At 68.0% G+C, this 56,616-nt stretch carries 53 protein-coding genes, 1 tRNA gene and 1 other RNA gene (2 of these 55 only partly in view); 27 read left to right on the top strand and 28 right to left on the bottom strand.

All coding sequences use genetic code 11. The features are described from left to right. On the bottom strand, positions 1-957 hold the beginning of the coding sequence (aceE, locus tag IC40_RS0120180) for a pyruvate dehydrogenase (acetyl-transferring), homodimeric type (protein ID WP_030136491.1). The gene continues 1,833 nt to the left of window position 1, outside the view; the window shows 957 of its 2,790 coding nt (coding positions 1-957); the start codon lies at positions 955-957; the stop codon falls past the left edge of the window. A gap of 158 nt (positions 958-1,115) precedes the next feature. On the opposite strand from aceE, the gene IC40_RS0120175 reads away from it, so the two are divergent. From IC40_RS0120175 to IC40_RS0120160, 4 genes are all read left to right on the top strand, one after another. After that, positions 1,116-1,661 (top strand): Rv2240c family protein, encoded by a 546-nt coding sequence (locus IC40_RS0120175; RefSeq protein ID WP_396869105.1) that lies wholly within the window; start codon positions 1,116-1,118, stop codon positions 1,659-1,661. Positions 1,662-1,816: 155 nt separating this feature from the next. Further along, the gene (locus tag IC40_RS0120170) at positions 1,817-2,248 is read left to right on the top strand and encodes a DUF3052 domain-containing protein (RefSeq protein ID WP_019513346.1); all 432 of its coding nucleotides are present in this window, start codon (positions 1,817-1,819) and stop codon (positions 2,246-2,248) included. A 2-nt stretch (positions 2,249-2,250) separates the two neighbouring features. Next, on the top strand, positions 2,251-2,706 hold the full coding sequence (locus IC40_RS0120165) for a peroxiredoxin (RefSeq protein ID WP_030136489.1): 456 nt from the start codon (positions 2,251-2,253) through the stop codon (positions 2,704-2,706). A 72-nt stretch (positions 2,707-2,778) separates the two neighbouring features. Beyond that, a tRNA-Val gene (locus IC40_RS0120160) sits at positions 2,779-2,853 on the top strand. 98 nt (positions 2,854-2,951) lie between these two features. Here the strand turns inward: IC40_RS0120160 and IC40_RS0120155 are convergent. Together IC40_RS0120155 and IC40_RS26640 are read right to left on the bottom strand one after the other, a co-directional pair. Then, a complete protein-coding gene (locus tag IC40_RS0120155; protein WP_138158215.1) occupies positions 2,952-4,286 on the bottom strand; it encodes a hypothetical protein in 1,335 nt (444 codons plus the stop codon). 36 nt (positions 4,287-4,322) lie between these two features. Then, positions 4,323-5,258 carry a site-specific integrase gene (locus IC40_RS26640; RefSeq protein ID WP_234411532.1) on the bottom strand — a complete coding sequence of 312 codons (936 nt, stop codon included), beginning with the start codon at positions 5,256-5,258 and terminating at the stop codon, positions 4,323-4,325. A 329-nt stretch (positions 5,259-5,587) separates the two neighbouring features. On the opposite strand from IC40_RS26640, the gene IC40_RS0120140 reads away from it, so the two are divergent. The 3 genes from IC40_RS0120140 (at position 5,588) to IC40_RS0120130 (ending at position 7,356) form a co-directional block, all read left to right on the top strand. Then, positions 5,588-5,794: a helix-turn-helix domain-containing protein gene (locus IC40_RS0120140; protein WP_030136486.1), complete on the top strand. Its 207-nt coding sequence runs from the start codon at positions 5,588-5,590 to the stop codon at positions 5,792-5,794. 271 nt (positions 5,795-6,065) lie between these two features. Continuing rightward, the gene (locus IC40_RS0120135; RefSeq protein ID WP_051644395.1) at positions 6,066-6,887 is read left to right on the top strand and encodes a hypothetical protein; all 822 of its coding nucleotides are present in this window, start codon (positions 6,066-6,068) and stop codon (positions 6,885-6,887) included. Positions 6,888-6,918: 31 nt separating this feature from the next. Further along, on the top strand, positions 6,919-7,356 hold the full coding sequence (locus IC40_RS0120130; RefSeq protein WP_030136484.1) for a hypothetical protein: 438 nt from the start codon (positions 6,919-6,921) through the stop codon (positions 7,354-7,356). Positions 7,357-7,611: 255 nt separating this feature from the next. Here the strand turns inward: IC40_RS0120130 and IC40_RS0120125 are convergent, their stop codons facing one another. Beyond that, positions 7,612-8,181, bottom strand: a complete 570-nt coding sequence (locus IC40_RS0120125; RefSeq protein ID WP_030136483.1) for an SOUL family heme-binding protein — start codon at positions 8,179-8,181, stop codon at positions 7,612-7,614. A gap of 18 nt (positions 8,182-8,199) precedes the next feature. Next, positions 8,200-8,484 carry a hypothetical protein gene (locus tag IC40_RS0120120; protein WP_051644394.1) on the bottom strand — a complete coding sequence of 95 codons (285 nt, stop codon included), beginning with the start codon at positions 8,482-8,484 and terminating at the stop codon, positions 8,200-8,202. A 246-nt stretch (positions 8,485-8,730) separates the two neighbouring features. On the opposite strand from IC40_RS0120120, the gene IC40_RS0120115 reads away from it, so the two are divergent. Continuing rightward, positions 8,731-9,705, top strand: a complete 975-nt coding sequence (locus tag IC40_RS0120115; protein WP_030136481.1) for a cobalamin biosynthesis protein — start codon at positions 8,731-8,733, stop codon at positions 9,703-9,705. Here IC40_RS0120115 and IC40_RS0120110 read toward each other — a convergent pair. The 3 genes from IC40_RS0120110 to IC40_RS0120100 are packed head-to-tail and all read right to left on the bottom strand — an operon-like array spanning position 9,641 to position 11,686. After that, positions 9,641-10,522, bottom strand: a complete 882-nt coding sequence (locus tag IC40_RS0120110) for an SURF1 family cytochrome oxidase biogenesis protein (RefSeq protein WP_030136480.1) — start codon at positions 10,520-10,522, stop codon at positions 9,641-9,643. The genes IC40_RS0120115 and IC40_RS0120110 overlap by 65 nt on opposite strands. Then, a complete protein-coding gene (locus tag IC40_RS0120105; protein ID WP_030136479.1) occupies positions 10,519-11,007 on the bottom strand; it encodes a low molecular weight protein-tyrosine-phosphatase in 489 nt (162 codons plus the stop codon). Before IC40_RS0120105 ends, IC40_RS0120110 begins: the two co-directional genes overlap by 4 nt. Further along, positions 11,000-11,686: an HAD-IA family hydrolase gene (locus tag IC40_RS0120100; protein ID WP_030136478.1), complete on the bottom strand. Its 687-nt coding sequence runs from the start codon at positions 11,684-11,686 to the stop codon at positions 11,000-11,002. The genes IC40_RS0120105 and IC40_RS0120100 overlap by 8 nt, the downstream gene beginning before the upstream one ends. Positions 11,687-11,793: 107 nt before the next feature. Here IC40_RS0120100 and cobC point away from each other — a divergent pair, with 107 nt between their 5' ends. The 4 genes from cobC to IC40_RS0120080 are packed head-to-tail and all read left to right on the top strand — an operon-like array spanning position 11,794 to position 15,657. Further along, positions 11,794-12,750 carry an Rv2231c family histidinol phosphate aminotransferase CobC gene (cobC, locus tag IC40_RS0120095; protein ID WP_411431655.1) on the top strand — a complete coding sequence of 319 codons (957 nt, stop codon included), beginning with the start codon at positions 11,794-11,796 and terminating at the stop codon, positions 12,748-12,750. Further along, positions 12,747-13,877, top strand: a complete 1,131-nt coding sequence (locus IC40_RS0120090; protein WP_030136476.1) for a Nif3-like dinuclear metal center hexameric protein — start codon at positions 12,747-12,749, stop codon at positions 13,875-13,877. The genes cobC and IC40_RS0120090 overlap by 4 nt, the downstream gene beginning before the upstream one ends. Next, positions 13,874-14,602 (top strand): zinc ribbon domain-containing protein, encoded by a 729-nt coding sequence (locus IC40_RS0120085; RefSeq protein WP_030136475.1) that lies wholly within the window; start codon positions 13,874-13,876, stop codon positions 14,600-14,602. Before IC40_RS0120090 ends, IC40_RS0120085 begins: the two co-directional genes overlap by 4 nt. Then, complete coding sequence (locus IC40_RS0120080; RefSeq protein WP_030136474.1) at positions 14,599-15,657, top strand: bifunctional RNase H/acid phosphatase; 1,059 nt, start codon at positions 14,599-14,601, stop codon at positions 15,655-15,657. The genes IC40_RS0120085 and IC40_RS0120080 overlap by 4 nt, the downstream gene beginning before the upstream one ends. Before the next feature lie 4 nt (positions 15,658-15,661). Here IC40_RS0120080 and IC40_RS0120075 read toward each other — a convergent pair whose 3' ends face one another. Continuing rightward, positions 15,662-16,231, bottom strand: coding sequence for a helix-turn-helix domain-containing protein (locus IC40_RS0120075; RefSeq protein ID WP_019513363.1), 570 nt, complete (start codon positions 16,229-16,231; stop codon positions 15,662-15,664). Between the two features lie 47 nt (positions 16,232-16,278). Between IC40_RS0120075 and IC40_RS28505 the strand changes: the two genes are divergently transcribed. From IC40_RS28505 to rnpB, 3 genes are all read left to right on the top strand, one after another. Beyond that, positions 16,279-17,796 carry a bifunctional NAD(P)/FAD-dependent oxidoreductase/class I SAM-dependent methyltransferase gene (locus IC40_RS28505; protein WP_030136473.1) on the top strand — a complete coding sequence of 506 codons (1,518 nt, stop codon included), beginning with the start codon at positions 16,279-16,281 and terminating at the stop codon, positions 17,794-17,796. Between the two features lie 88 nt (positions 17,797-17,884). Then, positions 17,885-19,480, top strand: coding sequence for an HNH endonuclease signature motif containing protein (locus IC40_RS0120065; protein WP_036470411.1), 1,596 nt, complete (start codon positions 17,885-17,887; stop codon positions 19,478-19,480). 85 nt (positions 19,481-19,565) lie between these two features. After that, positions 19,566-19,964, top strand: an RNA gene (rnpB, locus tag IC40_RS26950) — RNase P RNA component class A. Positions 19,965-19,970: 6 nt separating this feature from the next. Here the strand turns inward: rnpB and IC40_RS0120060 are convergent. Then, entirely contained in the window at positions 19,971-21,437 is a 1,467-nt protein-coding gene (locus tag IC40_RS0120060; RefSeq protein ID WP_030136471.1) for a CYTH and CHAD domain-containing protein, read from the bottom strand. 142 nt (positions 21,438-21,579) lie between these two features. Here IC40_RS0120060 and IC40_RS0120055 point away from each other — a divergent pair, with 142 nt between their 5' ends. Further along, on the top strand, positions 21,580-22,359 hold the full coding sequence (locus IC40_RS0120055; RefSeq protein ID WP_030136470.1) for an enoyl-CoA hydratase/isomerase family protein: 780 nt from the start codon (positions 21,580-21,582) through the stop codon (positions 22,357-22,359). Between the two features lie 20 nt (positions 22,360-22,379). On the opposite strand, the gene panB is transcribed toward IC40_RS0120055, so the two are convergent. Beyond that, positions 22,380-23,210: a 3-methyl-2-oxobutanoate hydroxymethyltransferase gene (gene panB / locus IC40_RS0120050; protein ID WP_030136469.1), complete on the bottom strand. Its 831-nt coding sequence runs from the start codon at positions 23,208-23,210 to the stop codon at positions 22,380-22,382. 160 nt (positions 23,211-23,370) lie between these two features. On the opposite strand from panB, the gene IC40_RS0120045 reads away from it, so the two are divergent. The 6 genes from IC40_RS0120045 (at position 23,371) to IC40_RS0120020 (ending at position 32,883) form a co-directional block, all read left to right on the top strand. Next, the gene (locus tag IC40_RS0120045) at positions 23,371-24,765 is read left to right on the top strand and encodes a WS/DGAT/MGAT family O-acyltransferase (RefSeq protein ID WP_030136468.1); all 1,395 of its coding nucleotides are present in this window, start codon (positions 23,371-23,373) and stop codon (positions 24,763-24,765) included. A 48-nt stretch (positions 24,766-24,813) separates the two neighbouring features. Next, positions 24,814-26,325, top strand: coding sequence for an alpha/beta hydrolase (locus IC40_RS0120040; RefSeq protein WP_090558989.1), 1,512 nt, complete (start codon positions 24,814-24,816; stop codon positions 26,323-26,325). A gap of 84 nt (positions 26,326-26,409) precedes the next feature. Next, entirely contained in the window at positions 26,410-27,876 is a 1,467-nt protein-coding gene (locus IC40_RS0120035; RefSeq protein WP_036470408.1) for an alpha/beta hydrolase, read from the top strand. 71 nt (positions 27,877-27,947) lie between these two features. Next, positions 27,948-29,285: a glutamine synthetase family protein gene (locus IC40_RS0120030; RefSeq protein ID WP_030136465.1), complete on the top strand. Its 1,338-nt coding sequence runs from the start codon at positions 27,948-27,950 to the stop codon at positions 29,283-29,285. A gap of 9 nt (positions 29,286-29,294) precedes the next feature. Next, positions 29,295-32,255 carry a bifunctional [glutamine synthetase] adenylyltransferase/[glutamine synthetase]-adenylyl-L-tyrosine phosphorylase gene (locus IC40_RS0120025; protein ID WP_030136464.1) on the top strand — a complete coding sequence of 987 codons (2,961 nt, stop codon included), beginning with the start codon at positions 29,295-29,297 and terminating at the stop codon, positions 32,253-32,255. Between the two features lies 1 nt (position 32,256). Further along, entirely contained in the window at positions 32,257-32,883 is a 627-nt protein-coding gene (locus IC40_RS0120020; RefSeq protein WP_030136463.1) for a PaaI family thioesterase, read from the top strand. Here the strand turns inward: IC40_RS0120020 and IC40_RS0120015 are convergent. The 4 genes from IC40_RS0120015 to glnA all read right to left on the bottom strand — a co-directional run bounded on the left by IC40_RS0120015 (position 32,880) and on the right by glnA (position 36,035). Continuing rightward, complete coding sequence (locus IC40_RS0120015; RefSeq protein ID WP_030136462.1) at positions 32,880-33,311, bottom strand: DoxX family protein; 432 nt, start codon at positions 33,309-33,311, stop codon at positions 32,880-32,882. The two genes, IC40_RS0120020 and IC40_RS0120015, sit on opposite strands and share 4 nt — an antisense overlap. Positions 33,312-33,345: 34 nt before the next feature. Then, positions 33,346-33,771: a DoxX family protein gene (locus IC40_RS0120010; protein WP_030136461.1), complete on the bottom strand. Its 426-nt coding sequence runs from the start codon at positions 33,769-33,771 to the stop codon at positions 33,346-33,348. Between the two features lie 11 nt (positions 33,772-33,782). Beyond that, entirely contained in the window at positions 33,783-34,481 is a 699-nt protein-coding gene (locus IC40_RS0120005) for a hypothetical protein (protein ID WP_030136460.1), read from the bottom strand. A gap of 117 nt (positions 34,482-34,598) precedes the next feature. Then, a complete protein-coding gene (gene glnA, locus IC40_RS0120000) occupies positions 34,599-36,035 on the bottom strand; it encodes a type I glutamate--ammonia ligase (protein WP_030136459.1) in 1,437 nt (478 codons plus the stop codon). 126 nt (positions 36,036-36,161) lie between these two features. Here glnA and IC40_RS0119995 point away from each other — a divergent pair, with 126 nt between their 5' ends. Continuing rightward, positions 36,162-36,644, top strand: coding sequence for an RDD family protein (locus tag IC40_RS0119995; protein WP_019512396.1), 483 nt, complete (start codon positions 36,162-36,164; stop codon positions 36,642-36,644). 36 nt (positions 36,645-36,680) lie between these two features. On the opposite strand, the gene IC40_RS0119990 is transcribed toward IC40_RS0119995, so the two are convergent. From IC40_RS0119990 to sucB, 6 genes are all read right to left on the bottom strand, one after another. Continuing rightward, a complete protein-coding gene (locus IC40_RS0119990) occupies positions 36,681-38,504 on the bottom strand; it encodes an amidohydrolase (RefSeq protein WP_030136458.1) in 1,824 nt (607 codons plus the stop codon). A 91-nt stretch (positions 38,505-38,595) separates the two neighbouring features. After that, entirely contained in the window at positions 38,596-39,348 is a 753-nt protein-coding gene (locus IC40_RS0119985; protein ID WP_030136457.1) for a DUF4191 domain-containing protein, read from the bottom strand. A 9-nt stretch (positions 39,349-39,357) separates the two neighbouring features. After that, the gene (gene lipA / locus IC40_RS0119980; RefSeq protein ID WP_030136456.1) at positions 39,358-40,296 is read right to left on the bottom strand and encodes a lipoyl synthase; all 939 of its coding nucleotides are present in this window, start codon (positions 40,294-40,296) and stop codon (positions 39,358-39,360) included. Beyond that, complete coding sequence (gene lipB, locus IC40_RS0119975) at positions 40,293-40,964, bottom strand: lipoyl(octanoyl) transferase LipB (RefSeq protein WP_030136455.1); 672 nt, start codon at positions 40,962-40,964, stop codon at positions 40,293-40,295. The genes lipA and lipB overlap by 4 nt, the downstream gene beginning before the upstream one ends. A gap of 10 nt (positions 40,965-40,974) precedes the next feature. Continuing rightward, a complete protein-coding gene (locus tag IC40_RS0119970) occupies positions 40,975-41,886 on the bottom strand; it encodes a TIGR01777 family oxidoreductase (protein WP_030136454.1) in 912 nt (303 codons plus the stop codon). Positions 41,887-41,889: 3 nt separating this feature from the next. Further along, positions 41,890-43,659 carry a 2-oxoglutarate dehydrogenase, E2 component, dihydrolipoamide succinyltransferase gene (gene sucB, locus IC40_RS0119965; RefSeq protein ID WP_030136453.1) on the bottom strand — a complete coding sequence of 590 codons (1,770 nt, stop codon included), beginning with the start codon at positions 43,657-43,659 and terminating at the stop codon, positions 41,890-41,892. 144 nt (positions 43,660-43,803) lie between these two features. Between sucB and IC40_RS0119960 the strand changes: the two genes are divergently transcribed. Then, positions 43,804-44,160 carry a hypothetical protein gene (locus IC40_RS0119960; protein WP_030136452.1) on the top strand — a complete coding sequence of 119 codons (357 nt, stop codon included), beginning with the start codon at positions 43,804-43,806 and terminating at the stop codon, positions 44,158-44,160. Between the two features lie 2 nt (positions 44,161-44,162). After that, on the top strand, positions 44,163-45,929 hold the full coding sequence (locus IC40_RS0119955; RefSeq protein WP_030136451.1) for an SDR family oxidoreductase: 1,767 nt from the start codon (positions 44,163-44,165) through the stop codon (positions 45,927-45,929). Between the two features lie 12 nt (positions 45,930-45,941). Here IC40_RS0119955 and IC40_RS0119950 read toward each other — a convergent pair whose 3' ends face one another. After that, positions 45,942-47,456 (bottom strand): leucyl aminopeptidase, encoded by a 1,515-nt coding sequence (locus IC40_RS0119950; RefSeq protein WP_030136450.1) that lies wholly within the window; start codon positions 47,454-47,456, stop codon positions 45,942-45,944. 10 nt (positions 47,457-47,466) lie between these two features. Beyond that, positions 47,467-48,549, bottom strand: coding sequence for an adenylate/guanylate cyclase domain-containing protein (locus IC40_RS0119945; RefSeq protein WP_030136449.1), 1,083 nt, complete (start codon positions 48,547-48,549; stop codon positions 47,467-47,469). Positions 48,550-48,592: 43 nt separating this feature from the next. Here IC40_RS0119945 and gcvT point away from each other — a divergent pair, with 43 nt between their 5' ends. Further along, positions 48,593-49,690, top strand: coding sequence for a glycine cleavage system aminomethyltransferase GcvT (gene gcvT, locus IC40_RS0119940; protein ID WP_030136448.1), 1,098 nt, complete (start codon positions 48,593-48,595; stop codon positions 49,688-49,690). 51 nt (positions 49,691-49,741) lie between these two features. Next, a complete protein-coding gene (locus IC40_RS0119935; protein WP_030136447.1) occupies positions 49,742-50,848 on the top strand; it encodes a branched-chain amino acid aminotransferase in 1,107 nt (368 codons plus the stop codon). 76 nt (positions 50,849-50,924) lie between these two features. On the opposite strand, the gene IC40_RS0119930 is transcribed toward IC40_RS0119935, so the two are convergent. From IC40_RS0119930 to IC40_RS0119910, 5 genes are all read right to left on the bottom strand, one after another. After that, positions 50,925-52,742 (bottom strand): hypothetical protein, encoded by a 1,818-nt coding sequence (locus tag IC40_RS0119930; protein ID WP_030136446.1) that lies wholly within the window; start codon positions 52,740-52,742, stop codon positions 50,925-50,927. A gap of 364 nt (positions 52,743-53,106) precedes the next feature. Then, positions 53,107-54,516, bottom strand: coding sequence for a protein adenylyltransferase SelO (locus tag IC40_RS0119925; protein ID WP_030136445.1), 1,410 nt, complete (start codon positions 54,514-54,516; stop codon positions 53,107-53,109). A 10-nt stretch (positions 54,517-54,526) separates the two neighbouring features. Beyond that, on the bottom strand, positions 54,527-55,249 hold the full coding sequence (locus IC40_RS0119920) for an adenosylcobinamide-GDP ribazoletransferase (RefSeq protein ID WP_030136444.1): 723 nt from the start codon (positions 55,247-55,249) through the stop codon (positions 54,527-54,529). Further along, positions 55,246-56,304, bottom strand: a complete 1,059-nt coding sequence (gene cobT / locus IC40_RS0119915; RefSeq protein WP_030136443.1) for a nicotinate-nucleotide--dimethylbenzimidazole phosphoribosyltransferase — start codon at positions 56,302-56,304, stop codon at positions 55,246-55,248. The genes IC40_RS0119920 and cobT overlap by 4 nt, the downstream gene beginning before the upstream one ends. A 2-nt stretch (positions 56,305-56,306) precedes the next feature. Beyond that, positions 56,307-56,616: the 3' portion of a bifunctional adenosylcobinamide kinase/adenosylcobinamide-phosphate guanylyltransferase gene (locus IC40_RS0119910; RefSeq protein ID WP_030136442.1), read on the bottom strand. Its footprint extends 206 nt past the window's final position; the window shows 310 of its 516 coding nt (coding positions 207-516); its start codon lies beyond the right edge, outside the window; its stop codon occupies positions 56,307-56,309.

The raw sequence follows: 56,616 nt of genomic DNA, 5'->3' as shown, positions 1-56,616 counted from the left end.
GACGTTCCAGCCGGCGCCCCGGAAGAAGGACTCCAGCTCCTGGATGATCTTGCCGTTACCGCGGACCGGGCCGTCCAGGCGCTGCAGGTTGCAGTTCACCACGAAGGTCAGATTGTCCAGGCCCTCGTTGGCGGCAACCTGGATCAGGCCGCGCGACTCCGGCTCGTCCATCTCGCCGTCGCCGAGGAATGCCCACACGTGCTGATCGGAGGTGTCCTTGATGCCGCGGTCGTGCAGGTAGTGGTTGAACCGCGCCTGGTAGATGGCGTTCATCGGGCCGAGGCCCATCGACACCGTCGGGAATTCCCAGAAGTCGGGCATCAGCCGCGGGTGCGGGTAGGAGGGCAGCCCGCCGCCGGTATGCGAATGCTCCTGGCGGAAGCCGTCCAGTTGGTCGGTGGTGAGGCGGCCCTCGAGGAACGCGCGGGCGTAGACGCCGGGGGAGGCGTGGCCCTGGATGAAGATCTGGTCGCCACCGCCGGGGTGGGCCTTGCCGCGGAAGAAGTGGTTGAAGCCGACCTCGTAGAGCGAGGCCGACGAGGCATAGGTCGAAATGTGGCCGCCCACACCGACTCCCGGGCGCTGCGCGCGGTGCACCATGATGGCCGCGTTCCACCGGATCCAGGCGCGGTAGCGTCGTTCGACGTCCTCGTCGCCGGGGAACCAGGGCTCCAGTTCGGTCGGGATGGTGTTCACGTAATCGGTTGAGGTCAGCGCCGGGATGGCGACACGCTGCTCGCTCGCGCGTTCCAGCAGTCGCAACATCAGGTAGCGCGCACGGGCCGGACCGGACCGCTCGACCAACTGGTCGAACGACTCCAGCCACTCGGCGGTTTCGTCGGAATCGATATCGGGCAGATAGGAGGCGACGCCCTCACGGATCACGCGGACCCGATCGGTTTCGCCTGCAGTGCCAGAGTTTTGGGCCAGGTCTTGGCGCGCGAACTCGGTGGTCAACTACGGCTCCTCGGTAGAAGGTGCTTTCAAGGGGTGGATCTGGTGCTTGTGGCAGCTCATATCCTCCCCCTATCGTGCCCGACGTCACCGTGCGGGGTGGCCTCGTCGAATGATCCGGCGATCCGGTGGGCGAGGCGGTAGGTTCGAGGGCGATGCTGATGAGTTGGCGGGGTGGCCTGGCGACAATCTGCGCGCTGGGTGCCGCGGTCGGGGTGGTCGGCTGCAGTAGCACGGTCGGCGGTACCGCCACGGTCGACACCGCGGACGCACCGGTCTATCAGGCCTCGGTATCGGCGTCGGCCGCCGAATCATCGGCGGTGTCCAGTTCCAAGGAAGCCTCCCGGCAGTCGTCGATCACCCGCGAGGCCGTGCACACCTCGTGCGAGGCGGTCAGTTCCAGCAGTGCCGATGCCATCACGTCGGTCAATGCCTATGTCGACGCCCGCAACGCCAATGCCGATGTCGCGGCCTCGGCCCGGCCCGCGATCGCCGCGCTGAACACCAGCGCCGACGTGGTAACGGGCAGCATCTCCGACCCGCTGCGCCCGGACCTGCGCGACGCGCTGCTGGGCTGGGCCGATGCCGCGCGTGCGGTGTCCGCGGCGATCGCCGACGATATCGGTCCCAGTCCGTTCAACGACGCGATCAACCGGCTGAACGATTCCCGAACGCTGGTCCTGGACCTCTGCGATGCCGCATATTGACGGGCATTTAGACGGGTCTTGTAACGGGTATCGGAACGAAGTTGACCAAAAGTTGACCCGAAGTTGCGCCCAGGAGGGCGGCTGACAGGACACGACGTGCGACGATAGGCGTCACGCGTATTTGCGGAACATCAAACATCAGGAGGAGGACAAAGGTGGTCGCGGCGGGGAAGGAATCTGACCCCAATTACGCCCGCAGTCTGGGCATCGAGAAGGGCCAGGTTGTCCAGGAGTTGGGGTGGGACGAGGACACCGACGACGACATCCGGGCCGATATCGAGGACGCCAGCGGTGGTGAACTGCTCGACGAGGACGCCGACGAGGTGGTCGACGTGGTGCTGCTGTGGTGGCGCGACGACGACGGGGACCTTGTCGACCGGCTGATGGACGCCATCGCGCCGCTGGCCGACGACGGAGTCATCTGGGTGGTGACGCCCAAGACCGGTAAACCCGGTCATGTGCAGCCCGCCGAGATCGCGGAGTCCGCGCCCACCGCGGGCCTGATGCAGACCTCGTCGGCGAACCTGGGTGGCTGGATCGCCAGCCGGCTGGTGCAGCCCAAGTCCAAGGCCGCCGGCAGGCGGTAACCGTGCTCCAGGTCGGGACCCCCGCACCGGACTTCACGCTCAAGGACCACAACGGTCGTCCCGTCACGTTGTCCGCGCTGCGGCCCCGTGCGGTTCTGCTGGTCTTCTTCCCGCTGGCCTTCACCCCGATCTGCCAGGGTGAACTCGGGGAGATCCAGCAGCGTTTGGCGGAGTACCAGAACGACGACCGCGCGGTGCTCGCTCTCTCGGTCGGGCCGCCCCCGACGCACAAGACCTGGGCGAACGAGAACGGGTTCACCTTCCCGGTACTTGCCGATTTCTGGCCGCACGGCGCCGTCGCGCAGTCCTACGGGGTGTTCAACCCCGACACCGGCTATCCCAACCGGGGCACCTTCGCCGTCGACTCGGCCGGGGTGATCCGGTTCGCCGAGTGCAAGGAGCCGGGCGTCGCGCGCGATCAGGCCGATTGGCGGCGGGCGCTGGCCGCGCTGGGTTAGGACTGCTGGTGAGGACGTCTGTCGGCCGGGATTTCTCCGCATGCGGGCACGGCGTGTAAGTTGCCTGCGACGGGGCGCGTAGCTCAGTGGTAGAGCTCTGGTTTTACACACCAGCGGTCGGCGGTTCGAAACCGTCCGCGCCCACCATTCAAATCCCCTGGTAGGGGCTAGTTTTGGATCTAGTCGAAACCTGGCGGCCGACCCCCCGGTAGGCCACGAATAGGTCAGTGTCCAACCTGATGGGTCTACGCCGATCCGTCTTCGAAATCATCAATGACGAGCGGGTTGCCGTCTGAAAGGTCGTTCGTGATTTCGGGCTCTCCCGCCATCCACGGCCACCGCGGCTCGCCATTGCGGCGGAAGAAGAGGAACGCTCGGTCCGCAAGGAACAATTTGCGACTGGCCTTGCTGTAGGTGAGGACTGACGGCCTCACCTCAATCTTGACTTGCAGGCGGTCGATGCGATCCAAAGCTTGCGTGAGATCAGAGAGCCGAATTGCATGACCGCCGTGTTCATCGATGGATGCGAGTAAGGCCGCCGAGTCAATACCTTCGGACAAGTCATGATCGGAGGCGTCGGAAGCTGCCTGTAGCAGATACTTGTAGACCTCTAGGCCCTCAGGCAACCGCCGCATCCCGCGAACGAAGTTGTCGGCGAAGGTCTGAAACCTGCCTTCCATTTGTTCCGCTACGGCACGTTTCGCGATGTCGAGGGTCTCGCGGGATCCGATAGTGGGAGTGCCGGACCAACCTGACGTGGTTTCCTCGATCCCTTCGGCTCGGCAGAGCTGCTCCGCAAGGCGCTGGACCAATCCAACGCTGCCGGAAGCTTCGCGAACGAGCTCGTCGATCACGCCCTCCGGAATGCGGATGCGGAGCGCGTTGCATCCCTGCCTCACCACTTTGGCGAGCTCCTCGTCGCTCCAAGTCAGATGGATATCTTCGACGCGCCCCTCCAAGTCGCCGTTGTAGTAAGTGAGGAGGTGGTCCTTCGGCCAGACTCCGACGACGATCACGTAGAGCCCGTACTCGCCCATCGCCTTGAGCAGAAAAGAAAGGTCCTTCTGCACGCGCTCGTCTAGGTAATGGAAATCTTCTAGTACAAGGCGTTTGCCAGATGCTGCGATTGTGGTGGAAACCCACGAAAGGTCTGCTGGTGACTTGCCAATAGGTTCGTACTCGGTCTCTGAGCCTCGACCGGCAGAGCCGCTGACCGTACCTTCGGCCTTCGCCTTCGCCAGTATCTTTCCCAGCTCGGCCGCGCCTGAAAAGTCGAGCTTTCCCTCGAATTCTTGGGTCGTCGTTCGCTTAAGCTTGGCCTCAACTCCGAGTCGTCCGAGCGCTTCTCGGATGAGAGATTCGGGCGTCGAACCTGGCACGCACTGCAAGATGATCGTCTCGGGGTCGGCAAGCCCCTTCTCTCGCAGCCAAGATTTGCCCTGCTTGCTGCCGCCGTGTATCGCGATATGGCGGCGGGAAGCCAACGCGTTCTTGAATCGCTCATCGAGTCTGCCCCGGTTGACGTATGAAGGGCTGCCCACGTCGGCACCCATCCCAAAGACCTCTTGCATCCGCACCACGGCACGAGCGTATCGGCAGCCCCCGAGAAGCCTCGGCTAATCGCTGCTAACACTCCGGGATCGGCCAAGTAACGCATCACCTGCTAAGGCCAGAGCATCGTCGTAGACGTGTCCGTACACCCGCAGCGTGATGGCCGGGTCATGGCCCAGCCACTTGGCTGTTGCCGAAGGAGTGGTGCCCCCATCGAGCAGCATGGTGGCGGCGGTGTGCCTGACATCGTGGAGTCGGATCACAGGCACCCCGGCCGCCACGCAGTGAGCGGTGAAGGCCTTGGAGTAGGTCTCGGGCCGGATGGGGAAACCGTCGGCATTGACCGCCACCAGGCCGGTGTCGGGCCAGTCCGCACCGAGGGCCAGTTGCTCCTCGGCCTGGCGCGTCTTGAAAGTGCGCAAGGCCGTCAGCACCTCGCGCGGCATCGGCAGCGTCCGCGCCGACCGAGTGGACTTCGGTGCACCGGTTACCGTGCCGCCGCCAACGACGACGCGGCCCTGGGCGATGGTCACGGTGGCAGCGTCTTGGTCCACGTCATCCCACCGCAGGCCCAGAACCTCCGACCGGCGCAGCCCAGCCAACGTCAGCAGCCAGCACGCGCTCAGGCGGTCACCGGCAACGTAGGCGCGGAATGCGGCGGCCTGCTCCGGTGTCCACGTGGCCATCTCGGCGGCGGTGACCTTGGGCCGCTTGACCAGCCGGGCGACGTTGCGCGCCACGAGGCCCTGGGCCATTGCGTCATCGAGCGCCGACGACAACACCACCAGCATGGTGACGATGGTCCGCGCACTGACGCCACCGGCCACCTTTGGGCGCTCAGGATCGGCGGACTCGGCTGCGGCGTAACGCCCGCGTGCCGGGCGGACAACTAAACCCGAGGCCAGCAGTCGCGCCAGTGCCTTCTCCCCGGCGTTGCCGAATTCGGCGTACATCTCCCCGAAGCTGGTGCCCTCGGGCCGGTCTCGCAGCCAGGCCAGCACCTCGGCGCTACGCCGTCCGCGTTTGTCCCCTGGGGGTTTCGCGGGCCTTCGCGTACACGATGGTCAAGACCGGTCACCTGCCCGTGATCAGGCTTGGCAGCACGCGGATGCGCGTACCCAGTTCCAAGCTGTTGAAGATGCTGGAGGGGGAGAGCACCCAGGTCGGGGGCGGTGCAGCGTGAGCGCCCCGACTGCTACCGGACTCGCCGCCGACGCCAGAGGCTTGGTTGGGCACAACGTCGCCATCTTGAGACGCCGAGGGTCTGCACGGTCGCCCCGTAACTTCTGAAAACACAGCAGGTCTCAACCACACAAGAGAGGACCCCGACATGGCCACCACGGCGCTCACCGCTCCGGAGTTCCTGGACGAGAAGCAGACCGCCGCCAAGATCGGCGTGAAGGCCGCCTCATTGCGGGCCGACCGGCACCGTGGTGTCGGCTTGCCCTACGTGCGTATCGCTCAGCGCATCCGGTACCGGGTGGCTGATGTCTACGCCTACCTGACAGCGAACACCGTCAGGCCGCAATGTGATTGACCCGTGAATGCAGTGATGCCGCCCGGCGCGAGAAGTGGCTTCGACTCGCACATGCCGGACGGCATCACCCCGAGGACCACGAGGGGTCAGTTCCCTCCAGACCGCCAAACCTGGAGTTGGCCACCACCGATACCGCCGTGCTGGACGGGTACCTGGACCAGTACGTGAAGACGTTGGCCGCCAAGCACCCCGGCGGGGTGCCGGTGGGTACCGACGTTCACCGAGGCGTAGCGCGGTGGAAATGTCGAAGGCCGGTCGTACAGTTTCGTCCATGGCCCCCCAACCCTCTCCGCAGACCATCATCGAGGGATTCATTCTGCGCACCCGGCGGGTGATGGCGCACTCATTAATCCGTGAGCAGGCCGCGCTGATGATGAAGCTCAATTCTGGCGCGATCACCATCGTGGTCACGGTGAACACAAAGACCGGGGAGGAGAGCCATCGGCGTAAAGCTGAGTACCCACCTGAGGAGGCGCTGGAGTCGCTAGCGAGCCGTGTCCGACCGATGATCCTCAGCGGCGAGCCGATCTACTACGAAAATGCCCTGAACGCGCTGGAGCAGCTGGTCGGTACCGACGTTCTCAATGACGAGATCGATTTGGACTGGTGGAAGAGCTATTGGCGGAACGCAATCGACGGCAACCTGGACGCACAGGCGTATTGGGTCGCCACTCCCAGCGGCACCATAACCGACCGGAAGCTGATGTATGCGTGGCTGTACGGTGACGTGATCCATGCGAAATCACCCAGGTCTGCGGTTATCCGCGACCTCGATATCGACCAGAGGTACCACGCCGCTGCGCCAGGAATCGCTCGCATCTGCGACCGGGTGATCTACACCAGCATCATGATCAAGGGCCTGATCGACAAGGGCTTGCTGACGGTGGCCCCCGAGGTGCTGAACGAGCCCGTAGTGGTCACTAACACGACGGTTGACGAGCCTGTGGAGGTACGCGTTTCGGAGGTCGGGGTGCCAATTCCGGCTGACCTCACCACCGTCGGACCCGATGCTCTCGACCCGGAGGTCTGGCGGACACCTCACCAGGACATCGCCGCGCTCAGGGCGGACAACGCCGATCCGCCGTCGGCCTGAGTTGTCGGTGGCCCTTGGCATACTCCCGGCCATGACCGAGGACACATGGCACAACCGCGACCTGCCCGTACTCAGAGCGGCAGTGGACATCTACGAGCGGACTGGGCGCACCATGAAGCCGCGCCAGATCGAGCAGGAGTGCGGTTTCGATGCAGAGACCGTCCAGCGTGCGCTGCGGGTGCTCAACCTACAGCCCTACTTCGAGAAGACCAGCGGGGCGTTCGGCGGCGGCATCTTGCTGGTGGGAGCACCGACGGCTGAGGCGCTTCGCGTCGCTGGCCAGTGGCCGACGCCCGAGGGACAACTGGAGCGTTTGGTCGCCGCCTTCGAAGCCGTCGCGGCTGACGACACTCGCCCCGAGGAGGAACGGAGCCGTGCTGCCAAGGTGGGGCTCTGGCTGACTGGCGCGCTGTCCCAGGTGGCAATCGGGGCGCTCGGCGGCGCTGGCGGCAACATGATGTCCGGGTAGCGGGCCTGCCAATCTGGCTAGTCCAGCCGCTGTCGAACGCTTGGTCGATCCGACCCCCCGCTAGGCCGAGAGTAGGCCAAGACGCGCCTTAACGAGTAGATACGGGCAGTTACCTGCTAGACAAAATCATGCCGTTGAACTGGCGTTTTCATAGACAAGACGCCACGGCGCGACATGGCCTAGACGAGCGGTCATAGATTTACACGCCAGCGGTCGGCGGTTCGATACCGTCCGCGCCCACCATCAAAAATCAAGTCACGCCACGAGGCGCACCGCCACCTCGTTGCGCCGCAGGAACGGCACCGTCCACGGCGGGTCGTAGAACCACGCGATGGGCTCACCGTCGGGGCTGACCTCGCTGCCGTCGAGTTCGGCCAGCAGCTCGGCGGACCTGGCGGCCACGGCCGCCGGGCTGCGATCACCGGTGAAGCTCAGCACGGCATAGCGTTCGCCGGGGATCTCGACGACGGTGACCGATCCGTCCTCGGGTTCGGGCAGAGTGTCCAGCGACCACTTGGACGGCATGTAGAAGCGGATCATGGACCCGCCGTCGGCGGCGGACTGGGCGACCGGGGCGGTCATGGCGATCGTGTCGGATCGATCGTTGCCGCCGAAGATGTAACCGGCCAGCCGCCGGAATCCGGTGCTGCGGGCGTCCTGCCCGTCGCCGGACACGGCGGTCTGAGCAGCGATGCGCGGCCCATAGCGCCGGATCTCGGCTCGGCCGACACGACCTTCGACCAGGTAGAACGGCTCCTCGGTGCCTGATCTGAGGCCGACGATGCCGCCGATACCCTCGGCGAGCTGGATGACCCTGTTGAACATGCCGGGTCGGATACCCACTCAGCGGTTGTCGTATCCCAGCGGGCAGTTGACGTGGACGTACACGGATTTCACAGAAGCGCCGAGGCTCTTGCGCTCACGGATCGAACTGACCGAGCAGTTGGCCAGCGATCCGCTGCGGCCCGCGCCGTTGACCTGGACGCTGTAGCCCTGGGCGCGCAGGTCGTCGACGGTCTGCGCGACGCTCGACCCGGTTGGGCCGGCGGCGGCTGCGTTGGCCGCCAGTGGTATTGCCGGGGTCAGTGCGACGGCGATGGTGGCGGCGGTGAAGGCGAACGTGTTCATGACTTCTCCTGTAGCGGTGGGGAACTGGCTTACGACTCTCACCGTATGGCCGTTGCCACCGCCGGACACTGGACGCATAGAATTCTCAAATACGTTGACGTCGAACCAATTACAGAATCTATGCGTCGGATATGAAAGTCGTGCCAGCGCTTCGGCGTGAGCGTTAGCCTGTATGCAGAAGTCCGTCCGAGCCGAGGGCACCGGCCCGTGTGCACGGACACGTCGGCGGTGTGAGACGCTGCCGACGTGAGTGCGCACCGAGGTCCCGCCCGTGCCGCTGGTCTGGCCGTCGGATACCTGGCCGACCTGATCTTCACCGATCCGCAACGCGGCCACCCGGTCGCCCTGTTCGGCACGGCCGCCGCGGCAGTCGAGCGACGCAGCTATGCGGACAACCGCGCCGCGGGCGCCGTGCACACCGCCACCCTGCTCGCCGCGCTGGGCGCCCTCGGTGCCGTCGTCGAGCGGGCCGCCGCTCGGCGCGGTCCGATATGGACGGCGACGGCCACCGCCGCCGCGACCTACGTGGTGCTCGGTGGCACGTCGTTGGCGCGCACCGGTGGTCGGCTCGCGGATCTGCTCGACGCCGACGATATCGACGGTGCCCGCGGCCTGTTGCCGTCGCTGTGTGGCCGTGACCCGGCCGCGCTGGACGCCGACGGGCTGGCCCGCGCCGCACTGGAATCGGTGGCGGAGAACACCTCCGACGCCCAGGTCGCCCCCATCCTGTGGGGTGCGGTGGCCGGGGTGCCCGGCCTGCTGGTGTACCGCGGTGCCAACACCCTCGATGCGATGATCGGGCACAAGTCACCGCGATATCTGCGTTTCGGTTGGGCGGCAGCCCGATTCGACGATGTGGTGAACTATCTGGGTGCGCGGGCGACCGGGCTGATCACCGTCGCGGTGTCCGGTGCACCCACCCGTGCGTGGCGGGCGTGGCAGCGTGATGCAGGCAAGCATCCCAGCCCCAACGCCGGTGTCGCGGAGGCATCCTTCGCCGGTGCGCTCGGGGTGACTCTCGGTGGGCCGACCCAGTACGCGCACCGCCTCGAGATGCGCCCGGCACTCGGCGACGGGCCGCCGCCGGGTGCGGCGGACCTGCGCCGGGCGGGCAGGTTGTCCAAGAGAGTGCAGGCCGGCGCGACAGCGCTGGCGGTCAGCGTCGCTTACCGTACCGGTCGGCGAGTTTCTGCTCGGTGGTCAGCGGCGGCGCCTCGGTAGGTTTCCCGGCGTCCTCGCCGGTGCCTTCTGGCTCGGATGTCGTGGTCGCCGGCGGGGCCTCCCTGGCGGCGGCCGCCTTCTCCTGGCGCCGGATACGCACCTCGGACATCACGAAGTAGCCCACCCCGATCGGGGCGATGATGCCGAAGGCGATCCACTGGATCCCGTAGGACAGAAACGGGCCGGAATCCAGGATCGGCAGCGGGATCGCCCCGAGACCTCCTGGCTGGTTCTCCACCAACTGGAGATACGAGCCTGCCAGCGGCACTCCGGTCAGTTCGGAGATCTGTCCCGGGTTGATGGTGTAGACCTGCCGGGCACCTTCGGCGAAAAGCGGATCCTTACCCGGCACCACACCTTCGGGATCGCGCAGCCGCGCGGTGATATCGACCCGACCGGTCGGCGCGTCGGCGATCGGCGGAACCGCCGTGCCCTGCTCCGGTTTCACATAGCCGCGGTTCACCAGCACGGTGGGACCGCCGTCGACGACGAACGGGACCAGCACCTCGTAGGCCGGTGCGCCGTCCACCGAACGCAACCTGGCCAGCACCTGCGCCTCGGGCAGATAGTGACCGCTCGCCGTCACCCGCTGCCACTGGTGCTCGTGGGCGGACGAATCCTGCTGCGGCAGAAACGAGGTCACCGGCACCGGGTCGGTGTTCAGCGAGGCGGCGATCTGCGCGTTCTCCCGCGATGTGGTGGTGTTCTTGCCGAGCTGCCAGGGCGCCAGCACCGTGAAACACAACCAGGCGAAGGCCGCGACCACGACGTAGAGCGCAAGCCACTGCGGCCGGAACAGGAAGGCCCACCGCTTCATCGCGCTGCCAGCCGCTCGTCCACCCACTGGTGCAAACCGGGCAGCGCGGACTCTATGACGGTGAACACGGCCTCGAAATCCTCCGGGCCGCCGTAATAGGGATCCTCGACATCGAGCGGATGCGCGCCCGACCGCGGATCGAAGGCCCGCATCATGCGCAGCCGATCCGGCGGGACGCCCATATCGGCGAGGAATCGTGCGTGGTTGCGACCCATCGCCACCACCATATCCGCGGCCAGGTGGTCGTCGGCCAGCTGCGCGGCACGGTGGGTGGTCGGGTAGCCGTGCGCGCGCAACACGGCGTTGGTGCGGCGATCGGCGCCGTCGCCGGCATGCCAGCCGCCGGTCCCGGCACTGGTGACGCGCACCAGGTCGGCCAGCCCGCGTCCCTCGATCTGGTGGGCGAACATCTTCTCGGCCATCGGGGAGCGGCAGATGTTGCCCGAACAGACGAACGTCACATGCAGCGGCGCGGTCTCAGACACCCAACACCTCCCGCAGCTCGGCCATCGTCGCCACCCGGCGCAGCGGGGCCGGCGCATCCGGACCGTCGAAGTCGCCGTCGCCGTATCCCCAGTCGACCACCACGGTGTCGATACCGTGCACGGCGGCGCCCTCCACGTCATGGGACCTGTCGCCGATCATCAGCACCCGCTCGGGCAGTGGGGTCAGCCGTTCAAGGGCATACGCGACGACCTCGTGCTTGGCGGCCCGGCTGCCGTCCGGGCTCGCCCCGGCGATGATCTCGAAGCTGTCGTCGAGGCCGAAATGGGCGAGGATGCGCTGGGCGGTCGGCTGTGCCTTCGAGGTGGCCACGGCCAGCCGGACCCCGGCCCGCTGCAGGTCGGCGAGCAGCTCGGGGATGCCGTCGAACACCCGGTTCATCGACCAGCCGCGGGTCGTGTAGTCGGCCCGGTAGGCGGCCATCGCCTCCTCGGCGCGCGCCCCGAGCCCCATCGCGTTCAGCGTGTGATGCATCGGCGGGCCGACGATGCGGCCCGCCAGGTCGCCGTCGGGCACGGTGGCCCCGACCGTGGTCAGCGCGTGCCGGAAACTGGCGACGATGCCCTCGGCGGAGTCGGTCAGGGTGCCGTCGAGATCGAACAGCACCAGCTGCGGACTGCTGGTCACGGTGTGAGGCACGGTCTCGGTCACGCATCCCATTGTCGCCGATGTACCTGTGCACCTGGGCGGCGCACTAGGGTCGTGCTGTGGCAGACGAGGTCCGGCAGGCGGCGCGGTACCACGGCGATGAGGCCGTGGCCCCCGGGATGCTGGACTTCGCGGTCAATGTGCGGGCCGGCGGGCCGCCGCCGTGGCTCGTCGAGCGGCTGGCCTCCCGGTTGACCGAGCTGGGCCGCTATCCGAGCGCAGCCGATGTGCACCGCGCCGTCGACGCCGTCGCCGCCCGGCACGGCAGACCGCGTGAGGAGGTGCTGCTGCTGGCCGGCGGGGCGGAGGGGTTCGCCCTGCTGCCGAACCTGCAACCGCGGTTGGCGGCGCTGATCGCGCCCTCGTTCACCGAGCCGGAGGCCGTGCTGGCCGCGGCCGCGGTGCCGTTCACCCACGTCGTGCTGGATCCGCCCTTCGCCTTGGGCACGGTGCCCGATGATGCCGATCTGGTTGTGGTGGGTAATCCGACAAACCCGACATCGGTGCTGCACCCGGCCGACGCCATTCTCGGGTTGCGCCGCCCGGGTCGCATCATCGTCGTCGACGAGGCTTTCGCCGATGCCGTGCCCGGTGAGCCCGAGTCGCTGGCGGGCCGGTCGCTGCCCGACGTCCTGGTGCTGCGCAGCCTGACCAAGACGTGGTCGCTGGCCGGCCTGCGGGTGGGCTACGCACTCGGCGCCCCGGATGTGCTGGCCCGGCTGTCCGCGCACCGCGCGCACTGGCCGCTGGGCACGCTGCAGTTGGAGGCGGTGACGGCCTGCTGCGCACCGGCCGCGGTCGCCGAAGCCTATGAGGGTGCGGTGCGGCTCGCGCAGCTGCGCAGCGAGATGGTGCGCGGACTGTGCGCGGCCGGTATCGACGTTCTCGACGGCCGGGCGCCCTTCGTGCTGTTGCGCGTCGTGGACGCCGAGCTGGTGCGAAAGCGCCTTGATGAGAAGGGGATTGCGGTGCGCCGCTGCGATACGTTCGTCGGCCTCGAGAGCGGCTACCTGCGCGTGGCCGTGCGCCCGGAGTGGCCGCAGCTGGTGCGGGAACTGCAGGAGGTACTCCGATGAGTGTGCCGCTGTCCGAGGTGATCGGTGTTCTGGACGCCGCGTATCCGCCCGAACTTGCTCACGATTGGGATTCGGTCGGGCTGGTGTGTGGTGATCCCGACGAGCCGGTGACCTCGGTGACGATCGCCGTCGATGCCACCGATGCGGTGGCCGCCGAGGTTCCCGGGGGCGGACTGCTGCTGGCGCACCACCCGCTGCTGTTGCGCGGGGTGGACACCGTCGCCGCGTCCACGGCCAAGGGCGCGTTGCTCCATCGGCTGATCCGGACCGGGCGGTCTTTGTTCACCGCGCACACCAATGCCGATTCGGCCACTCCCGGAGTGTCCGATGCGCTGGCCGACACGCTGGGTCTGTTGGTCGAGGAGGTGCTCTCACCGGTGCCGTCGGGTCCCGACCTGGACAAGTGGGTGGCTTTCGTCCCCACCGATCACGCTGCGGCGCTGCGTGATTCGCTGTTCGCCGCCGGTGCCGGTCAGATCGGTGACTACTCCTGCTGCAGCTGGAGTGTCTCCGGAACGGGCCAGTTCCTGCCCCACGAGGGCGCGACACCGACGATCGGCGCGGTGGGCACCGTCGAGCAGGTGGCCGAGGATCGCATCGAGGTGATCGCACCCGCGCCGCTGCGGGCACGCGTGCTCGCCGCGCTGCGGGCCGGGCATCCCTACGAGGAGCCCGCCTTCGACGTGTTCGCCCTGGCGCCGTTGCCGGCCGATGTGGGGATCGGGCGGATCTGCTCGCTGCCGGAGCCGGAAACGTTGTCGGCCTTTGTCGCCCGGGTATCCGGCGCGTTGCCGTCGACCACCTGGGGTGTGCGCGCCGCCGGGGATGCCGACGCCGTGGTGTCCCGGGTGGCCGTCTGCGGAGGTGCCGGGGACTCGCTGTTGGGTACCGTGGCCCGCGCCGGCGTGCAGGCTTATGTGACCGCCGATCTGCGTCATCACCCCGCCGATGAGCACGGCCGCGTCTCCGATGTGGCATTGGTCGACGTCGCCCACTGGGCCAGTGAATACCCGTGGTGCCACCAGGCCGCGGCTCTGCTGCGCGGGCACTTCGGAACAGATCTACCGGTGCGGGTGAGTTCCGTGCGCACCGATCCATGGAATATCGATGGAGGACGTCAATCATGAAAGCCGCAGTCACCCAGCAGCGTTCGCTGCTGGATCTGGTGGAGCTCGACGCCGAGATGCGTCGCGTGGAGCATCGGGCGAAGAATCTTGCCGAGCAACAGGAGTTCGACCGGATTCACGCCGAGCACCAGACCGCCAATGACCAACTGGCCGTGGTGGCCATCGCTTTGGAAGATCTCGAAGGCCAGATCGGCAAGCTGGAGAGCGAGATCGACTCGGTGCGGCAGCGTGAGGACCGCGACCGCGAGCTGTTGGCGGCCGGCACGGTGAACGCCAAGCAGCTCAGCGAGCTGCAGCACGAGCTGGAAACCCTGGAGCGCAGGCAATCCTCGTTGGAGGAGTCGCTGCTGGAGATCATGGAGCGTCGGGAGGAGGTGCAGCGCAAGCAATCCGAGGAGCTGGCCCGCATCGACGCCCTGCAGAATGCGCTGTCGGCCGCGCAACTGGCCAGGGATGCTGCCTTGGTCGATCTCGACAACATCCGCCAGGTCTCGGGAACGCGCCGTGCGGAACTGGTGTCCCAGCTGGATCCGGATCTGGTGGCGCTGTACGAGAAGGTGCGCGCGGGCGGCGGTGCCGGTGCCGGCTTGCTCCAGGGCAGGCGGTGCGGAGCATGCCGTATCGAGATCGATCGCGGTGAGATCGCCCGGATCACCGCGGCCGCCGACGACGATGTCCTGCGCTGCCCGGAATGCGGTGCGATCCTGTTGCGGTTCCGTCCGTGAAGGTTGTCATCGAGGCCGACGGTGGGTCCCGCGGGAACCCCGGCCCGGCCGGTTACGGCGCGGTGGTCTTCAACGCCGACCGCTCGGCGGTGCTGGCCGAGCGGTGCCAATCCATCGGCCGGGCCACCAACAATGTCGCCGAGTACCGCGGACTGATCGCCGGCCTTGAGGCGGCCGCCGAGCTTGATGCCACCGAGGTCGCGGTGTTCATGGACTCCAAGCTCGTCGTCGAGCAGATGTCGGGCCGCTGGCGCGTCAAACACCCGGATCTCCTCGAGCTACACCGCGAAGCAACCCAGGCGGCACGACGCTTCGCCGATGTGCAGTACGCCTGGATCCCGCGGGAGCAGAACTCGCATGCCGACCGATTGGCCAACGAGGCCATGGACGGCGCGGATTCGGCGCCGGTGCCGAACTCCTCGCCGGGCTGGAGCGGTGCGCGCGGCGAGCCGACGCAGATGCTGCTCCTGCGCCACGGGCAGACCGAATTATCGGTCGAGCGCCGGTATTCGGGGCGGGGCAACCCGCCGCTGACCGAGTTGGGCCGAACCCAGGCCGATGCCGCTGCCCGCTATCTGGGCACCATGGGCCCGGTGTCGGCGGTGCTGTGCTCGCCGCTGCAGCGCGCGCAGGAGACCGCCGCGGCGGCGGCGAAGGTGCTCGATCTGGATGTGACGGTCGACGACGGACTGATCGAAACAGATTTCGGTTCCTGGGAGGGATTGACCTTCAGCGAAGCTGCGCAACAGGATCCGGATCTGCACCGCCGATGGTTGCGCGACACCAGCGTGACCCCGCCCGGGGGTGAGAGCTTCGATTCTGTTGCCGAACGGGTGCGGGACGCGCGCAACCGCATCATCGCCGAGTACGCCGGTTCCACGGTGTTGGTGGTGTCGCATGTGACGCCCATCAAGACCCTGCTGCGCCTGGCGCTCGATGGCGGCTCGGGAATCCTGTACCGGCTGCATCTGGATCTGGCGTCCTTGAGCATCGCCGAGTTCTATCCCGACGGTCTGGCATCGGTGCGGTTGGTGAACCAGACGTCGTACCTCTAGACGCTCAATCCGAGTGCAGGTGCAGGCGTTCACCGTGGACGTCGAAAATCATGATCGCCTCCACGGGACCGTCGACGGTGCCGAACCAGTGTGGCGTCCAGGTCGAGAACTGTACGGCCTCACCGGGTTTGATGATGAAGTCGCGTTCGCCAAGGACCAGCCGAAGGCGGCCGGAGAGGATGTACATCCACTCCTGGCCCTCGTGGGTCGGCAGCTCGGTGGGTGGTGTGCTGCGTCTGGTGCTGATCCGGACCTTGAAGGTGTGCCTGCCGCCGACCGCACCCTCGCGGGTCAGTGGCCAATACGTGACGCCGTGGCGGGTGTGTGAGCTGCCGCGGACGCGCGGGTCTTCCGATTCTGGTTCGCGCAGCAGTTCGTCGGTGCTGACGGCCAGCGCAGTGGCCAGCCGCGGCAGGTGATCCAGCGCGAGGCGGCGCTTGCCGGATTCCAGCCGGCTCAAGGTGGATACGTCGATGTTCGCGCGACCGGCGACGTCCTGCAGGGTCAACCCCTGTCGGGTGCGCAGATCCTTCAGCCGACGGCGGACCGTCTCATCGACGCTGTTTGCCTCCATGGCAAACCAGCTTGGCATTGTGCGGTGATGTCGGCAAGCTCGATGCCATGGACAACGTGTGGGATTGTGTGGTCGTCGGCGGGGGAGCGGCGGGGCTGAGTGGGGCACTGGTGCTCGGCCGGGCTCGCCGCGCCACCCTCGTCGTCGACGAGGGTGAGCAGAGCAATCTGGCCGCCCACGGAATCGGCGGTCTGCTCGGCCATGACGGGCGACCGCCCGCCGAGCTCTACGCCGACGGTCGTCGTGAGCTGGAGAAGTATTCGAGCGTGCAGTTCCGGTCGTCACGTGTCGTCGGCGCCGCCGCTCACGACGGGCATTTCGTCGTGGAGTTGGCCGACGGTGGCCGGGAACGTGCCCGTCGCATTCTGTTGGCGACCGGTATGGAGTATCGGCCGCCCAAGATCCCCGGACTGGAGGCACTGTGGGGTGGTTCGGCCTTCCACTGCCCGTTCTGCCACGGTTGGGAGATGCGGGATCAGCCGCTGGCCGTGCTCGCCGACGGTGATCGGGCGGTGCACATGGCGCTGATGCTGCGCGGCTGGAGCGAGGACGTCGTCCTGCTGACCAATGGCGGGACGGCGCCCGCCGCCGACGGCATCGTCGTGGACGACCGGGTGGTGACCGAGTTCCGTTCTGATAACGGTGAACTGACCGAGATCGTGTTCGCCGAGGGTGCGCCGCTGGCTCGCCGGGGCGTGTTGGTGGCGGCGACCTTGCACCAGCGTTCGCCGCTGGCCGCGCACCTGGGAGTGGCCGTTGCGCCGCCCACGCCGGTGTCCGCCGATGCCATCGTGGTGGACCAGTTCCAACGCACCACCGTGCCCGGAGTGTTCGCTGCGGGCGATGTCAGTGTGCAGATGCCTCAGGTGGCCGCGGCCGTGGCGAGTGGGTCCATGGCGGCAACGGCGGTCGTGCAGAGCCTGCTTGCCGATGAAGTAGGACTGCCCGTGCCGCCGTGGCCGGTTCCGGACGCTCAGCAGCATTGGGATGAGCATTACGGTCAGCGCGAGCGGATCTGGAGCGGCCGGGTGAACGTCCGGATGTCCGAGATCGCCGCCGAACTGGCGCCGGGGCGGGCGTTGGATCTGGGATGTGGTGAGGGTGCCGATGCCATGTGGCTGGCCTCCCGCGGCTGGTCGGTGGTGGCCACCGATGTCTCGGAGGTCGCGCTGGAGCGTGCTAGGCAGGATGCGGGGGAGTTGTTGAGTCACATCGACTTTCAGCATCACGATCTGGAGGTCAGCTTCCCCGACGGGCAGTTCGACCTGGTATCGGCACAGTTCCTGCATTCGAAGCTGCCGATGGATCGGGTGCGGGTGTTGCGGCGGGCGGCCGAGGCGGTGGCGCCGGGTGGGGTGCTGCTGATCGTCGATCACGGCGATGCGCCGCCGTGGTCGAACCATCAGCACATCGAGTTCCCGTCGGCCGAGGAGGTGGTGGCCGGCTTGGAGCTTGGCGAGGACTGGGAGCGGGTGCGCGTCGAGGCGGTGGCTCGCGACGCCGTGGGTCCGGACGGGCAACCGGGGCATTTGACCGACAACGTGATGGTGCTGCGCCGGCGCTGATTTTGCCGTCTGAACGAGGCTGATGCAGTTATCCACAGGCGCCGCGATCGGCCTTGTCGCGTCGGTGGGCGCGGGTAGCATAGAACACATGTTCGAACGGTCGGGGTTGTCGGGGTTGAGCGATGAGGAGCTCATCGCCGCGGTCACCGATGCCACCCGCGCCGAGGCGGCCGCGGCGGCCCGGCGGCTGGCATTGGTGGCCGAGGTGACCGCACGGCACTGCGAGGACGAAGACGAGTCGTCGGCGTTGAGGTTGATCGACGGGTGGGCACTCGCGAAGGCCGAGGTCAGTGCCGCCTGCAATATTGGTCCGCGGGCCGCCAGCGCGCAGATGCGCATCGCGATGGCGTTGCGTGATCGGCTGCCAAGGACTGCGGAGGTGTTCGCGCAGGGGTTGGTGTCGGCGAAGGTGATCAATGCGATCACCTGGCGGACCCAACTGGTCTGCGATGAGGACGCGTTGGGGTTGATCGATGCCGGGATCGCCGGCACCGCCCACGAGTACGGCGCATTGTCGGAGACCGCGCTGATCCGGGCGGTCGACTTCTGGGTGCGTAAGTTCGATCCGATCGCGGTCATCCGCTCCAAGGCCGCGGCCAACGACCGCTATATCGACTTCGGCGACCGTGACGACCCCGATGGGGTGGTGTCGTTCTGGGGACGGATGCGCGCCACCGACGCCGCGATCAGCGACGCCCGGCTCACCACCCTCGCCCACGGTGTGTGTGACGGTGATCCGCGGACCGTGGCCGAACGCCGCGCCGACGCTCTGGCCGCCGTCCTGGCCGGCGCCGAAACCTTGACGTGCCTGTGCGGTAACCCCGACTGCACCGGATCGGGCAAGGATCCCCGGGCCGGTGCAGTCACCATCTACGTGCTCACCGGACAAGAACCCGAGAGCGGGCACGGGGTGAAGCCGGATGCCGGGCCCACGCCCGAGTCGGGTCCGGCACCGGGCACGCCCGATGCCGATGAGGTGGACGAACGCCAGGAATCCGATAGGGCCACGCCGCCCGAGTCCGAACCACAGCCACCCTCGACGCCCGCCGCACCTACCGCCCCAGCCGCCAGCACCCGACTGGGTGCGGGTATCACCCTGGACGGCGCCATCATCCCCACCCACCTACTGGCCGAACTCATCGCCGGCGGCGCGAGAGTCCGGCCCCTGAACAACCCCACAGCGCTGGGCTCCGAACCCCGCTACCGACCCTCGGCGAAACTAGCGGCCTATGTCCGCATGACCGCCATGACCTGCTGCTTCCCCGGCTGCGGAAAACCCGCCCAGCGCTGCGACCTGGACCATGTCACCCCCTGGCCTGCCGGGGCGACCCACCCGGGCAACCTGCGCCCACTGTGCCGTGAACACCACCTACTGAAAACCATGAAAGTTGGGTGGACCCCGAAAGCCCACCCCGACGGCACCACCGAATGGACCTCACCTTCCGGACAGACCTACACGACGATGCCGCTCGGGCCGGTCCTGTTCGGGCACAACACATCTGAGGTCGAGATCCCGCGAGCGCGGCACATCACCCTGATCGGGGAGCGCGGCAATCTCGGCGACCGCGAACCTGACATCCCGCGACGCCAACGCACCAGACAACACGACCGCCAATACCGCATCAACGCCGAACGCACCCGCAACGCCACCGCTATCGCCCTCGACGGCGACCCGCCGTTCTGACGCGGGAAGCTCTGGCGTCCGCTCACCTCCGCCGCCCGACGATGGTGGGCCAGCGGCGATGTGGTGCTACCGTTGCGCGCGCGGACGAGTTGGCCGGGCGGCCGCGGGCCACGGGGCGACCCGGGGTTCGAGGAAAGTCCGGACTTCACAGAGCAGGGTGATTGCTAACGGCAATCCGGGGCAACCCGCGGGAAAGTGCCACAGAAAACAGACCGCCGCCCGCAAGGGCGGTAAGGGTGAAACGGTGCGGTAAGAGCGCACCAGCATCCCGGGTGACCGGGATGGCTAGGCAAACCCCACCCGAAGCAAGGCCAAGAAGGCCGCAACCTGGTTGCGGTCGCGCGAGCGTTCGAGGGCTGCTCGCCCGAGCTTGCGGGTAGGCCGCTTGAGGCACCCGGCGACGGTGTGTCCAGATGGATGGTCGCCTATCGGTCCTCCGTCAGGAGGGTCGGTACAGAATCCGGCTTACAGGCCAACTCGTCCGCCCTCGCTACTTCTTGACGGCCTTCTTCAGCGACGCCAACGCCTCGTCGATACCGGCCTCGGCCTCCAGGGCCACCTCGACCTCCTTCTGATACAGCACGCCGTAGGTGAACGTGTCCTCGCCGGCGGCATGCGCGGCGTCGGCCTCGTGCAGCAGATGGGTCCGGCTCACCACGCTGTCCTGGTGGTCACCGAGCAGACTCTGGATCGTCTTGGCCTTGGCCTCCACCGCGGTGTCACCGATCGCCGAGGCAGTATACCGAAGTCGCTTGGCACGCTTGCGAATCCGATGCAGCGACTCATCTGTGCCGTCCTCGGCGGCGGTCTTCGCCGCCTTCTGCACCTTCTTGTATGCCGCCGAGACGCTCGCCGCTGCCGACTCCGACCCGGACTTCCCTGCGGTCTCCGACGGCGCGGCCACCAACTCGTCCAGACCGTCGAGCAGGCGGAAGTACCGCTCCGAGCGCATCGCCGACAACGACCGGCGCCACCCACCCGCATAGCGGGCCTTGGCACCGTCGACCAGCCGAGCCCGCACCGGCCCGCGCACCAACTCCGGGGCCAACGAGTCCAGTGCCTTCTCGTACTTCTCGGCGAGCACCTCGGCATCACGGGCCACCCCGAGGATGCCCGCCAGCAGCTTCAGCTCGTCGAGGATCCAGGAATCCTTGGCCAACCCGAACGACTCGTCGGCCAGCAGGCTGCGGATCTTGCGGGTGGTGACGCGCATCTGATGCACCGAATCCCACGCGTCGGCGCGCACCGCCCGATCCCACACCAACAGCTCGGCGACGTTCTCGGCCACCGCCCGGCGCACCGGATCGGACGCCTCGACCGCGGCGGCTGCCGACGGCTCACCGGTGGCCAGCACGCGTGCCAGCTTCGACCCGTGCCCGGCCGGTACCGCACCTGCGTCCAGCAGTCGGTTGGACAGCCGGTCCAATAGATCGGAGGCCTTGCGCGGCGCGCCGATCAGCTCCAGCTCCCATTCCCGCCAGGTCTGCGGCTCACTGTCGGGTTGCAATGCCGCCGCGTTGACCTGGTCATCGCAGAACTCGGCCAGCGGTGTGTCATCGGCACCGAACAGCAGCGAGATCGTCCGGTTCGTGGTGATGCGCGCAACGGCCGACAGCGGACGATCCCGCACGATCGCGGCGACGACATCGCGGATGTCCGCGGGCACCGAGTCGGCCAACGGCGCCCGCACCTCGGTCCGTGCATCCGGTCCGGCGGGCAACTTCACATGCCAGCCCTCATCGGTGCCACCGGTGCGACGGCGCAGGGTGATCTTGTGGGCGGCCAGATCATGGGACGGTGTGTCGTAGTACACCGCCTCCAAGAGTTGGGTCGGCTCGTGCTGGACCCTGGACACCACGGCGAGCCCCTCGAACGACGGCGAGACCGTGCTCTCGACGACGTCGAACTTGCGCTCAACCTCGGTGTGGCGCGACGTCTTTGGTTTGTCGGCAGGCATGTTCACCCTTGTTCGATGTGGCACCCGGATTGTGTTGTGAACAGCGTGCCACATCCAGGTGAACGACCCGCCGGGCGCGTGAGTGGCCCGAAACCGGGGCGGGTGAGCTCTCTGGCAACGGTGACGTAATACCGTGAGCGCCATGACCGCTTTCGAGACGCTGAAGTTCACCAGGGCCGGGTCCGTCGTCACCATCGTCCTGGACCGGCCCGAGGCCGCCAACGGCATGAACGCGGAGATGACGCGCGACCTGGCCGCCGCCGCCACGCTCTGCGATACCGCGGAGACCAAGGTGGTCACCCTGACCGGTGCCGGCCGGTTCTTCTGCGCGGGCGGCGATCTGAAGGCGATGGCCGCCGCGGACGATCCGGGCGCCTTCGTCAAGGGCATCGCCAACGACCTGCACCGGGCCATGTCGACCTTTGCCCGCATGGACGCCGTCCTGATCACCGCGGTCAACGGGGTCGCCGCCGGAGCCGGTTTCTCCCTCGGCGTCTCCGGAGACCTTGTGCTGGCCGCCGAATCGGCATCGTTCACGATGGCCTACACCAAGGCCGGGTTGAGCCCCGACGGCGGCGCCAGCTACGTGCTGCCGCGGCTGATCGGCCTGCGCCGCACCCAGGAACTGATGATCACCAACCGGGTGGTTAAGGCCGCAGACGCGCTGGACTGGGGATTGGTCACCACCGTCGTTCCCGACGCCGAGCTTCCCGACACGCTGGCCGAGCTGGCAGAGCAGGTCGCCGCGGGTGCTCGTGGCTCCAACTCGGCGGTCAAACAGCTGCTGCTGTCCAGCTACTCGAGCGGATACGAGGCGCAGTTGGAGCATGAGGCGCGCCATATCGCCACGAACGCCTCCTCCGCCGATGGCAGAGAAGGCGTCGCGGCGTTCGTGGGTAAACGGGCGCCTGCCTTCGGCTGAGCCGAAGAACAGGCCGACAGCTAGTAGGAGTGTTCGTCGGCGGGGAACACCCCGCCGGCGACCTCGTCGGCGTACTGCCGAGCCGCACGTCCCAGCTCGGTGCCGATCTCGGCGAACCGCTTCACGAACTTCGCGGTCTTGCCCGAGGTCAGCCCCGCCATGTCCTGCCACACCAACACCTGGGCATCGCAGTTGGGCCCGGCGCCGATGCCGATGGTCGGGATGGTCAGCTTGCCCGTGATCTGGGTGGCCAACTCGGCGGGCACCATTTCCAGCACGACGGCCACCGCACCGGCCTCGGCCACCGCGATCGCATCGTGGATGGTCTGGTCGCCGTTGTCGCCGCGCCCCTGCACCCGATAACCACCAAGGCCGTTGACACTCTGCGGGGTGAACCCGATATGCGCGATCACCGGGATGCCCGCCTGCGTCAGCGCCGCGATCTGCGCAGCGACCCGCTCGCCGCCCTCCAGCTTCACTGCGTGCGCCCCGGTCTCCTTCATGAAGCGGGTCGCGGTCTCCAGCGCCTGGTCGACGCTGCGCTCGTAACTGCCGAAGGGCAGGTCGGCGACCACCAGCGCGTGCTGGGCGCCGCGGACGACCGCGCTGACCAACGGGATCAGCTCGTCGATGGTGACGCGAACGGTGGTGTCGTAGCCGTACACCACGTTGGCCGCGGAATCACCGACCAGGAGCACCGGGATCCCCGCGTCATCGAAGATCCGTGCGGTGGAGTAGTCGTATGCGGTCAGCATGGACCACTTGTGGCCCTCGGCCTTCCACTTCTGCAGGTGATGGGTGCGAACCTTCACGGGCATATTGCCGGCACCATAAACGGACTGCTCAGACATCTTTGTCCTTCGATGTGTGTTGTCGGGTAGTCCTCGAGGCCCATCCGGGTCCCCGGGTCTTCTGACGCCGACAAGTCTGCCACCTTGGGTCACGTCGGGTGAACAGCGTGGTCGAGTGGATTTGCTCACACCGGTCATCGGCAGCCCTAACATCGGCAGCATGCAACGACTCAGTGGGCTCGACGCCAGCTTCCTCTATCTGGAGACGGCAGCCCAGCCGTTGCACGTCTGTTCCATCCTCGAACTGGACACCGCCACGATGCCCGGCGGCTACACGTTCGACCGGTTGCGCGACGAGCTCGCCATGCGGGTCAAGGCGATGCCCGAGTTCCGGGAGAAGCTCGCCGACAGCCGGCTCAACCTCGATCACCCGGTGTGGGTCGAGGACCCCGATTTCGATGTGCAGCGCCACCTGCACCGGATCGGCCTGCCCGCACCCGGGGGCCGCGCCGAGCTGTCGGAGATCTGCGGTCACATCGCCTCCCTGCCGCTGGACCGCAGCCGTCCGCTGTGGGAGATGTGGGTCATCGAGAACGTCGCGGGCACCGACGCGCACTCCGGCGGGCGGCTGGCACTGTTGACCAAGGTGCACCACGCCGCGGTCGACGGTGTCACCGGCGCCAACCTGATGTCGACGTTGTGCACCACCGAACCCGACGCCCCGCCGCCCGACCCGGTGGACGGCCCCGGCAGAGCGACCGAGCTGGAGATCGCGATCAACGGTGCACTTCGGTTCGTCACCCGTCCGCTGAAGCTGATGAACGTGCTGCCGTCGACGGTGTCCACCGTCGTCGACACCGCACGCAGGGCGACGAAGGGGTTGACCATGGCGGCCCCGTTCGCCGCACCCAAGACCCCGTTCAACGCGAATGTGACCGGGCACCGCAACATTTCGTTCGCCGAGATGGACCTCGCCGACATCAAGACCGTCAAGGACCGCTTCGGGGTGAAGGTCAACGACGTGGTCATGGCCCTGGTCGCCGGTGTCCTGCGCCGGTACCTGCTCGACCGTGACGAGCTGCCGGAGTCCTCTCTGGTGGCCATGATCCCGGTATCGGTGCACGACAAGTCCGACCGGCCCGGTCGCAATCAGGTCTCCGGCATGTTCTCGTCACTGCACACCAACATCGCCGACCCGGTCGAGCGCCTCAAGGCCATCGCCGAAGCCAATTCGGTGGCCAAACAACACAGCTCGGCCATCGGGGCAACCCTGCTGCAGGATTGGACGCAGTTCGCCGCCCCTGCGGTGTTCGGCATCGCCATGCGCGTGTACGCCCGCAGCAAGCTCTCGGCCGCGGCGCCGGTACACAACCTGGTGGTCTCCAACGTGCCGGGACCGCAGGTCCCGCTGTACCTGCTGGGCTGCGAGGTGAACGCGATGTACCCGTTGGGCCCGATCTTCCACGGCTCGGGGCTCAACATCACCGTGATGTCGCTGCGCGGCAAGCTCGACGTCGGCATCATCTCCTGCCCCGAACTGGTGCCCGACCTGTGGGAGATGGCCGACGATTTCACCGTCGAGTTGGCGGACCTGCTGGCCGCGGCGCGCGCCTGACCTCGCCCTCACCAGCTGTGATGTCGGCGCATGGCAGCATGGTCAGCCATGAACCTCACGCGCGGGATTCTCGCGGCCTCGATGACACTGCTGCTGGTATCCGGATGCAGCAACGCCATCGAAGGTCGCGCCGTGCTCTCCGCCCCGCGGCCCGGCACCCCCGTGCAGTGGGCGCCGTGCGAGGCGGGGGCGGGGGAGTCGCAGATTCCCACCGGCGCCGAATGCGGGCTGTTGTCCGTGCCCGTCGACTACGACAAACCCGACGGCGACGTCGCCCAGATCGCGATGATCCGCATCAAGGCCACCGGAACCAAGATCGGCACCCTTTTCATCAATCCCGGCGGCCCTGGTGAATCCGGTGTGAAAGCGGCGGCCTCGCTGGTGGGCAGCCTGCCCCAGCCGGTGCGGGAACGTTTCGACCTGGTCGGTTTCGACCCGCGTGGGGTGGGCGCGTCCAAGCCCGCGCTGTGGTGCAACTCCGACGAGGACAACGATCGCCAACGCGCCGACCCGACGGTGGAGTACGACGACGCCGGCGTCGCCCATATCGAGGCCGAGACCAAGGCCTTCGTGGACCGCTGTGTGCAGAAGATGGGTGAGGAGTTCCTGGCGAACATCGGAACCCAAAGCGTGGCAAAGGATCTCGATGCCATGCGACAGGCCGTCGGTGACGAGAAGCTGACCTACCTCGGCTATTCCTACGGCACCAGGATCGGCGCCACCTATGCCGAGCTGTTCGGTGGCGACAAGGTGCGCGCGATGATCCTCGACGGCGCGGTCGACCCCAACGCCGACCCGCTGGAGGCCGATCTGCGTCAGGCCAAGGCCTTCCAGACCGCGTTCGACGATTACGCCGCCGACTGCGCCAAGGATCCGGAATGCCCGCTGGGGACCGATCCGGCCAAGGCCACCGAGGTGTACAAGTCGTTGGTCGATCCGCTGGTCGACAGCCCGGCCAGGACCCGCGATCCGCGGGGGCTCGGCTACAGCGACGCGGTGGTCGGCACGATCCTGCCGCTGTACTCGCCGAGCCTGTGGCGCCACCTGACCGACGCGCTGACCGAGCTGCGCGCCGGCCGCGGTGACACCATGCTCGCGCTCTCCGACCTCTACATGGGTCGCGATGCCGACGGCCACTACAACAATTCGACCGATGTCCGGGTCGCCGTCAACTGCGTCGACGAACCGGCGATCACCGATCGCGATGTCGTCATCGAGCAGGACCGCAAGCTCCGTGAGCTCGCGCCGTTCATGAGCTATGGCGAGTTCACCGGTAACGCGCCGATGGGAACCTGCTCGTTCTGGCCGGTTCCGCCCACCTCGGAGCAGCACGAGCTGCGGGTGCAGAACATGCCGCCCACCCTGGTGGTGTCGACCACCAACGACCCGGCGACGCCGTACCAGGCCGGTGTCGACCTGGCCCGCCAGCTCGGCGGGACGCTGCTGACCTACGACGGCACCCAGCACACCGTGGTGTTCCAGGGCGACCGGTGCGTCGACGACATCTCCAGCAAGTACCTCGTCGATCTCCAGGTCCCGCCGCCGGGCACCCGCTGCTGACCGACGACCGACAGGTCACGGCTGCGTCACCGTCTGATCTCCGCGGCGGTGCGCAGCCGAGCCGACGCGGCGGCCCGTGCGAGCATGGCCGGCATGTGGCTGGCGGGCAGGGTTTTCGCGATGCTGCTGGCCCCACTGATGCTGGCCGGCGCGCTCGTCGTGCCCGCGCAGGCCGCCGTCGCGTGGGGCGGCTGCGCACAGCTGCTGGGTGACCGGCCGCTCATCGCCACCGCACAGTGCGGCACCGTCGCCGTCGACGGGGCGGAGCTGGCGGTCATCCGGGTACCCGCATCGGGGGAGCGGATCGGGATCCTGATGGTCAATCCCGGCGGTCCCGGCGCCTCGGCGGTGGACACCGTCGCCGATATGGGAACGGCCTTGGCGGACACCGAGATCGGCCGCCGCTTCGATCTCGTCGGCTTCGATCCGCGTGGGATCGGTTACTCGACACCGCAGCTGCGCTGCCGCACCGACGCCGATATCGACGCCTACCGGCGCGAGCCGATGGTCGACTACAGCCCGACCGGAATCGCCCATATCGAAGACGTGTACCGCTGGTTCGGGCAACGCTGTCTCGACCAGCTGGGCGCGCCGTTCCTGGCCGGTCTCGGCACCGACACCGCCGCCGACGACATGGACACCGTGCGCGCCGCCCTCGGTGAGGAGCAGCTCAGCTACCTCGGCTTCTCCTATGGCACCGCGCTGGGTACCGCCTACGCCGAGCGCTACCCGGATCGGGTGCGCGCCATGGTGCTCGACGGTGCGCTCGACCCGGCTGTCGATCCGATCGAGCGGAACATCGCCCAACTCGCCGGGTTCCAGGGCGTTTTCGACGAGTACGCCACCGACTGCGCCCGCTCGCCGGCCTGCCCGCTGGGCACCGACCCCGCCGCGTTCGTCAGCCGCTACCACGAGCTGATCGACCCACTGGTCCAACGGCCGGGCGCGACCTCCGACCCGCGCGGGCTGAGCTACTCCGACGCGATCACCGGTACTGCCAACGCGCTCTATTCGAAGCGGTACTGGCCCTATCTGACCAGTGGTCTGCTGGGGCTGGCCCACGGCACCGATGCCGGCGACCTGCTGATGCTCGCCGACAACTACCTGGGCCGTGATGCGGATGGCCGCTACAGCAGCCAGCAGGACGCCTTCACCGCGATCCGCTGTGCCGATGGCCGCTTCTCACCGGACCCGGCGGTGTGGGTGGACGCCGACCGGCGCACCCGGGCGGCCGCACCCTTCCTGGAGTACGGCAGCTTCACCGGGTACGCGCCACGCGATATCTGCGCACTGTGGCCGGTGTCGTCCACCCGCGAGCCGCACCCGGCCGTCTCGCCGGGGCCGGGCAAGGTCATCGTCGTGTCCACCACGCGTGATCCGGCGACCCCATACCAGGCCGGGGTGAACCTGGCCGCGCAGCTGCAGGCGCCGTTGGTGACCTTAGAGGGCAGCCAGCACACGGTGGTGTTCAACGGTGACGCCTGCGTCGACACGTCGGTGCTGGCGTTCCTGACCGATCTGACCCAGCCGCCGCCCGGGTTGCGGTGCTGAATCGGCCGATTCGTCGCCACCGGACTCGGCCGCGTAACACAGATTTAACAGCCGGTACCTAGGCTTCGCCTATGGACCGCCAGAAGGAATTCGTGCTGCGCACGCTGGAGGAACGCGATATCCGTTTCGTCCGGTTGTGGTTCACCGACGTGCTCGGCTACCTCAAGTCGGTGGCCATCGCGCCGGCCGAACTCGAGGGTGCCTTCGAGGAGGGCATCGGCTTCGACGGCTCCTCGATCGAGGGTTTCGCCCGGGTGTCGGAGGCCGATATGGTCGCCCGCCCCGATCCGTCCACCTTCCAGGTGCTGCCGTGGTCGGACAGCGCGGGCAGGCACCACTCGGCGCGGATGTTCTGCGATATCACCATGCCCGATGGCTCACCATCCTGGGCGGACTCGCGGCATGTGCTGCGCCGCCAGCTCGCCAAGGCCAGCGACCTCGGCTTCTCCTGCTATGTGCACCCGGAGATCGAGTTCTTCCTGCTCAAGCCCGGCAACGACGAAGACCCGCCGGTACCGGCCGACAACGGCGGTTATTTCGACCAGGCCGTGCACGACTCGGCGCCCAACTTCCGCCGCCACGCCATCGACGCCCTTGAGCAGATGGGCATCTCGGTGGAGTTCAGCCACCACGAGGGTGCGCCCGGCCAGCAGGAGATCGACCTGCGCTACGCCGACGCCCTCTCGATGGCCGACAACGTGATGACCTTCCGCTACCTGGTCAAAGAGGTGGCCCTCAGCGACGGCGTGCGGGCCTCTTTCATGCCCAAGCCGTTCTCCGAGCATCCCGGTTCGGCGATGCACACCCACATGAGCCTGTTCGAGGGTGACACCAACGCCTTCCACAGTCCCGACGACCCGCTGCAGCTCTCCGATGTCGCCAAGTCGTTCATCGCGGGAATCCTTGAGCACGCCAGCGAGATCAGTGCCGTCACCAACCAGTGGGTGAACTCCTACAAGCGGCTGGTGCACGGTGGCGAGGCGCCGACCGCCGCGTCATGGGGCGCAGCCAACCGCTCGGCCCTGGTGCGGGTGCCGATGTACACCCCGCGCAAGGCGTCGTCGCGGCGCATCGAGGTGCGCAGCCCGGACTCGGCCTGCAACCCCTACCTGACCTACGCCGTGCTGTTGGCCGCCGGCCTGCGCGGAGTGGAGAAGAACTACGTGCTGGGCCCGCAGGCCGAGGACAACGTGTGGAGCCTGACGCCCGAGGAACGCCGCGCCATGGGCTACAAGGAACTGCCGGGCAGCCTCGGTGTGGCGTTGGCCGAGATGGAGAGCTCCGAGCTGGTGGCGGAAGCTCTGGGAGAGCACGTGTTCGACTACTTCCTGCGCAACAAGCGCACGGAGTGGGAGAACTACCGCAGCACCGTCACCCCGTTCGAGCTGAAGAACTACCTCTCGCTGTAGCTTTAGAGGGTGTCCAAACCCGTCACTCAGCGTCCCAAGCTGCCCGGTGTCGGGCGACTGGGCCTGGTCGAGCTGACCGCTCGGGCGGACCTGGACCGGCTCGGCTGGAACACCGACGACCACGTCGAGCTGCTCTGGTCGCTCTCGCGTGCGCCGGACGCCGATGCCGCGCTGCGCGCGATGGTGCGCCTGGCCGACGCCCTCGAGGACGACTGGGACGAGCTGAACGCCGCGCTGCTGAAAGACAAGTCGCTGCGCGGGCGATTGTTCGCCGTCCTTGGCGGATCGCTGGCACTCGGTGATCACCTCGTCGCGCGCCCGCAGTCCTGGCGGCTGTTGGCCGGCGCGGTCCGGCTGCCGGACCGGGATGCGTTGGCCGAGCAGTTCGTCGCCGCCGCGCACGAGGTCGCCGACACCCGATTGGCCAGTCTGCCGTTGCAGACGCTCTACCGGGACCGCCTGCTGGTGCTGGCCGGGCTGGACCTGGCGCCGACGGTCGAGAACGAGCCCGTGCTGCAGTTCAGCACGGTCGGCGAACACCTTGCCGACCTCGCCGATGCCGCGCTGGCGGCGGCCCTGGTGATTGCCGTCAAGACGGTATGCGACGATCCGGGGAAGGCGCCGGTCATCTCGGTCATCGCGATGGGCAAATGCGGTGCGCGCGAGCTCAACTACGTCAGCGACGTGGATGTCATCTTCGTCGTGGAGAACGCCGATGCGGTCAGCACCCGGGTCGCCGGGGAGATGATGCGATTCGCCGGGGACACCTTCTTCGAGGTCGACGCGGCGCTACGCCCGGAAGGCAAACAGGGCCAGCTGGTGCGGACGCTGGAATCCCATATCGCCTACTACGAACGGTGGGCCAAGACCTGGGAGTTCCAGGCGCTGCTCAAGGCCCGTCCGGCCGCCGGGGATCCGGAATTGGGCGCGCGCTATATCGAGGCCCTCATGCCGATGGTCTGGACCGCCTGCGAGCGTGAGGATTTCGTCCCCGATGTGCAGGCCATGCGTCGCCGCGTCGTCGAACTGGTGCCGGCCGGTGTGCGTGACCGCGAGCTCAAGCTGGGCACCGGTGGCCTGCGCGATGTCGAATTCGCGGTGCAGCTGCTGCAATTGGTGCACGGTCGCACCGACGACACGTTGCATGTCGCGTCGACCGTCGATGCGCTGGCCGCACTGGGCAGCGGTGGTTACGTCGGCCGCGATGATGCCGCCAATCTGACTGCGTCCTACGAGTTCCTACGATTGCTCGAACATCGGCTGCAGTTGCAGCGGCTCAAGCGCACGCACATGTTGCCCGAACCCGATGACGAGGAGGCGCTGCGCTGGCTGGCGCGCGCGGCGCATGTCCGGCCCGACGGCCAGCACGACGCCCTCGGCGTGCTGCGCAACGAACTCAAGCGGCAGAGCCACCGCGTATCGCGATTGCACGCCAAGCTGTTCTATCAGCCGCTGCTGGAGTCGGTCGGTAAGCCGGGCATCCATGAGGTGATGTCCACCGAGTCGGCCGAACGACAGCTGGCCGCACTGGGTTACGAGGGTCCGAGCAGTGCGTTGACCCACCTCGCGGCGCTGACCGGTGAGGGCGGCCGCCGCGGGCGGGTGCAGCAGGTGTTGTTGCCCACGCTGTTGGACTGGTTGTCCGACACCCCCGATCCCGACGCCGGGCTGTTGGCCTACCGGCGCATCAGCGAGGAACTCGGTGATCTGCGCTGGTATCTGTCCACGCTGCGTGACGAGGGGGCGGTCGCCAAACGTCTGATGCGGGTGCTGGGCACCTCGGCCTACGTCCCCGATCTGTTGATGCGCGCTCCGGAGGTGATCCAGCTCTACGCCGACGGGCCGTCGGGTCCGAAACTCCTTGATGCCGACCCGGATACGGTCGGTCGGGCGTTGGTCGCCTCGGCCGCGCGGCACCAGGATCCGGCCCGCGCGATCGCCGCGGCGCGCACCCTGCGTCGCCGCGAGCTGGCCCGCATCGCCTCGGCCGACCTGTTGGGCATGCTCGAGGTCACCGATGTGTGCCGGGCCCTGACCTCGATCTGGGTGGCGGTGCTGCAGGCCGCGCTGGACGTGGTGATCCGGGACAAGACCCCCGCGGGGGGAGCGCCGGCGCGCATCGCGGTGATCGGGATGGGTCGGCTCGGTGGCGGCGAACTGGGGTACGGCTCGGATGCCGATGTCATGTTCGTCTGCGAGCCCGACAACGGCGCCGAGGAGTCGGTCGCGGTCAAGTGGTCGGTGACGATCGCCGAACAGGTGCGCGCGCTGCTCGGAACCCCCAGTGCCGACCCGCCATTGGAGGTCGACACCGGTCTGCGGCCGGAGGGCCGCAACGGTCCGCTGGTGCGCACGCTGGCCTCTTACGAGGCGTACTACTCCCAGTGGGCGCAGCCGTGGGAGATCCAGGCCTTGTTGCGGGCGCATCGGGTGGCCGGTGATCTGGAGTTGGGGGAGCGGTTCCTGCATCTGGTCGACAAGACCCGTTATCCGGCGGGCGGGGTGTCGGCCGAGGCGGTTCAGGAGATCCGTCGGGTCAAGGCGCGCGTGGATGCCGAGCGGTTGCCGCGCGGTGCCGATCCCAACACCCACACCAAGTTGGGCCGCGGTGGATTGGCCGATGTCGAATGGACCGTACAGCTGCTGCAGTTGCGCTACGCCCACGAGATACCGGCGCTGCACAACACCTCGACATTGGCGACCCTGGATGCGATCGGTGCGGCGGAGCTGCTTGCCGAGGGTGACGTCGCCCAGCTGCGGGAGGCGTGGCTGACGGCCACCCGGGCACGCAACGCGCTGGTGCTGGTGCGCGGCAAGGCGACCGATCAACTGCCGGGCCCCGGTCGGCAACTGAACGCGGTCGCCGCGGCGGCGGGGTGGGCCGGCGGTGACGGCGGCGAGTTCCTCGACAACTACCTGCGCGTCACCCGGCGTGCGAAAAACGTGGTACGCAACGTGTTCGGAGCCTGAGATGCAGCCCTTCCCCGAGATCACCGCCGACGAGCATGACCGTCAGCGGGACCTCTACGGTCCGCTCACGGCGGCGATCCGCAGGCTCGTCGACGCCGGTATCCGCACCGGCGCCGACGCCGATACCGTGCGCACCGCGCAGGCGGCCATCGAGGCCGCCGCCGAGGCGCTGGAGGGCAGGCAACACGATGCGCCGCGGACCTTGCGGCATGCCGAGACGGGACGCCCCGTAACCTGGGCCGACCCGGCGATCGGTCTGCGCAATGCCATCGCACCGCCGCTGCACATCGAACACGACGAGGACGGCCGGTGCTGGTCGGAGTTCAGCCTCGGGATGCCGTACGAGGGTCCGCCGGGGCGGGTGCACGGCGGCATCTGTGCGTTGGTGCTCGACCACATTCTCGGCGAGGTGGCCAGCGAAGGTCTGGTGAAGCCGAGGTTCACCGGGACCCTGACATTGCGGTACCGACGCGGGACACCGCTGGGCCCGCTGCGGGCCGAGGCCTGGGTCGACCGCATCGACGGGGTGAAAGCCTTTGCCCGCGGCCACATCCTGGATGCCGAAGGCCCCACGGTGGAAGCCGAGGGCATCTTCGTCATGCCGGCGTGGGCGCGCCCCGCGGTCTAGCGTGCCGGCCGGACGCGCTTCCTCCCGATGACGCTGTCCAGCGCGATGGAACCACCGCCGATGAACACCAGCAGCAGGAAGCCGAAGCAGTAGAGCACGGCGGGCTCGCCGCCGTTGTCGATCGGCCACAGCGCGGTGGGCTGGTGCGCGGTGAAGTAGGCGTAGGCCATCTCGCCGGAGGCGATGAACGCGGCGATCCGGGTGAACAGTCCGGTCAGGATCAGCAGGCCGAGGACGAGCTCGATCACGCCGGCGTACCAGTAGGGCCAGGTGCCGACGGGCACGGTCCCGCTTTCCATGGCGGTGGGGAAGCCGAAGAGCTTCTGGGTGCCGTGCACGGTGAACAGCAGTCCGAAGACGATCCGGAAGGCCGACAGTGCCAGCGGGGTGAATGGGGCGAGCTTGGAATCCAGACCGGTAGATGACATGGACCCGATAATAGGACCGTAGTCCGTTTTGGATCTAGTCCGCCGGCGTGCGACTTCTCACTCGGTCGAGGGAATACGCGCCGCCGCCGGTGAACACCAGCAGCAGGAAGACGAAACAGAACAGGATGGCGTCGAGGCCGCCGTTACCGCCGTACTCGGGGCTCACGATCGGCCACAGCCCCAACGGCTGGTGTTGCCAGAAGTAGGCCACCGCCATCGATCCCGACGCGATGAACGCCGCGCCGCGGGTGAACAGGCCGACCATGATGAGCACCCCGGCGACCAGCTCGATCAGACCTGCGTACCAGACCGGCCATGACCCGATCGGCATCTCCATCGCGATGGGCCAGCCGAAGATCTTCGAGGTACCGAACAGGGTGAACAGGAACCCGATGACGACCCGGACTAGACTCAGTACCGCCGGGGCCGCCGCGTTGAGGCGATCGGACAGATTGATCATGTCGTCTGACCCTACCCACCGGCGGCAAGGATCCGCATGAACCGCTTCTTCTTCATGTTCTGCTGGATCACCCAGGACACGTCCGGATCGGTGTCATCCAGCGACGAGAAGACCGGCAGGCCGGCCTCCGGTGCTGCGGCCACCGCGACGCTCCAGCAGTAGCCCAGCGCCTGGCGCAGTGTGCGCAGCGCGGGGTCCCGGCGCGCTTCGGCAGGCCACCCCGACACGACAGCCGTTGCGGCGGTGCATGTATCGATGGCACACGCCGCCGCGGCCGGGGTGCCCAGCAGTCGAGGTTCGCAGATCGCGGCGACCGCCGCGCGCACCACCAGGGGGTCCGGGTCGCGGGCCCACCGCGTGACCAGCTTCTGCACGGTGCCGATATCGCTGTCTGCCAACAATTGCAGTCCGAGGACCACGCCCTCGCGGACCCGCCAGCGTGGATCGCGGGCCGATGAGTGCGCCCGCGCCCGCGACGCGGTGTCGGTGGCGCGGGCGCCGAGCGCGACGGCCGCGCACATGGCGCGGTATTCGTCAGGACTGTCGATCACTCGGTCGATATCGGCCGGATCGGCCAGCGCGCCGAAGGCCAGCGCCAGCTCGGTGTTGGCCCGGGGGCCGGGCAGCCCGGAATGCTCGTCGAGGTAGCGCGGCCACCGGGGCCGTGGGAGGGCGCGGAGTTCGGCGGTCCAGTGCGTCCGCGGTGTCATGGACCAGAGCTTAGGGCTACCGGGGAACTTCCCCGCGAAAGCAGCAGTGCCCCAGGTCATACGACCTGGGGCACCGCTGTCGACTGCCTTGCTTCAGACGTCTGGTCAGACGTCTGATTACACGTCGTAGTACAGGCTGAACTCGTACGGGTGAGGACGGATCTGGATCGGCATGATCTCGTTCTCCCGCTTGTAGGAGATCCAGGTCTCGATCAGATCCTCGGTGAACACGCCACCCTCGGTGAGGTATTCGTGGTCCTCTTCGAGCTTGTCGATCACCGCGGCCAGCGAGGTCGGGGCCTGCGGGATGTTGGCGGCCTCGTCCGGGGGCAGCTCGTAGAGATCCTTGTCGACCGGGGCCAGCGGCTCGATCTTCTTCTTGATGCCGTCGATACCGGCCATCAGCATGGCCGCGAACGCCAGGTACGGGTTACCCGAGCTGTCCGGGCAACGGAACTCAAGACGCTTGGCCTTGGGGTTGTTACCGGTGATCGGGATGCGCACGCATGCCGAGCGGTTGCGCTGGCTGTAGACCAGGTTGATCGGGGCCTCGTAGCCCGGCACCAGACGCTTGTAGGAGTTCACCGTGGGGTTGGTGAAGGCCAGCAGCGACGGGGCGTGGTGCAGGATGCCGCCGATGTAGTGGCGCGCGATGTCCGACAGACCGGCGTAACCGGACTCGTCGTGGAACAACGGCTTGCCGTCCTTCCACAGCGACTGGTGGGCATGCATGCCCGAGCCGTTGTCGCCGAAGAGGGGCTTGGGCATGAAGGTGACGGTCTTGCCGTTCTGCCATGCGGTGTTCTTGATGATGTACTTGAACAGCAGCACATCGTCGGCGGCGGCCAGCAGGGTGTCGAACTTGTAGTTGATCTCGGCCTGGCCTGCGGTGCCCACCTCGTGGTGACCGCGCTCGAGCACGAAGCCGGCGTTGGTCAGGTTGGTGGCCATCTCATCGCGCAGATCCACGTAGTGGTCGTACGGCGCGACGGGGAAGTAGCCGCCCTTGGGGCGCACCTTGTAGCCACGGTTGGGGGAGCCGTCGGCCTCGTAGGGCTCGCCGCTGTTCCACCAGCCGGACTCGGAATCGACCTCGTAGAAGGTGCCGTTCATCTTCGAGTCGAAGCTCACCGAGTCGAAGATGTAGAACTCGGCCTCGGCACCGAAGTAACAGGTATCGGCGATACCGGTGCTGACGAGGTAGTTCTCCGCCTTGCGGGCGACGTTGCGCGGATCGCGCGAGTAGGCCTCACGGGTGAAGGGATCGTGCACGAAGAAGTTCAGGTTCAGCGTCTTGGCCGCCCGGAACGGATCGATGCGCGCGGTGTTGGGGTCGGGCAGCAGCATCATGTCCGACTCGTGGATCGACTGGAAGCCGCGCACCGAAGAGCCGTCGAAAGCCAGTCCGTCCTCGAAGACGCTCTCGTCGAACGCCGAGGCCGGGATAGAGAAGTGCTGGACGACACCGGGCAGATCGCAGAACCGAATGTCGACGTACTCGACGTTCTCGTCCTTGATCAGCTTGAAGATGTCATCGGAGGTCTTTTCTGCCACTACGAATTCTCCTTTTCTGGTGACCCGCGCGTTGACGCTATGGACACCATGTTGCACGGTCATCAACCGTATGTTGCGTAGACGTTACGCAATGGCCCCTCGGCCCCGGGAACCTATGCTTGGGGCATGGCCCGTGAGATCTCATCCTGGTTGTCCGGACCGGAGCCCTTCGATTCGGCCGCAGGCGCCCCCGGACAGGACCGCGGGGACTATCCCGGGCACCGGCTGGGTTTGCCGCAACACGGATCGGGTTCGATCGCCGGCTTCGGCAGGCGCGCGGCCGCACTGCTCATCGACTGGCTGATCGCCTACGGGCTCACCGCGCTGGGCATGTCGTTCGGACTGGTCTCGCTGACCATGATGTCCACGGTGGTCCTGCTGGTGTGGTTCGTCCTCGGTGCGGTATCGGTGCGACTGTTCGGTTTCACCCCTGGCCAGCTCGCGCTCGGGCTGATGGTGGTGTCGGTGGACAACCGTCAGCATGTCGGACTGGGCCGGGCCGCGGTGCGCGGCCTGCTGGCCGCTCTGGTGATCCCGGCGCTGTTCACCGACTCCGACCAGCGCAGCCTGCACGATCTGGCCACCAAGACCGCCGTCGTCCGGCGATGAGCGCTTGCGCGAAGAGCAGACGGAACCGCTGATCGGTCAAGCCTGGTGCCGGACCTGACCGTTCATCATCGTCATCGTCACCTCTGCGGCATGGATCTCGTGCGGGTCGATTTCGAAGATGTTGCGGTCCAGCACGATCAGATCGGCCAGCTTGCCGACCTCCACCGAACCCACCTTGTCCTCCAGCCGGATCTGATACGCCGCCCCGAGGGTGTTGGCGTGCACGGCCTGCTCGACGGTCAGCTTCTGGTCGGCCGGGGCCAGCACCGGGGCGTCCGGATTGCCGATGAGCTGACGGGTGACGCCGATCTGGATGGAGTCCAGCGGTTTGTAGGTGGAGAAGTAGCCCGCCGCAGGCCAGTCGGTACCGAGCGAGATGCGGCCGCCTGAACCGAGCACGGCCTGCGGCCGGTAGAGCAGGTCCTTGCGCGGAGCGCCGTAGCGAGCACCCATGTTCTCGATGGTGTCCGGGTCGGCCGACATCCAGTTCGCCGAGAACTGCGCGGTGACACCCAGCTGTGCGAAACGTGGTGCGTCGGAGTCCTCGACGTAGACCAGGTGCGCGATGGTGTGACGCCGGTCCCGCGGCGGATTGGTCGCGGCGGCGTGCTCGACGGCGTCGAGACCCACCCGGGCTGTGCGCTCACCACAGGCGTGGATGTGCACGTCGTAGCCGGCCGCGTCGACATCGCCGACCAGTCGGTGCCACTGCTCCTCGGTAAAGGGGGAAGCACCGGTGGAATCGGGTTTGTCGGCGTAGGGCTCGATGAGCCAGGCGGTGTACCCGCCCTGGGTGCCATCGCCGACGATCTTCACCACGCCGACCGTCACCAGCTCGCTGGAGATGGCGTCACGCACCGCGGTGAACTTCTCGACGGTGCCTTCGATCGGGGCGCCCCGCACCGAGTACGAGGCCACCACGCGAAACGGCAATTCGTTGCGCTGCTCGATATCGGTGTAGATCCGCAGGATCGCCGCCTGATCGTCACCGATGGGTGGCACCCCGGCATCGAAGACCGACGTGATACCGGCCGCCGAGGCCTTGGGCAGCCAGCCCTGCACCAGCGTGGCCATGGTGTCCGGGGAGATGGGTTCGACGGCGTCGACGAGGCCGAGCACCGCGTTGACCTCAAGGACGTACCCGGTGGGCTCGCCGTTCTCGTCCCGCGCGTAGTAACTGAAGCCGGGGATCGGGTCCGGGGTGTCGCGGCTGACGCCGGCCAGCTCCAGGGCCTTGCTGTTGGCCCACAGGCTGTGCCCGTCGATGGCGAAGAAGAAGCCGGGCCGGTCGGGCAGTACCCGGTCGAGATCGGCGCGGGTTGGTCCCTGCGGTCCGAACATGTCGACGCGCCAACCGAATCCACGCACGGGGCCGGTCGGATTGGCCTTGGCGTAGGCGGCGATGGCATCCAGGGCCTCGGTCAGCGTCGGCACCTGCAGGTCGACACCGGAGGTCAGGAAGGCGCCGAGGAACGGGTGGGTGTGGCCCTCGACGAAACCGGGCATCAGCAGCTTGCCGCCGAGGTCGATCACCCGGGTGTCCGGGCCGGCGAGCGCCATGGCGCCGGCGTCATCGCCGACGTAGCTGATGGTGTTCCCGGTGACCGCGACCGCCTGGGCCCATGGGGCAGCACCCGCCACGGTGTAGACCCGTCCGTTGCGGAATACGGTGGTCGCCGAGTCACCCGGTCCGGGGGTCGGGTCCGCGCCGGAGGTGGGCGCCGGCGCGGAGTCCGGAGCGCAGGCGGCGAGCGAACCGACGGCGGCGGCCGCCGCGACGATGGTCGCAGCGCGCAACACGGTGCGCCGGTTGGCGGTCAGTGCGGAGAAGTGCGGAGCCCATTCACATGCGGTGCACATGCACCCGCCCGGCTGTCATGGGTGTATCTAAACAACAGGGGTGGGCCGGTGACGGCGACTCGCCGAAAATTGCCGCCGCGCCGTGGACGCCCTACTTGCGGCGGACGGTGCGCCCGACGCCGCGCATCTTGGCCTGGTTGGGCAGCGGGCCCTTGGGCATGGCGGCCGGGCCGATCTTGGAGCCCAGCGCCACCAGCTTCGATTCCAGCGAATCCATCTGCTTGGTCGTGATGTTGGCAGGCAACTTGCCCAGATGGCGCTCCAGCTTGGCCAGCGGCACCTCACCCTCGCCGTTGCCCACCACGATGTCGTAGATCGGCACATCGCCGACCAGCCGTGCGGTCTTCTTCTTCTCTTGCGCCAGAAGCGGTTTCACCCGGCTGGCCGAACCCTCGCCGACCAGGATGACGCCCGGGCGACCGATCACCCGGTGCACGGCGTCGAAGTGCCCGGTGGCCGCGACCCCGGGGGTGACACGCCAGCGGCCGCGCAGGTTGTCCAGTGCCCAGGCGGCCGCACCGGTCTGCCCTTCGGCCTTGCGGTAGACCGATTTCTGGGCGCGACGGCCGAAGATGATGAAGGCGACCAGCGCACCGAGGATGATGCCCAGCGGGATCATCATGTACAAGGTGAAACCGCCGGCCAGCACACCGAGCGCGATCGAGATACCCACGATGAGCACGAACGCGCCGATCATGTACGGCAGCAGCCGGGTGTCCTCTTTGCGCTGGATCTGGAAGGCCTGCCACAGCTGACTGCGGCGCTGCTTGGACGCAGCCTTGCGGGCGGCCTTCGCCTCGGCCTTGGCAGCCTTGGTCTGGGCGGGATTACGCGATTTCGCCATTCGACAAGTTTACGATGCGCCGGCGGCTGCTCTGACCCGCGCAGCCTCGGCGTACAACTTGCCCGCCCGGTAGGACGACCGGACCAGCGGTCCGGCCAGCACACCGGTGAACCCGATGCTCTTGGCGTAGTCGGAATGCTCGACGAATTCCTCGGGCCGCACCCAGCGCTCGACCGGATGATGACGCGGCGACGGGCGCAGGTACTGGGTGATGGTGACGATGTCGCAGCCCGCTTCGTGCAGATCGACCAGCGCGGTGCGCACCTCCTCGGGGGTCTCGCCCATTCCGAGGATGAGGTTGCTCTTGGTCACCAGCCCGAAATCGCGCGCCGCGGTGATGACGTCGAGGCTGCGCTGGTACCGGAAGGCGGGACGGATGCGCTTGAAGATGCGCGGCACCGTCTCGACATTGTGGGCGAACACCTCGGGGCGGGACTCGAACACCTCGGCGAGCTGTTCGGGTATCGCATTGAAATCCGGGGCGAGCAGCTCGACACCGGTGTTCGGGTTGAGCTGGTGGATCTGGCGGACGGTCTCGGCATAGAGCCAGGCGCCGCCGTCGGGCAGATCGTCACGGGCCACCCCGGTGACCGTCGAGTAGCGAAGGCCCATGGCCTGGACGCTCTCGGCGACGCGGCGCGGTTCGTCGCGGTCGAGCTCGGCGGGCTTGCCGGTGTCGATCTGGCAGAAATCGCAGCGCCGGGTGCACTGTTCACCGCCGATGAGGAAGGTGGCCTCGCGGTCCTCCCAGCACTCGTAGATGTTGGGGCAGCCGGCCTCTTCGCAGACGGTGTGCAGACCCTCACGCTTCACCAGGCTCTTGAGTTCGGTGTACTCCGGGCCGGTGCGCAGCTTGGTCTTGATCCACGGCGGTTTGCGCTCGATAGGGGTCTCGGCATTGCGCACCTCGAGGCGCAACAGCTTACGGCCTTCGGGTACGACACTCACGACGACAATGCTACGCGGATATGTCCGTCCAAAGCGCCCGAGACGGCCTCTGCCACCGCGTCGGTGACATCTTTCACTCGTACGTGCCTACCCAGTTCGGCGGTCAGCGATGTGACCCCGGCGTCGGCGATACCGCACGGGATGATCCCGCCGAACGCGCCGAGGTCACAGTCGCAGTTGAGTGCGAACCCGTGCAGGGTGACCCCGCGGGCCACCCGGATGCCGATGGCGCCGACCTTGCGCGCGGGACCCGCAGGCCCCGCGGGCACCCAGACCCCCGACCGTCCGTCGACCCGGGTCGTCTGCAGGCCGAGGTCGGCGCACACCGTGATGAGTGCTTCCTCAAGGCGCCGAACGAAATTCACCACGTCCAGCGGCTCGGCGAGTCCGATGATCGGGTAGCCGACGAGCTGTCCGGGTCCGTGCCAGGTGATCTTGCCGCCGCGGTCGGTATCGACGACGGGAGTGCCATCCACCGGTCGCTCGTGTTCCTCGGTGCGCTTGCCCGCGGTGTAGACCGGCGGGTGTTCGAGCAGCAGCAGCGTGTCCGGGCCGCCGGCCACCCGCGCGTCGGCGATCTCCCGTTGCAGCTGCCAGGCCTGCACGTAGTCCAGGCTGCCCAGCACGCGGACCTGCAGCGGTTCGGCGGAGGAGCGGATGGAGGTCACCCGAGTGACGTTACGCCGGTGGGACACCGGCGGTCACATAGCTCAGCGCGGCGCCGACGGTGTTGTGGTGGAAGACGAAACCGGCCCGCTCGAGTGCCGCCGGGATGGCCCGCTGGCCGGCCAGCAGACCCTCGTCGGCGAATTCGCCGAGGGCTGCGCGCAACGCGAACCCGGGGACGATCATCGGGGTGGGGCGGTTCAGGGCGCGGCCGAGCGCAGCGGTGAACTCGCCGTTGGTCACCGGTGCCGGGCCGGTGAGGTTGACCGGGCCGGCAAGTTGCTCATCGGTCAGGGCGAACCGGATCGCGCGGACCTCGTCCTCCAGGCTTATCCACGGGAAGTACTGCCGCCCATTGCCCAGCCGGGCGCCGAGGCCGAGACCGAAGATGGGACGCAGGCGGTTGAGCATCCCGCCGGACGGGGAGAGCACCAGCCCCGTCCGCAGCAGCACGACCCTGGCGCCGGCGTCCCCGGCGGCCGCGGTAGCGGCCTCCCAGTCCGCGCAGAGCTGGGCCAGGAATCCCGCGCCGCACGGGGCGGTCTCGTCGACCACCCGGCCTCGGGTGTCCCCGTAGTAGCCGACCGCGCTGGCGTTGACCAGCAACGGGATGCCCGCATCGGCCACAGCCTCGGCGAGCACCTCGGTCGGCCCTATCCGGCTGTCCCGCAGACTCTGCTTGAACGAGCCGGACCAGCGTTTGTCGCCGACACCGACGCCACACAGGTTGACCACCGCGTCGACGCCGACCAGTGCGTCGATGTCGAGCTGTCCGGTGGCCGGGTCCCAGAACACCTCGTCGGGACCCGACGGCGAAGTGCGCACCAGACGCAGCACCCGATGGTCGGCGGTGCGCAGCGCGGTCGTCAGGGCTGAACCGATCAGCCCCGACGACCCCGCGACAGCGATGACCTGCCCGGCCATCGGTTACAACCCCAGATCGGCCTCGAACGCGCCTTCTTCGAGCCGGCGCTTGACCGTGGTCAGGAAGCGGCCGGCATCGGCACCGTCGATGAGGCGGTGATCGTAGGTGAGCGGCAGGTAGGCCACCGACCGCACACCGATCGACTCGTTGCCGAACTCGTCGGAGATGACGCGCGGGCGCTTGACGATCGCACCGGTGCCCAGCATCGCCGCCTGCGGCGGGACCAGGATTGGGGTGTCGAACAGCGCGCCCTGGCTGCCGATGTTGGTGATGGTGAAGGTGCCGCCGGACAGCTCGTCGGGCTTCAGGTTGCCCGACCGGGCACGCGCGGCGATATCGGCGATGGCCCTGGCCAGGCCGCCGAGGGAGAGATCACCGGCGTTGTGGACGACGGGGGAGAGCAGACCCTGCTCGGTGTCCACCGCGAAGCCGAGATGCTCGGCGTCGTAGTAGGTGATCTCCTTGGTGTCCTCGTTGTAGCTGGCGTTGATGTTCGGGTGCGCCTTGAGGGCGTCGACGACGGCGACCGCGAAGAACGGCAAGAACGTCAGGTTGACGCCCTCACGCTCGGAGAAGCTCTTCTTGGCCTTGGCGCGCAGCGCGACGATCTTGGTCAGGTCGACCTCGTGCACCTGGGTCAGCTGCGCGGTGGTCTGCAGGGATTCGCGGGTCTTCTTCGCGGTGATCTGCCGGATGCGGTTCGCCTTCTGCGTGCTGCCACGCAGATGTGCCAGGGCCGGGGCCGGGGCGGCCTCCTTCTTCTGGCCGGCCGCCGGACCGGCGGTCGAGGCGGCGGGGGCCTGCGGTGCCTTTGCCGCCTCCGCCGCGGCGAGCACATCCTGCTTGCGAATGCGCCCGCCCACGCCGGTGCCCTTCACCGACGACAGGTCGACGTCGTTCTCGGCGGCGAGCTTACGCACCAGCGGTGTGACATACGGGTTGGCGTCGGACTCGCTGCCCGCGGCCGCCGGGGCGGGCTCGGCCTTGGGCGCCGGCTTGGGCTCGAGCTTGGGTTCGGGCTTGGCCTCTTGCTTGGGCTCCGGCTTCGGCTCGGGCTTGGCTTCCTGCTTGGGCTCTTCCTTGGGCTCTGGTTCGGGCTCTGGTTCGGGCTCCGGCTCGGGTTCGGCGGCACCCTCGGCACCGGCGTCACCGATCTTGGCCAACTCGCCGCCCACGGCGACCACATCGTCCTCTTCGGCGCTGATCGACAGCAGCGTGCCCGCGACCGGCGACGGGATCTCGGTGTCGACCTTGTCGGTGGACACCTCGACGAGCGCCTCATCGACGGCGACCTCGTCGCCGACCTTCTTCAGCCAGCGGGTGACGGTGCCTTCGGTGACCGACTCGCCCAGCTCCGGCATCTTCACCGACGTGGCGTCACCACCGCCGGATGCGGCCGGCTTGGCGGGCTTGGACTCTTCGGGCTTGGACTCTTCGGGCTCGGACTCTTCGGGCTCGGACTCTTCGGCGGCGGGCTCAGGCTCGGGCTCGGCTTCCTCGGCGGGGGTCGAGTCACCGGTCGGGGCGGACTCGCCCTCCTCGCCGATCAGCGCGAGGTCGCCACCGACCTCCACGACATCGTCTTCGGCCGCGATGATCTTGGTGAGCACGCCGGCGGCCGGTGACGGGATCTCGGTGTCGACCTTGTCGGTGGATACCTCGAGCAGTGGCTCGTCGACGGCGACGGTGTCACCCTCTTGCTTGAGCCATCGTGTGACGGTCCCCTCTGTGACGCTCTCACCGAGTGCGGGCATCTGGACTGAGATTGCCATGGGTTTTGACTCCTCGAAAGTCATCGTCACGTGTCGAATGCGGTGCCCTTCCATCCTGTCATGTCCGCCGGTCGCGGTCGTCGCGGACCGCCGACTCGATGCTCTGGCACCATCGAATCAAGGGTCGGAGAGGAGAATCCGCAGTTGGGACTGTTGGACAAGTGGCGGCGGCCGCGCGGTGGCGCGCGGGGCCTTGCCCGTAAACAGGCATCGGCCGACCTGGACTATCTGCGCCACTGGGTCGCGACACACACCGGGGTCGAGGCATTCGTCGAACCTCAGACCACGGTCACCGAGGTCACCGTGGTGCTGGTGGCCGTCGATGGTGAATGGACCCGCAGGCGCACCGGTGGGGAAGCAGGAGCCAAACGGCTGAGCAGGCAACTCGACATCCCGGTGTACGACGTCCAGAAGGTCGGCTATCCGCAGCGGATGCGCGACTACGATGCCCGACGCCGGATCGAACGTGACCGGGAACGCCGCCGTGAACTAGAGGGGTAGCCATGTCAGCAGTCGCCGAACGGTTCGTCACCAGCGCTGACGGGACCCGGATCGCCGTCTGGGAGGAAGGCGACCCGGACGCGCCCGCGGTGGTGCTGGTGCACGGTTGGCCGGACTCGCACGTGCTGTGGGACGGTGTGATGCCGCTGCTGACCGGACGTTTCCGGGTCGTGCGCTATGACAATCGCGGCGTCGGCAATTCCGATGTGCCCAGCGGCACCGCTGCCTACACCATGGCCCGCTTCGCCGATGATTTCGCCGCGGTGGCCGCCGCGGTCAGCCCGCACCACCCGGTGCATGTGCTGGCCCACGACTGGGGCTCGGTCGGGGTGTGGGAGTACCTGGGCAGGCCCGACGCGATGTCGGTGGTGGCGTCGTTCACCTCGGTGTCCGGACCCAGCGCGCAGCATCTGAACCGCTACATCAAGGACGGGCTGCGCAGGCCCTACCTGCCGCGCCGATTCGCCCGCGGGGCCGCCCAGCTGGCCAGGTTGTCCTATATGGGCGCGTTCTCGGTGCCGGTGCTGGCCCCGGCCGCCGTGCGGTGGGCGTTCTCCCGCGGTGCCATGGATCGCCGGCTGCGGCGTGACGGCGTCGACCCGCAGAACATCCACCACTCGCCGGCGCTGGCCGCCGACGCTGCCCGCAGCATGAAGGTGTACCGGGCCAACTATTTCCGTACGTTGGGCCAACCACGCGCCGAGCACGCGGTGAATGTGCCGGTGCAGTTGATCGTCAACCGGCGCGACCCCTATGTGCGTCCCTACGTCTACGACGACATCGCGAGATGGGTGCCGCAGTTGTGGCGCCGCGATCTGCACGCCGGGCACTGGGCACCGATGTCGCACCCGGCCCAGCTGGCCGCCGCCGTCGGTGAGTTCGTCGACCATCTCCAGGGCGCCCCGGCGGCGCGCACCCTGGCCAGGGCCAGGGTCGGTGTGTCCCGGCCACCGTTCGGTGACCAGCTGGTGTCCATCACCGGAGCAGGCAGCGGTATCGGGCGCGCCACTGCGCTGGCCTTCGCCGAACGCGGCGCCGAGGTCGTCGTCAGCGATATCGATGAGGACGCCGCGGCCGAGACCGCCGCGCAGATCGGCGCCGCGGGCGGCACCGCGCACGCCTACCGGTTGGACGTCGCCGACGCCGATGCCGTGGAACGCTTCGCCGAACAGGTGTGTGACATCCACGGAGTACCCGACATCGTGGTCAACAACGCCGGGGTGGGGCATGCCGGGTTCTTCCTGGACACCCCCGCCGCGAACTTTGACCGCGTCATGGACATCAACTTCGGCGGAGTGGTCAACTGCTGCCGGGCCTTTGCCGCGCGGATGGTCGACCGTGGCCTGGGTGGTCACGTGGTCAACGTCGCCTCGATGGCCGCGTATGCCCCGACTCAGTCGATGAACGCCTATGCCACCAGCAAGGCCGCGGTGTTCATGTTCTCCGACTGCCTGCGCGCAGAACTGGATTCGGCGGGCATCGGCCTGACAACGGTGTGCCCCGGCGTGATCGACACCAATATCGTGAGCACCACACAGTTCGACATGCCATCGGCCGGTGATTCCGCGGTGGAGGCGATGCGGGCCCAGATCGTCAAGGGATTCAAGCTGCGTCGCTACGGACCGGACAAGGTCGCCAAGGCGATCGTCGCGGCGGTGCAGAACAACACCCCGGTGCGGCCGGTGACCCCCGAGGCGTATCTGGTCTACGGGGCGGCACATGCGCTACCGCAGGTGATGCGCAGCACCGCGCGCGTCAAGCTCGGCTGAGCCGCGCCGGGCTCACCCGTTGGCGGCGATGTCCTCCAGGACCGCGAACATGGTCCGGGTCGGAACGCCGGTACCACCCTTGGGCGTGTAACCCCACGGCCCGCCGGTGTTGTAGGCCGGTGCGGCGATGTCGATGTGCGCCCACTCGACGCCCTCGGCGACGAACTCCCGCAGGTACACCCCGGCCACCAGCATCCCGGCATAGCGGGATGAGCTGACATTGGCCAGATCTGCCACCTGGGACTTGAGGTCGTCCTTGAGCTCCTCGGGCAACGGCATGGCCCAGCCGTTCTCGCCGACGGCCTGCGACAGCTCGGCGACCCGGTCGCGGAAATCGTCACTGCCCATCACGCCCGGGGTGCGCGCCCCCAGCGCGACCGTCTGGGCGCCGGTCAAAGTGGACGTCTCGATCAGGTAGTCGGGGTCGTCCTCACAGGCCCGCACGATCGCGTCGGCGAGCACCAGGCGCCCCTCGGCATCGGTGTTGAGCACCTCGACGGTGGTCCCGCCGTACTGGGTCAGCACATCGCCGGGGCGCTGCGCGGTCGCCGAGGGCATGTTCTCGGCCATCGGGACGTAGGCGATGACATCGATGGGCAGCTTCTGCTTGGCGGCCAGCACGACGGTGGCGACCACGGCCGCCGCTCCGCCCATATCGGAGGTCATGTGGTGCATGTTGGCCGCCGGCTTGATCGAGATGCCGCCGGTGTCGAAGGTGATGCCCTTGCCGACCAGCGCGACCTTCTTGGCGCGCCGGCCGCCGCCGGAGTGGGCGAGGCGCACCAGCCGCGGTGGCCGCGAGGATCCCTTGCCGACGCCGATGATGCCGCCGTAACCGCCCTTGGTCAGCGCCTTGTCGTCGAGCACCTCGACGGACAAGCCGGCGGCCTCACCCAAAGCCTTTGCCTGCTTGGCGAATTCGTCGGGGTAGAGGTGGCTGGGCGGGGTGTTGACGAAATCGCGAGCGGTGGCCACCGAGGTGGCGATGTCGACCGCGCGCTGCACCGTCGCCTTGGTGGCGGACTTGGTATCGGCCGTCAGCGCGATGATCTTCTTCAGGCCGGGGCCCTTGGGTGCGGTCTTGGGGCTGCGGAAATCGGTGAACCGGTATGCGCCGAGTATCAACCCCTCGACGGTGGCGCCCAGATCCAGCGCGGCCAGCGCGGCGACCACGGTGCCGACCTTGTCCAACGAGCGGGCGGCCGCACCGGCGGCGCGGCGGATGGTCTCGGATGCCCATTCCTCGCGTGCATCGCCGAGGCCGACGGTCAGCACGCTGGCCACCGGCAGCTCCGCGATCACGAGCCGGTGCAGCTGGCCCTCGCCACCTGTGGCATCGAGTGCCGCCAGCGCCGACTCGATGGCGGCCACCGCGTCGGCCCCGAGGTGGGTCTGGTCCTCGGCCACCGCGGGACCGTCGTCGCCGGCGACCACACCGACCAGCAGGACGGCGTCGGAGACACCCCTGCTGGGCAGGGACGAGCTGACGGTGACGGTGGGGGCCTGGTATCCGGGTGCGCTGCTCACCCGGCCAACCCTAATCAGGAATCAGCGTGTACGCGGTGACCGGCTCGGCGAAGCCCTTCAGCGTCAGCGCGGCCGGCGCGCTCACCGCGACACCGGGCAACAGCTCGTGCAGCGTCGCCGACACCAGGATCTGCCCGGGTTCGGCGGCGGCCACCAGCCGGGCAGCCCGGTTCACCGGACTGCCGAAGTAATCGCCACCGGTGGCCAGCACGGTGCCGAAATCCAGCCCGGCGCGGATCGGCAGTCCGGCCTCGGCGGCCCTGGGGTGGCCGACCAGACCGGCGGCCACCGCGACGAGCTGGGTGGGGCTCGGGGCCACCCACATGACCTCGTCACCGATGAACTTGACCAACCGGGCGCCCGCAGCATGGATGAGATCGGCTGCCGCACCGCTGAATTCGTTGAGAAGCGCGGCCAGCTCCAGCGTTTCCAGGGTCTGGGTCAGCGCGGTGAACCCGGAAAGATCGGCGAATCCCACGCCGCACACCACGGTCGCGGAGTCCTCGTGCGCCACCAGTTCCAGGTAGCGGCGGGTGTTCTGCAGGTGATGCCGGTGCACGGCATCGATCAGCGCGCCCAGGCGTGGGACGAACGCCGAGGCCTCGCGGTAGGCGCGGGCCGTGACGAGTTCGTCATGGGATTGCTCGATCTGGATCGCCGGACTGGCATGGCGGATGGTGGACGCCACCGCCTCCGACAGCCGGGCCAGCACCGAGCCGATGACCCGCAGCAGCCCGGTGGCCGGCTCGTCACCCAACGCCCGCCGCATCTCCGCCCACAACGCCAGGCCGTCGACATCGGGCCCGCTGAGCACGATCTCATCGGGCCCGGCGACGGTGAGCCCGAGCGCGGCCCAGGCATGTTCGACCTCGGCGACCGTCATGCCCAGCGCCGCGGCGGCGGTCCGCACGCTGTGCACCGGTGGGCCGGACAGTTGCAGGGCATCCCCGGCCAGACCGAACAACCGTCCGCGCCGCTCGGCGTCGATCATCTGCTCGGCGGTGAAGCCGAGACCGTCGAGATACTCGATCAGCGGCGCCCGCTCACGCGCATCGGTGATTCCGCCGGCGATCAGCGCGTCGAAATCCACCACCGGGCAAGTGTGCCAGCCGGGGGCGCCGCATTAGGGTGAGTTCGTGAGTGATGACCTGCTGCACGGCCCGCTGGAAGAACAACACCGCGCCCTGGGCGCCAGCTTCGCCGAGTTCGGCGGCTGGCTGATGCCGGTGGCCTATGCGGGCACCGTCGCCGAACACACCGCCACAAGGGAGACCGTCGGTCTGTTCGATGTCAGCCACCTCGGCAAGGCCCTGGTGAAGGGGCCGGGGGCAGCGGCGTACGTCAACAGCGCATTCACCAACGACCTGGCGCGGATCGGCCCGGGGAAGGCGCAGTACACGTTGTGCTGCAACTCATCCGGGGGAGTGATCGACGATCTGATCGCCTACTACGTCGCCGACGACGAGATCTTCCTGGTGCCCAACGCGGCCAACACCGCGGCGGTGGTCGCCGAGTTGCAGCGGCACGCCCCCGACGGACTGACCATCACCGACGAGCACCGCTCCTATGCGGTACTGGCGGTGCAGGGACCGAAATCGGCCGAGATCGTCGGCGGCTTGGGCCTGCCCACCTCGATGGACTACATGGGTTACGCCGACGCCGAGTATGACGGTGTGCCGGTGCGCGTCTGCCGCACCGGCTACACCGGTGAACAGGGTTTCGAGCTGCTGCCAGAATGGGAGCGCGCTCACATCGTCTTCGACGCTCTCGCCACGGCCGTGCAGGCCGCCGGCGGGCAACCGGCCGGACTGGGTGCCCGCGACACCCTGCGCACCGAGATGGGCTACCCCCTGCACGGGCACGAACTGTCGCTGGACATATCGCCGTTGCAGGCTCGCACCGGTTGGGCTGTCGGGTGGAAGAAGGACGCGTTCTGGGGCCGCGATGCGCTGCTGGCCGAGAAGCAGGCCGGCCCCACCCGCACCCTGCGCGGGCTGAAGGCGTTGGGACGCGGCGTGCTGCGCGCGGATCTGTCCGTCCTCGACGGTGAGACGGTGGTGGGCACGACGACATCGGGGACGTTCTCGCCGTCGCTGAAGGTCGGCATCGCGCTGGCGCTCATCGACACCGCGGCCGGTATCGAGGACGGCCAGACCGTCACCGTCGACGTGCGCGGCCGGGCGCTGGAGTGTGAGGTCGTCAAGCCGCCGTTCGTTTCCGCGCGCACCCGATAGCACCCGCTGGCACACGCAAAACCGCTAGCCAACGGGTTATACAATCGGTTCATGACTGACGGCCCCCTCGAATTCTCGCTTGCCCGCAACAGCTCACCGGCAAGCGACGAGGTAAGGGACGCCATCCTGGCCGATCCCGGTTTCGGCCGTTTCCACACCGACCACATGGTCTCGCTGAGCTACACCCGGGCCGACGGCTGGCATGACGCGCAGGTGTTGCCCTATGGGCCGATCGAGCTGGATCCGTCGGCCATCGTGCTGCATTACGCGCAGGAGATCTTCGAGGGGCTAAAGGCCTATCGCTGGGCCGACGGTTCGATCGTGTCGTTCCGTCCCGAGGCCAACGCCGCACGGTTGCAGGCCTCGGCCAACCGGCTGGCCATCCCGGAACTGCCCACCGAGGTGTTCCTGGAATCGCTGCGACAGCTGATCGCCGTCGACGAGAAATGGGTGCCCGCCGCCGGTGGTGAGGCCTCGTTGTACCTGCGCCCGTTTGTCATCGCGACCGAACCCGGACTCGGGGTGCGTCCCTCCGACGAGTACCGCTACCTGGTGATCGGATCGCCGGCCGGCGCCTACTTCAAGGGTGGGATCAAGCCGGTCAGCGTGTGGCTGTCCAACGAGTACGTGCGCGCCTCGCCCGGCGGCACCGGCGCGGCCAAGTTCGGCGGCAACTACGCCGCATCGTTGTTGGCCCAGGCACAGGCCGCCGAGCACGGTTGCGATCAGGTGGTGTGGCTGGATGCGCTGGAACGCCGCTATGTCGAAGAGATGGGCGGGATGAACCTGTTCTTCGTGTTCGGCAGCGGCGGGTCGGCACGCCTGGTCACCCCGGAACTGTCCGGTTCGCTGCTGCCGGGGATCACCCGGGATTCGTTGTTGCAGTTGGCAACCGACGCCGGGTTCGCCATCGAGGAACGCAAGATCGATGTCGACGAATGGCAGAAGAAGGCGACCGCGGGGGAGATCACCGAGGTGTTCGCCTGCGGCACCGCCGCCGTCATCACCCCGGTGTCGCATGTCAAGCATCGCGACGGTGAGTTCACCATCGCCGACGGCCAGCCCGGTGAAATCACCATGGCGCTGCGTGACACGCTGACCGGTATCCAGCGCGGCACATTCGCCGATACGCACGGCTGGATGTCGCGGCTCAACTGATCCACCAGATGCGACAAGGGCGGGTGCGCCGGCGGTGGCCGGCACACCCGCCCTCGTTGTTCGGGCCGGTCGTTCGCTAGGCGGCCAACTCCCATACCAGCTGCTGGGCAACTGGATTCGGGTTGGTGGCCGTGATCAGCTCATAGCCGCTCGCCGCCCACGCGGTCATGAACGTGGCCAGCGGAACCGCCATGCCCTGACCGACGGGCTCGTTCAGCCCGCTATCGTTGACGTACACGACGGCGAAGGTATCTCCGGGGCTGTTCGGGTTGGGCGCCTTGAGGTTGATGCCGATGACCGAGATTGCGTGATTAGAGGTCACCATGGTCGAGCCGTCGCCATAGCCCAGCGAGCTCCACATGCTGCCCGCGCTGATCATGGTGATGGTGCCCTTACCCTCCACCAGCGCCTCCTTGAGCTGGCCGAGCGCATCCTGACCGGTGCGGTAGGTGGCGTCCCCGTCGTTGAACTCGTTCATCCGATAGGTCTCGACCTGCATTCCCAGCACGCGCAGCAGCTGGGCGGTGTCCTCGGTGGTCAGGCCGTTGGTGCCCTCGTCGATCCACATCATGCCGGGGTGCGAGATGCTGGGGGTTTCCTTGGCCAGGTTCAGGAACTCCTGCTCGGTGGTGGCTGTGGGCCGTGTGCCGGTGAGTCGCCCCCATACCGAGGCGACCGCCATCACGGCGCAATCGTCGTCGTTCTGGTGCACGTAGAACTCCCGGCCGACCAGCGGGTCACCGTACTGTCCGGTGCCGCCGAACTCGATCAGGATCTCCATCCGGGTGGTGCTCGGCCGGGCCAGACCGAACGCGACGGCCAGCGAATGCAGAACATGCTGGGCCAGCCCCGCGAGGCCGGGTAACCGGGCCGCGGTGCCGTTGTCGGCTTCGATGACGAAGTAGTCGACGGTTCCAGGCGCCTGCAGGATGGGCTTGGCGGTGTAGGTGTACTTCCCGGTGACAGGGTCGACGGTGACGGTCCCGTAGGTGGCCTGCTCGGCGACGCGGTAGGTCAGGTCGAAGCCGTTGTTGCTCTGCCCGACCACGGTGCCGACCACGCCGGTTCCCGGCACCTGCTCGGCTTTGCCGTTCTCCAGCGTCGGGGCGGCATTGTTGAAGATGAACCGCAGGTGTCGGACGATGTTGTCCCACAGCGAGTTCGACTCGATGGCCGGTTCGGCCGCCGGCGCGGGTTGGGCATTCTGGGTGGCCGTGTTCGATGAGCCCGATGATGGTCCGGCCCGCGGGGTCGCCGCGGACTCCTCGGTGCCCGGGGTGCCGTTCTGGCCTTCGGGGGTGGTGATCTCGGTTTCGTCGATGATGACCTCACCCACGGCCGGTTCGCCGGTTGCGGCCGGTGGCGCAGACGATTCGGTCGGTGTGGTCGTGTCGTCGGCGGCATCGGCGATGGTATCGGCGATGGCCGCCGTCGTCGCGGTGTCGCGCTCTTCGGTCAGCGCGGCGCGAAGTTCGGCCCGGTGCAGCGCCGCGGTCGCGGCATCGGAACCGCTGTCGTCGGTGCGGGTGTCGGTACGGCCGGTGCCCGAGGGGTTGTCATCGGATCGGGTGTCATCGGTCCGGCTGTCCCGGGCTTCCGCGGGTGTGGGGTCGCTCAGGCTGGTGCTGCTGTCGGCGGTGTCCGTGCTGGTCGCCGAACCCGTGCGTGCGTCGGTGCTCGCTGCGCTGCTGGAACCGGACTCCGAACCGGAGGAATCCGTATCGGCGGCAGCGGCGGCGGCGCCGGTGAACATGGCCGCACCCAATCCCACCGCAAGTGCGCCGGCGGCCACCCAGGCGGTGAACCGGCGGGTGATCGGCGCGGCCGGGGGATCGTATCGACGGGTGGGCGGTTCGGTGGGTATGCGGCGGCGCCGTCGTCGGCTTGGATCCACGAGGTTTGTTCCTTTCCCGACCGGCGCGATCCCTGCTGGATCCCTGTCCCGGTGCAACGGCACGTTAGGTGCTGCATCGAAGGCGCACAGCAACTTCGCAGAAATTATCAGATCCGTAAATTGAGTATGCGTTTGCAAGGGCTTTCCAGTGGGTATCGCGCTGATGAATGAGCATGCGGCATGGCGAAACTCCTGGCTGCGCAACCATCTGTGGCGGCAAATCGCAGCGAAAACGCGATCATGGCAAAGCCGCTGTTGGTTGCTGAAAGTGTCCGCGCAGCGGCAGTAGCGTCGCGGCGCAGGTATCCGGTGGGCGCCGTATCAAAGACCGGGGCGACCGGTCAGCTAATGTTTTCGGCCGCGGTCAGGTGCCGCAGAAGGTGCGGTACCCGGCGGCGAATTCTTGATCGGCCGGCGCCGCGTAGCGCTCCAGGCCGGGCCGCTCGGTGAAGGGGTCACCGAGCGCATCCAACAGTCGGTGCGCCGGGGCCAGGTCGCCGGCGGTGGCCGCCGCCAGCGCCTCCTCGACCAGATGATTGCGCGGGATGTAGACGGGATTGACGCGGTTCATGCCGTCGGTGTCGGGAGCGTGCGCCCGCCAACGCGTCACCCAGTCCATGAACCCGAGAGGTACATCGCCACGGGCCAGGCCGCGGAAGAAGGATGTGTAGTCGATGGCGTGCTCGGTCAACAGGCCCGGCAGTTCGTCGACCAACGTGGCATCCGAATCATCTTGGCCAAGGCCGAGTTTGGCGCGCATTCCGGCTCGCCATGCAGCCTGGTAGCGCGGGGCGAACTCGCCGAGTGTGGCGGTGGCGAGCTCGATCGCGGCGTCGGTGTTACCTGCCGATTCCGCCAAGAGTGGCAGCAACGTCTCGGCGAACCGGGCCAGATTCCAACCGGTGATCGCCGGCTGATTGCCGTAGGCATAGCGGCCCCAGCTGTCGATCGAGCTGTACACCGTCGCCGGGTCGAACGTATCCAGGAAGGCGCACGGTCCGTAATCGATGGTCTCACCGGAGACCAGGACGTTATCGGTGTTCATCACCCCGTGGATGAAGCCCACCAGCATCCACCGCGCGACCAGCTCGGCCTGCACGGTGATCACGGCGTCGAACAGGGCGAGGTACTTGTCGGGCGCATCGGCGCATTCGGGATGGTGCCTGGCGATGGCGTGGTCGGCCAATCGGCGCAACAACCCGGCGTCCCCGGTGCTCGCGGCGTAGACGAAACTGCCCACCCGCAGATGGCTGGCGGCAACGCGAGCCAACACCGCACCGGGTAGCACGGTCTCCCGGTGGACCGGCGCACCGGTGCTCACCACCGACAGCGAACGCGTGGTGGGGACCCCGAGTGCGTGCATACCCTCGCTGACGATGTACTCGCGCAACATCGGCCCGAGCGCGGCCAGCCCGTCCCCGCCGCGGGACAGCGGAGTCGGCCCGGAACCCTTCAGATGGAGATCGCGACCGTCGGGGAACTCGCCGAGCAGCAATGCGCGGCCGTCGCCGAGGCGCGGTTGCAACCCGCCGAACTGGTGTCCGGCGTAGACCTGGGCGACAGGGGATGCGGTGGACGGCAGGCGCGTGCCGGTGAGCAGTCCGATGCCCTCGGGGGAACGTAACCACTGCGGATCGAGACCGAGCTCGTCGGCCAATGGCTCGTTGAGGACGGCCAGGGTGGGCTGCGGTGGGGTCGCGGCCTGCCAGCTGATGGCCAGTTCGGGTAGTTCCCTGGCAAAGCGGTTGTCCAGCGTTACGGTCGACGCGGTCATCTCTCCGACGCTAGCCGACCGCCAGACCGAGTGCCGTCAGCGTCGTCGTGACCTCCACCGATGCCCCGAGCACATCGCCGGTCACACCGCCGAAGCGGCGCACACAATGTCCCACCAGCAGCGCGCAGAGCGCCAGCGCCACCAGCACCACCAGCGGGCCCTGCCATGGCCGCGCGGTCACGAACGCGGCGGCGACGGCGAGTGCGGTTGCCCATGCCGCCACGACCCAGCGCGGTTGGGAGCCTGCGACCAGACTGCCGAGGGTGCTGCCCGACGCGGCTGGGACCGAACGGCGGCAGGTCAGCACCACCGCGACCCGGCCCGCCGCGACCGCGACGATGATCGCCGCCGGGCACAGGGCGCCGAATGTGAGTCCCTGGACGACGATCACCACGACGATGGCGGCCACGCCGAACGGGCCCGCGGTCCCGTCGCGCATCACCGCCAGCGCACGCTCGGGCGCGCCATAGCACCCCAGCCCGTCCACCGTGTCCGAAAGCCCGTCGATATGCAGCCCACGGGTGCACAACAGCACCACCACGACGGCCAGCACACCGGCCAGCGGGCCCGGACCCCACAACGCCGTCGCACCGACGCCGACCAGCGCGGCCACCCCGCCCAGGGACACGCCGACCACCGGCAGCGCGGTCAGCGCGCCGCGGCCGAACGGGTGTCCCGTCCTGACCGGCAGCACCGTGCCGAAGGCGAAAGCCGATGCCAGCGGACCGATCATGGGGTTGCGTCGGGTGCGCCGGTGACGGCGGCCTCATCGAAGGTGGCCATCGAGGCCAGGGTGGCCACCGCGGCACGCAGGACCGGGAGAGCCACCGCGGCGCCGCTGCCCTCACCCAGTCGCATGCCGAGGTCGATGATCGGCTCGAGCTCGAGCCGCTGCAGCGCCAACGTATGGGCCGGCTCGGTGGACCGGTGCCCGGCCTGCCACCAGGCGCGTGCTCCCGGCGCGAGTTCTTCGGCCACCAGCGCCGCCGCGGTCACGACCACACCGTCCAGCAGGACCGGCGTCCGGCGGATCGCGGCCTGGGCCAGGAACCCGGCCATGGCCGCCAGGTCGGCGCCGCCGCACACCCGCAACAGTCCGACCGGATCGGCCACCACGGCGCGGGCACGGTAGAGCGCATCGCGGATGGCCGAGGCCTTGCGCGCCCAGCCCGCGTCGTCGATCCCGGTGCCGCGCCCGATCACCGCGACCGGCTCCGAGCGGGTCAGGGCGGCGATCAAGGTGGTTGCCGGTGTGGTGTTTCCGATTCCCATATCGCCGGCGATCAGCAGATCCGCACCTCCGTCGACCTCCTCGTCGGCGATCGCGCGGCCCGCGGCGATCGCCGCCTCGGTCTGCTCGGCGGTCAGCGCATCCTCGACGGCGATGTTGCCGCTGGCGCGCCGGACCCGGTGTCTACCGACGGCGTCGTCGGTCTGCTCGGCGTCGACCGCGATATCGACCACCCGGACCCCGGCCCCGGCGATTTCGGCGAGCACATTGATGGCGGCACCGCCGGCGGCGAAGTTGGCGACCATCTGCGCGGTCACCTCCGGCGGGAATGCCGACACCCCGGCCTGCGCGACGCCGTGATCACCGGCGAACACCACGACCCTGGCGCGCTCGAACTGCCGCGGCGGGCACAGACCCTGACAGGCCGACACCCACACCGACAGCGCCTCAAGGCGTCCCAGTGAGCCGGGCGGTTTGGTCAGCGTGAGCTGGCGGAGCAAGGCTGCCTGTCCCGCGTCGACGTCAGGGGTGAGGACAGTGGGGAACTCTGCGGTCATGACTACTCCTTCACGGCCAGCGGTTGGCCGGCGACGACGAGCACCACCCGGTCACACACCGCGGCAAGCCGCTGGTTGAGCGTGCCGAGCTCATCGGTGAACAACCGGCCGGCGGGCGTCGCCGAGACGACCGTCAGCCCGACCTCCGGGCTGACCAGCACCAACGGCCCGGTGACGGTGTCGACCGCCGCGCACAGGTCATCGATATCGGCACCGATCGACCCGCCGGTCCATGCGTCGCGGCGGTCCATCACCGCGGTGAGCCAGCCGCCGATATCGTCCACCAGCGTCGGTGTCATCGGATCGGCTCGC

Origin of the sequence: Mycolicibacterium neoaurum ATCC 25795 (assembly GCF_000691525.1) — a bacterium.
GTDB lineage: Bacteria > Actinomycetota > Actinomycetes > Mycobacteriales > Mycobacteriaceae > Mycobacterium > Mycobacterium neoaurum.
This window is presented reverse-complemented; position numbering and strand designations above follow the sequence as displayed.

Excerpts from the sequence above, each read along its gene's own strand:
- IC40_RS0120090 (WP_030136476.1), top strand. The coding sequence starts at position 12,747 with ATGAGTGTGCCGCTGTCCGAGGTGATCGGTGTTCTGGACGCCGCGTAT.
- panB (WP_030136469.1), bottom strand. The coding sequence starts at position 23,210 with ATGTCTGAGCAGTCCGTTTATGGTGCCGGCAATATGCCCGTGAAGGTT.
- IC40_RS0120015 (WP_030136462.1), bottom strand. The coding sequence starts at position 33,311 with ATGTCATCTACCGGTCTGGATTCCAAGCTCGCCCCATTCACCCCGCTG.
- IC40_RS0120125 (WP_030136483.1), bottom strand. The coding sequence starts at position 8,181 with ATGTTCAACAGGGTCATCCAGCTCGCCGAGGGTATCGGCGGCATCGTC.
- IC40_RS0120010 (WP_030136461.1), bottom strand. The coding sequence starts at position 33,771 with ATGATCAATCTGTCCGATCGCCTCAACGCGGCGGCCCCGGCGGTACTG.
- IC40_RS0120030 (WP_030136465.1), top strand. The coding sequence starts at position 27,948 with ATGGACCGCCAGAAGGAATTCGTGCTGCGCACGCTGGAGGAACGCGAT.
- IC40_RS28505 (WP_030136473.1), top strand. The coding sequence starts at position 16,279 with ATGGACAACGTGTGGGATTGTGTGGTCGTCGGCGGGGGAGCGGCGGGG.
- cobT (WP_030136443.1), bottom strand. The coding sequence starts at position 56,304 with ATGACCGCAGAGTTCCCCACTGTCCTCACCCCTGACGTCGACGCGGGA.
- IC40_RS0120135 (WP_051644395.1), top strand. The coding sequence starts at position 6,066 with ATGGCCCCCCAACCCTCTCCGCAGACCATCATCGAGGGATTCATTCTG.
- IC40_RS0119955 (WP_030136451.1), top strand. The coding sequence starts at position 44,163 with ATGTCAGCAGTCGCCGAACGGTTCGTCACCAGCGCTGACGGGACCCGG.
- IC40_RS0120175 (WP_396869105.1), top strand. The coding sequence starts at position 1,116 with ATGAGTTGGCGGGGTGGCCTGGCGACAATCTGCGCGCTGGGTGCCGCG.
- IC40_RS0120055 (WP_030136470.1), top strand. The coding sequence starts at position 21,580 with ATGACCGCTTTCGAGACGCTGAAGTTCACCAGGGCCGGGTCCGTCGTC.
- IC40_RS0119925 (WP_030136445.1), bottom strand. The coding sequence starts at position 54,516 with ATGACCGCGTCGACCGTAACGCTGGACAACCGCTTTGCCAGGGAACTA.
- IC40_RS0119935 (WP_030136447.1), top strand. The coding sequence starts at position 49,742 with ATGACTGACGGCCCCCTCGAATTCTCGCTTGCCCGCAACAGCTCACCG.
- sucB (WP_030136453.1), bottom strand. The coding sequence starts at position 43,659 with ATGGCAATCTCAGTCCAGATGCCCGCACTCGGTGAGAGCGTCACAGAG.
- IC40_RS0120045 (WP_030136468.1), top strand. The coding sequence starts at position 23,371 with ATGCAACGACTCAGTGGGCTCGACGCCAGCTTCCTCTATCTGGAGACG.
- IC40_RS0120005 (WP_030136460.1), bottom strand. The coding sequence starts at position 34,481 with ATGACACCGCGGACGCACTGGACCGCCGAACTCCGCGCCCTCCCACGG.
- IC40_RS0120040 (WP_090558989.1), top strand. The coding sequence starts at position 24,814 with ATGAACCTCACGCGCGGGATTCTCGCGGCCTCGATGACACTGCTGCTG.
- IC40_RS0120020 (WP_030136463.1), top strand. The coding sequence starts at position 32,257 with ATGCAGCCCTTCCCCGAGATCACCGCCGACGAGCATGACCGTCAGCGG.
- IC40_RS0120060 (WP_030136471.1), bottom strand. The coding sequence starts at position 21,437 with ATGCCTGCCGACAAACCAAAGACGTCGCGCCACACCGAGGTTGAGCGC.
- IC40_RS0119920 (WP_030136444.1), bottom strand. The coding sequence starts at position 55,249 with ATGATCGGTCCGCTGGCATCGGCTTTCGCCTTCGGCACGGTGCTGCCG.
- IC40_RS0120140 (WP_030136486.1), top strand. The coding sequence starts at position 5,588 with ATGGCCACCACGGCGCTCACCGCTCCGGAGTTCCTGGACGAGAAGCAG.
- IC40_RS0119985 (WP_030136457.1), bottom strand. The coding sequence starts at position 39,348 with ATGGCGAAATCGCGTAATCCCGCCCAGACCAAGGCTGCCAAGGCCGAG.
- IC40_RS0119970 (WP_030136454.1), bottom strand. The coding sequence starts at position 41,886 with ATGGCCGGGCAGGTCATCGCTGTCGCGGGGTCGTCGGGGCTGATCGGT.
- IC40_RS0120065 (WP_036470411.1), top strand. The coding sequence starts at position 17,885 with ATGTTCGAACGGTCGGGGTTGTCGGGGTTGAGCGATGAGGAGCTCATC.
- IC40_RS0119990 (WP_030136458.1), bottom strand. The coding sequence starts at position 38,504 with ATGTGCACCGCATGTGAATGGGCTCCGCACTTCTCCGCACTGACCGCC.
- IC40_RS0120110 (WP_030136480.1), bottom strand. The coding sequence starts at position 10,522 with ATGAAGCGGTGGGCCTTCCTGTTCCGGCCGCAGTGGCTTGCGCTCTAC.
- IC40_RS0120130 (WP_030136484.1), top strand. The coding sequence starts at position 6,919 with ATGACCGAGGACACATGGCACAACCGCGACCTGCCCGTACTCAGAGCG.
- IC40_RS0119995 (WP_019512396.1), top strand. The coding sequence starts at position 36,162 with ATGGCCCGTGAGATCTCATCCTGGTTGTCCGGACCGGAGCCCTTCGAT.
- IC40_RS0120085 (WP_030136475.1), top strand. The coding sequence starts at position 13,874 with ATGAAAGCCGCAGTCACCCAGCAGCGTTCGCTGCTGGATCTGGTGGAG.
- IC40_RS0120120 (WP_051644394.1), bottom strand. The coding sequence starts at position 8,484 with ATGAACACGTTCGCCTTCACCGCCGCCACCATCGCCGTCGCACTGACC.
- IC40_RS0120075 (WP_019513363.1), bottom strand. The coding sequence starts at position 16,231 with ATGGAGGCAAACAGCGTCGATGAGACGGTCCGCCGTCGGCTGAAGGAT.
- IC40_RS0120035 (WP_036470408.1), top strand. The coding sequence starts at position 26,410 with ATGGCCGGCATGTGGCTGGCGGGCAGGGTTTTCGCGATGCTGCTGGCC.
- cobC (WP_411431655.1), top strand. The coding sequence starts at position 11,794 with ATGCTGGACTTCGCGGTCAATGTGCGGGCCGGCGGGCCGCCGCCGTGG.
- IC40_RS0120100 (WP_030136478.1), bottom strand. The coding sequence starts at position 11,686 with ATGGGATGCGTGACCGAGACCGTGCCTCACACCGTGACCAGCAGTCCG.